Source organism: Nonomuraea sp. NPDC050680, from assembly GCF_040654555.1.
Classification (GTDB): domain Bacteria; phylum Actinomycetota; class Actinomycetes; order Streptosporangiales; family Streptosporangiaceae; genus Nonomuraea.
The window spans coordinates 195698-253368 of record NZ_JBFAIF010000001.1 but is presented as its reverse complement, the minus strand read 5'-3'; the positions used below and the strand labels follow the sequence as shown (position 1 = coordinate 253368).

Genomic DNA, 57671 nt, shown 5'->3' with positions numbered 1-57671 from the left:
CCGACCGTGTGCCGCGGGTTCAGCGACGAGTACGGGTCCTGGAAGACCATCTGGATCTCGGGCCTGATCGGCTTGAGCTCGCGGCGACCCGCGTGGGTGATGTCGCGGCCGTCATAGGTGATGCTGCCGCCGGTCGGCTCCAGCAGCCGGGCCGCCAGCCGTCCGGTCGTCGACTTGCCGCAGCCCGACTCACCGACCAGGCCGAGCGTCTCGCCCGCGTGCACCGTCAGGTCGATGCCGTCGACCGCGTGCACCACGCCGACCTGGTGCTTGACCAGGAAGCCGCCTCTGACGGGGAAGTGCTTCACCACCCCGGACAGCTCCAGCAGCTTCTCCGTCACTTCGTCTCCTCAACTGGTCGCCGGCGCTGCTCCGCCTTCTGTTTGAGCGTCAGGAAGCACGCGTCGCCGTGGCCGTGTTCGGGCGACAGCTCGGGCCGATCACCGGCACACACCTCCTTGCCCAGCAGCTTCATGTAGTCGCAGCGCGGGTGGAACGGGCAGCCGGACGGCAGGTTGATCAGGCTGGGCGGGGTGCCGCGCACCGGCTCCAGCGGCAGGTCCACCGGGCGGCGCAGGCTGGGCATCGAGCCCAGCAGCCCCCAGGTGTACGGATGGCGCGGCTCGCGCAGCACCTCGTGCATCGTGCCCCGCTCCACGGCCCGCCCCGCGTACATGACCAGCACGTCGTGCGCGGTGTTGGCCACCACGCCCAGGTCGTGGGTGATCAGGACGATCGCCGTGCCCGACTGCTCCTGCAGCTCGCTCAGCAGGTCGAGGATCTGCGCCTGTACGGTGACGTCGAGCGCGGTCGTCGGCTCGTCGGCGATCAGCAGCCCGGGATCGCAGACCAGCGCCATGGCGATCATCGCGCGCTGGCGCATGCCCCCGGAGAACTGGTGCGGGTAGTCGTCGACGCGGACCTTCGGCTGCGGGATGCCGACCCGGTCCAGCATCTCGATCGCCCGGTCCCGCGCGGACGAGCGCGAGACGCCCTTGTGCTTGCGGTACACCTCGGCGATCTGCGCGCCGATCGTGTGGAACGGAGACAGCGACGTCAGCGGGTCCTGGAAGATCATCGCGATCCGGTCGCCGCGCAGCTTCTCCATCGTGGACCTGGAGGCGCCGATCAGCTCCTGGCCGTCGAAGGTGATGCTGCCGGAGATCTTCGCCGTCTCCGGGTTGTGCAGGCCGAGCACGGCCAGGTTCGTCACCGACTTGCCCGAGCCCGACTCTCCCACGATGCCGAGCGTGCTCCCCTGCTCCACCTGGAACGAGAGCCGGTCCACCGCGTGGACCACGCCGTCCTCGGTGTGGAAGTCGACGGTGAGCTCGTTGACCTCAAGGAACATCAGCTCAGCCTCACGCGGGGATCGATGACGGCGTACAGGGCGTCGACGACGATGTTCATCACCACGATCGCGCCCGCCGCCACCAGGACGGTGGCCATCAGGGTGGGCAGGTCGGAGTTGTCGACCGCGCGGACCGACAGGCGGCCGATCCCCTGCAGCCCGAACGTGGTCTCGGTGATGATCGCGCCGCCGATGAGCTGGCCCAGGTCCACGCCGAAGATGGTGACGATCGGGGTCAGCGTGCCGCGCAGGGCGAAGCGCAGCACCACGCTCCTGCCGGACATGCCCTTGGCCCTGGCGGTTCGTACGTAGTCCTCAGCCAGGTTCTCCACCATCGTGGAGCGGGTCATCCTGGTGTAGTTGGCGGTGAAGATGATCGCCAGCACGATCCAGGGCAGGAGCAGCCCCCCGAACCAGCCGAGCGGATCCTCGGTGATCGGGATGTACTTGGGCTGCGGGAAGATGTGCGCCTGGTAGACGAAGAAGTACATGGTCAGCGTGCCGACGAAGTAGATCTGCATCGAGGCGCCGACCAGCGACGAGATGCTGGCGATCTTGTCGAGCGGCTTGCCCTGGCGCAGCGCGGCGAGGATGCCGGTGGCCACGCCGAACGTCAGGAAGATCACCGAGGCGCCGATCGTCAGCGCGATGGTGACGGGCAGCCGGTCGATGATCGTCTCGAAGACCGGGGCGCGGTTGACGAAGGAGTAGCCGAGACAGGGCGCCGGGCAGTTGCCGAGGCCCTCGTAGTTCCGGCCGAAGAAGATCCCCCCGAGCCACGACACGAACTGCACCACGACCGGCTGGTCGAGGCCCAGGTTGTGCCTGGCCTGCGCCAGCGTCTCCGGCGGGCAGACCTTGCCGCACGCCAGCCGCGCCGGGTCGGCGGGGATCACGAAGAACAGGAAGAAGGTCACCCCCGAGATGATCACGAGGATGACCGCGGCGCCGATGACGCGGCGGGTCAGGAATCGAAGCACGAGATCTCCAAAAGGGCGCTCCGGGCACCGCTACGGTGCCCGGAGCGGCGGTGCTACTGCTTCACGAAGATGGTGTTCGGCGAGACGATCCACTGCTGCGGGTCGATCTCGGCGCCGCCCACCTTGGAGCCGTGCAGCATGGTGGCGATCCGGTTCTCGGCCACGACCACCGGGGTGATCGTCTCCTGGATCTGCTTGTCGAGGTTCATCCAGGCCTCGTTGGCCGCGTTGATGTCCGGGTTCTCGGAGATCTTCTTCATCTCGGCCGTGATCGTCGGGTCGTTCAGGTGGCTCATGTTCTGGCCGCCGTCGGAGATCGGGCCGAAGATGACCGGCATCACGGTGGAGCCGGACGGCCAGTCGGCGCCCCAGCCGCCCCAGTACAGGTCGAACTCGTTCTTCGTCTGGCTGATCGAGTCGTAGTACGTCTTACGGTCCAGCGACTTGGCCACGACCTTGATCCCGGCCTTCTCCAGGGCGTTCTTGATCACCAAGGTGACCGGTTCCTGGGTGGGCAGGTTGTTGTAGGCGTAGACGATGGTCGGGTGGGGGTTGCTCGACTCGGCCAGCAGCTGCTTGGCCTTCTCGATGTCGCCCTCGGGCTTGGTCGTCTTCCCGAACAGGTCGTACGGCTTGTAGCCGACCGTGGTGTTCTCGTTGAGGATCGTCGTCGGCAGCGCCACGGCCTGCGGGCCGCCCAGCGCCTGCTGGATCTGCTTGGCCGGCCAGGCGTAGTTGATCGCCTGGCGGATCTTCTGGTCCTTCACCCGGTCGAGGTTGAAGTAGTAGTAGTTGCCGTACGGCGAGGGGCTGATCAGGCGGCGGTCGGCCAGGCTCGCGTCGCCCAGCACCTGCTGCAGCCGCTCGGCCGGGGTGTTGGCGTAGAAGGTGAACGCCGTCTGGTCGGGGCCCGCGTCGGCCACGAACCGGTCGGTGATCTGAGTGGCCTCCTGGCCGAACTCCATCTTCCACACGTCCGGGTACGCGCCGCGGATCGGGTCGGTGGCCGCGTCCCAGTTGGGGTTGCGGGCCAGCTCGAGGGACTTGTCGACGATGTGCGACTTGATGATGTACGGACCGGAGGAGACGGGCTCCTTGTCGTACTTCTCCTTGGTGTCCTTGGCCTTGGGCACGATGTTGTAGCCCGCCATGGCGAAGGCGTAGCCGGCGTCGGCGTGCGGGGCCTTGAACTTGAAGACGATCGTCTTGTCGTCAGGGGTCTCGATGTTGTCGAGTTCCTTGCCGCCGTACGGGCCCGGGTAGGCCTTCTTGTAGTCGGTGTCGGTGAGCCACTGCTGAACGTACTGCGGCCCGAAGGTGATGAAGGGGGCGAACATCCGCTCGACGGACCACTTCACGTCGCCGGAGGTGATCGGGCTGCCGTCCTGCCACTTCACCCCGTCCTTCAGGGTGAACGTCCAGGTCTTGCCGCCGTCGGACGGTGTGCCCGCGTCGGTGGCCAGGTCGCCGACCAGCTTGTAGTCGCCCTTGGCGATCCGCTTGTAACCGGTCAGGCCGCGGCTGATGAGCAGGCCGAAGTTCGCCTCGGTGTTGACGTAGATCTGGGCCGGGTCGAAGTGGGAGAAGTCGTCCCGGTCGATCATGGTGACGGTGCCGCCCTTGACGACGCCCTCCGGCGGGATGGCGGGACCCTTGGAGTCCTCAGCGGTGCCCAGGGTGATCGTCGGGGGCTTGTAGGCCGCCGCCGGCGCCGACGAGGCGCCCGCGCTCGCGGGGGCGCTCGACGGAGCGCCCGCGTTGCCCGGCGCGCAGGCGCCGACCAACGCCAGCGAGGCCGCCGCGACAACCGCGAGAGCCGACCGTTTGCGGTGATTCATTTCTCTCCTCTAGCGCTTGATCTTGGGGTCGAAGGCGTCGCGGACCGAGTCACCGAGCAGGTTGAAGGCGATGACGAAGATCAGCAGTGCGACGCCGGGGAAGATGAGATAGGTGATGTCGTTCTGGTACACCTGCGTGGCCCGCAGGAACATCCGGCCCCAGTCGGGGACCTGCTCGCCCATCCCGACCCCCAGGAAGGACAGCGCCGCCTCGGCCGTGACCAGGGCGGGCAGCAGCAGCGTCGACTGGATGAGGATCGGGGTCCAGAGGTTGGGCAGCAGCTCCTTGAACACGATCCTGGCGGGGGAGGCGCCGGTGACCTTGGCGGCCTCCACGAACTCACGCTCGCGCATCGACAGCACCTGGCCGCGCAGCAGCCTGGCCAGCCCGGCCCAGCCGAAGACGGTGAGCAGGATGGTCAGCGTGATCGCCCGCAGCCACACCGGGGTCTCCTCGTTGGAGGGCACCAGCAGCTGGTCCACCACCGGCGTGAACGCGATGATGAACAGGACCTGCGGGAACGACAGCATCAGGTCGATGATCCGGCCGATGAAGAAGTCGGTCTTGCCGCCGGCGTACCCGGCGATGATGCCGACCACGATGCCGATCAGGGTGGTGAGGATCGTCGCCACCACCGCGATCAGGAGCGAGGTCCTGATCCCGTAGACCAGCTGCATGAACACGTCACGGCCCAGGTTGGGCTCGATGCCGAACCAGAACTCCGAGCTGATCCCGCCGTTGGGCGCCATCGCGTAGCCGAAGTCGTTGAGCAGTCCGGGCCGGTCCTGGCCGTACAGGGTGTACGGGTCCTTGCCGTACACCAAGGAGATGACGGGCGCGAGGATGGCGACCAGGAAGAAGAAGATCACGATCGCGGCGGAGATGACCCCGGTGCGGTCCCGGCGGAAGCGCAGCCACATGAGCTGGCCGGGCGAGCGGCCTACCGCCTCCGGTACTTCGGTCACGGACGTCGCGTCGATCTCTGGTGCGGTGGACGTCGGTGTGGTCATCTAACAGGACTCCCAAGGAACATGCCAGAACGGGAAGTTTCAGGCCATATGGCAGATTTGCAGGCTCGATCGGGTGGAGGCAATGCTTCGCCAAGGTTTGATTGTTTTGTTGTGAAATATCGATGCGGTCGTGCCTTCTATGCCGTTGACCTGGTCATGTATGGGATGTCATGATCTATCGTGGTGACGCTTTCTTAATCACGGAATCAAGGCATAAACAAGATGATGCCGTGACATGAAGCAGGCGTTACCTGGGTAACTGTCCGCTTATGGAGGACCATGGGCTCTTCGGGCCCGACTCGGTGACCTGGCGGGTGATGGGCGAGCCGATCCTGCTGGTCGGCGGATTGCGGGCGCTGCTGATGCAGGGGCTGCACCCCAAGGCGATGCGCGGCGTGCTGCAGAACTCCTCTCTGATGGATCCGAACGAGGCGTGGTCGCGTTTCACGCGGACGACGGAATTCGTCCGCGTCCGCACGTACGGGACGCACGAGGAGGTCGAGCGGGCCGGCCGCCGGGTCCGCAGGATCCACGCCAAGCTGACCGCGTGTGATCCGGACACGGGTGAGCGCTTCCACCTCGACGATCCGGACGCGCTGCGCTGGGTGCACGTGGGGGAGGTCGACTCCTACCTGTCGGTGGCGCGCCGGGGCGGCGTCAAGCTGACGGACGCCGAGGCGGACACCTTCGTGGCGGAATGGCGACGGGCCGCCGAGGTCGTCGGCCTCGACCCGGCCTCCGTCCCCGGCACCGTGGGCGAGTTGCGGGACTACATCGAGGGGGAACGTCCCGGTCTGCGGTTCGTCCCCGAGGCGGCGCACCCGCTCCGCCTGTCGCTCACCGCGCCGCTTCCGCTGCTGCTCACTCCGCTCAAGCCGGTCGTGCCGGGGGTGACGCTGCTGGCGTTCGCGACGCTCCCGCGCTGGGCGCGGCGGCTGTACGGCCTGCCCGCCACCCCGGTCGGCGACCTGTGGGCGACGGCCACGCTGAAGACGCTGCACACCGGGCTGGGGCTGATTCCGGCGCAGGTCCGCTACAGCCCGGCCGCCCGTCTCGCCCGTCGCCTCATGGCCGCCTGACCTCCCGTCGTTTCCGCCCTCTGACCTCCCGCCGTCCCGCCGCCTGACCTTGGGCTGTCCCATCTGCCTGACCTTCCGCCACACCACCGCCCACCGTCGGTCATCCCCTCGCTCGCCTTGACCAAGCGAGCGCTTGTTTGGCATAGTGGGGGGCGGTCGCATGCGCTTTTGTCGGCATGGCAGACTGATGTGAGAAGAGAGCTAGCGTGCTCCGGGGTCGGTGAAATTCCGAACCGGCGGTTACAGTCCGCGACCCGGCCGATGCCATCGGCCGGTTGACTCGGTGAAATTCCGGGACCGACGGTTAAAGTCCGGATGGGAGGAAGCGCGCGGGTGTCCGGCCTTGAGCCGGGCGCCACTGTGGTGTGTACGCGCACCGCCATACCCCCCGGGGCCCGCCGTGGCTTGGAGCTACTGGCGAGTTGGAGGCCCGGGGTGGAGACACCCGCTCAGGACCCCGCGTATTCGGCGCGGGCCGCCCGCGAGGCGCATGGCGTCACGGACGCCGCGTGCACACATGCGGCTACGGATGCCGCGCTCACACGTGCGGCTACGGACGCCGCGCTCACACATGCGGCTACGGACGCCGCGTACACACATGCCGACACGGACGCCGCGCACATGGCGCGGGCCGTTGAGCTGGCCGCGTGCGGGCGGGGCGCCACCAGCCCGAACCCCGTCGTCGGCTGCGTCGTGCTCGACGCCTCGGGGAACGTCGCCGGTGAGGGCTTCCACGCCTACGCCGGTGGCCCGCACGCCGAGGTCGTCGCGCTGCGCGAGGCGGGGGAGCGAGCCCGCGGCGGCACCGCGTACGTGACGCTCGAACCCTGTGACCACACCGGCCGGACCGGCCCCTGCAGCCTGGCGCTGCTCGACGCGGGCATCGCCCGGGTGGTGGTGGCGGTCGCCGATCCCACGCCCAAGGCCGCCGGAGGCGCCGCGCGGTTGCGCGCGCACGGGGTGACCGTGGAGTCCGGGCTGCTCGCCGAGCAGGGCGAGCGGGTCAACGCCGAGTGGCTCACCTACGCCCGGCTCGGCAGGCCGTACGTGACCTGGAAGTTCGCCGCCACCCTCGACGGCAGGTCGGCCGCCTCCGACGGCACCAGCCAGTGGATCACCTCCCCCGAGTCCCGGGCCGACGTCCACCGGCTGCGCGCCGAGTCCGATGCGATCGTCGCCGGCATCGGCACGATCCTCGCCGACGACCCACGCCTCACCGCCCGCCCGAGCCGCCCGGCTGACGCGGGCCGTCCGGCTGACGCGAGCGATCCGACCAGCCCGGCCTACGCGAGCCACGCGACGAGCCCGGACGGCCAAGCCCGGCCCGCCGTACGCGTGCCGCTGCGGGTGGTGGTCGACTCCGAGGCGCGTACCCCGCCCGGCGCCAGGGTGCTGGACGGCGCGGAGCCCACGCTCGTCGCGGTCGCCGACGACGTCGAGACCCGCCTCGAGGCCGACCTGATCCGGCTGCCCCGCCACGACGGCGGCCTCGACCTGAGCGCCCTCCTCCGCGAGCTGGCCGCGCGCGAGGTCGTCAGCGTGTTCCTGGAAGGCGGCCCGACGCTCGCGGGCGCGTTCCTGCGCCAGGGCCTGATCGACCGCGTCATCGCCTACCTCGCCCCGGCCCTGCTGGGCGCCGGGCCGGCCGCGCTCGGCGACGCGGGCGTGGCGACCATCGCCGCCACCCACCGGCTGGCCTTCGACGACGTTTCCCCCATTGGACCGGACCTGCGGCTGACCGCGCGGCCGGTGCTCGCACCACCACGCAAGGAGAGTTGATGTTCACCGGAATCATCGAGGAAAAGGGCGATGTCGTGGCCGTCGAGGCGGTGGGCGACTCGGCGCGGCTGTCCGTCCGCGGCCCCATCGTCACCTCCGACGCGCGCCACGGTGACTCGATCGCCGTCAACGGCGTCTGCCTGACCGTCGTGGACGTCCAGGACGACGTGTTCACCGTGGACGTGATCAAGGAGTCGCTCGACCGCAGTTCCCTCGGCGCCCTGGAGGCGGGCTCCGCGGTGAACCTGGAGCGGGCCGTACGGGCCGACCAGCGTCTCGGGGGCCACATCGTGCAGGGCCACGTCGACGGCACCGCCGTACTGCGCTCCCGGGAACCCGGGGCGAACTGGGACAACCTCCGCTTCTCCCTCCCCGAATCCCTCGCCCGTTACGTGGCGGAGAAGGGTTCGATCGCCATCGACGGAATCAGCCTGACGGTCACCACGGTTGACGACGACAGCTTCGGCGTGAGTCTCATCCCCACCACGTTGAAGCTGACCACGATGGGCGAGCGCGAAGTGGGCGACATGGTGAACATCGAGGTCGACGTGATCGCGAAGTACGTGGAAAGGCTGGTGGGCAAGCAGTGAACTGGGCCAACGCCGGATTCGAGGTATTCGGCACGCACGTCCTCTGGACGGACCTGGTCGGCAACATCGCCGCCTTGTCCACCGTCCTGCTGGCGATACGCAAGTCGGTGTGGACGTGGCCGGTGCAGCTCACCGGCTCGGTGTTGCTGTTCATCGCCTCGGTCAACGCGGGAATCACTGGCAACGCCCTCAAGCAGGTGATGTTCGGAGCGCTGGCCGTCTACGGCTGGTGGGCGTGGCGGCGCGGCACGGAGGGCGGCAAGCAGCTGACCGTACGCCCGGCCACGACGCGCGAGCGCACCGCCTACATCGGCGTGATGGCGCTGGGCACCGTCCTCGTCGGCGTGCTGTTCTTCTTCACCCACCTGTCGTGGGGGGCCAGCGTGCCGCTGCCGAAGGGCGCGTTCCTGGTGGCCGCCGACGCCTACATCTTCGTCGGCAGCGCGGTCGCCACCTGGGCGCAGGGCCGGGCGCTGGTCGACTTCTGGATCATTTGGGTGGCCGTCGACCTGGTCGGCGTGCCGCTGGCGTTCAGCTCGGGGCTGGTCGTCTCCGGCGCCGTCTATGGGGTGTTCTTCGTGCTCGTGCTGGTCGGCTTCGTGAAATGGCTCAGGGAGTACCAGAGCGCTCCCGCGGACCTGGCGGTGGCATCATGACCGAGACCATCCTCGACCCGGTCGAACGGGCGATCGACGACATCCGTAACGGCAAGCCCGTCCTGGTGGTCGACGACGAGAACCGGGAGAACGAGGGCGACATCATCTTCGCCGCCTCCAAGGCCACTCCCGAGCTGCTCACGTTCACCATCCGGCACACCAGCGGCGTCATCTGCGTGCCGATGGAGGGCAAGGAGCTGGACCGGCTGGGCCTGCCCCTCATGGTGTTCCAGAACCGGGAGCGGCTGCGCACCGCGTACACGATCAGCGTCGACGCCCGCGACGGCGTGAGCACCGGCATCTCCGCCGCCGACCGCGCCCATACGATCCGTACGCTCGCCGACTCCGCCACCGAGCCCTACGAGCTGGTCCGGCCGGGCCACATCTTCCCGCTGCGCTACCACGAGGGCGGCGTGCTGAGCCGGCGCGGCCACACCGAGGCGGCCGTCGACCTGGCCAGGCTCGCCGGGCTCAGCCCCGCGGGCGTCCTGGCCGAGATCGTCAACGACGACGGCACCATGGCTCGGCTGCCCGAGTTGCGGACCTTCGCCGACGAGCACGATCTGGCGCTCATCTCCATCGAGCAGCTGGTCGACCATCGGCGCAGGACCGAGAGCATGGTCACCAGGGTCGCCGAGACGAACGTGCCCAACGCGTACGGGATGTGGCGGGCCTACGGCTACGCCAGCGCGCTCGACGGCGGCGAGCACATCGCGCTCGTCTACGGCGACCTGTCCGGCGACTCGCCGGGCGAGAACATCCTGGTCCGCGCCCACTCCGAATGCCTGACCGGCGACGTGTTCGGCTCGCTGCGCTGCGACTGCGGCGTGCAGCTCGACCACGCCATGTCCGCGATCGCGCAGGAGGGCCGCGGCGTCGTCGTCTACCTGCGCGGCCACGAGGGCCGGGGCATCGGCCTGCTGGCCAAGCTCCGGGCGTACAGCCTGCAGGACGCCGGCAGCGACACCGTCGACGCCAACATCGAGCTGGGCCTGCCGGTCGACGCCCGCGAGTTCTCCAACGCCGCGCAGATCCTGGCCGACCTCGGCGTCAAGTCCGTACGGCTGCTCACCAACAACCCGGCCAAGCTCAAGGGCATGGACGGCTACGGCATCAAGGTGCTCGGCCGCGAGCCCATGCCGGTGGCGATGAACCCCTACAACGAGCGCTACCTCAAGGCCAAGCGCGACCGCCTCGGCCATGACATCTCGGAGGCTTCATGAGCGGGGAAGGACGTCCCTCGGCAGCCGCGGCACCGGACGCCGCGGGACTGACGGTGGGTGTGGTCGCCGCCGGCTGGCACGCCAAGATCACCGATCAGCTCCTCGCCCGCGCGCTGCAGGCGTGCGAGGACAGCGGCGCCACGGCCACCGTCGTACGGGTGCCCGGCTCGCTGGAGATCCCGGTGATCGCCCAGGCGCTGGCCCGCCGCTGTGACGCGGTGGTGGCGCTGGGCGCGGTCATCAAGGGCGAGACCGCGCATTTCGAGTACGTCTGCGACTCGGTGACCGCCGGCCTGACCCGGATCTCGCTCGATGAGGAGACCCCGGTTGGCAACGGCGTGCTCACCTGCGAGACGCTCGACCAGGCGCTCGACCGCTCGGGCCTGCCGGGCAGCAAGGAGGACAAGGGCTATGAGTCGGCCATCGCCGCGCTGGAGACCGCCCTCCTCCTGAAGACCCTCCACTGACCTGCGATAGGTTTCCGTTCGTGCCCGAGCCGATGTCTCCCCCGCCGCTGCCCGTCACCTGGCGTCCCCGCCGGGGGAGAATCGTCGCCTACGGCTCCGCGACGCTGATCGTCCTCGGCTCGGTGCTGATGGCCGTCCTCATCGCCGAGCCGTTCCAGCTGGTGGACCGGATCGGGCTCGTCATGTTCGGCTGCCTGGTGGCCTTCGTCCTGCACCTGCTGGGCCGGGTGCGGGTCGAGGCCGACGAGACGGGCCTGACGATCGTCAACGCCATCCGTACCCACCGCTACAGCTGGCCGGAGGTCCTGGACGTGACCCTGCTGGTCGGCGAGCCCTGGCCCAAGCTGGACTTCTCCGACGGCCGCACCATCGGCGCGATGGGCATCCAGGGCTCGGAGAAGGCCCGCGCCCGCCGCGCCACGGCCGAGCTGGCCGCCCTGATCCACGAGCGTGGAGAGGCGAAGGGCGGAGAGAACGCGCAGGAGGACTAGGCGCGGGATTGAGGACAAGAAGCGGGATTGAGGACTAGGAGCGGGATTCTCGTGTGGACCGGGCGGCGCGTAGCCTGAAGGCGTGCTGCGGCGGACAATCACGGCAATGGACATCCAGTCTCCGGACAAGCTCATCGAGCTGCTCGACCGGCACGCCTACCTGGCCGACGAGGGACTGGCCACGGCCGCGTTCCTGGCGCTCAGGATGGGCCGGCCGCTCTTCCTCGAAGGAGAGGCGGGGGTGGGCAAGACCGAGCTGGCCAAGACCCTGGCCGCGCTGCTGGAGGCGCCCCTGATCCGGCTGCAGTGCTACGAGGGGCTCGATGCCGCTCAGGCGCTGTACGACTGGGACTTCGCCCGCCAGCTGCTCCATCTCAAGGCCGCCGAGGCCGCCGGGATCACTGACGTGGGCCGCCTCGAAGGCGAGATCTACGACCGCCGGTTCCTGATCGCCAGGCCGCTGCTCAAGGCCGTCGAGACGCAGCCCAGCGTGCTGCTCGTGGACGAGATCGACCGGGCCGACGACGAGTTCGAGGCGTTCCTGCTGGAAGTGCTGTCGGACTTCACGATCTCCATCCCCGAGCTGGGCACGGTCAGTGCCAAGACGCCGCCGGTCGTGGTCGTCACCTCCAACCGGACTCGTGAGGTGCACGACGCGCTCAAGCGCCGCTGTCTCTACCACTGGCTGGAGCACCCGGACTTCGACAGGGAGGTGGCGATCCTGCTGCGCCGCCTGCCCGACTGCACCGAGACGCTGGCCGTACAGGTGGCGCGGGCGGCGGCGCGGCTGCGGCAGGCCGGGCTGGTCAAGCCGCCGGGCGTCGCCGAGACCCTCGACTGGACCGAGGCGCTGCTCACGCTGGGCGCCAAGGAGCTCGACCCCGGCCGCGCGGCGGCCACGCTGGGCGCCGCGCTGAAGTACCGCGAGGACATCGAGAACGTCCTGGGCAACGGGCTCCTCCATGCGTGAGCTGACGGCCACCATGACGGGTTTCGCCAGGACGCTGCGCGCCGCCGGCGTCGCCGCCGACCACGAGCGCACCCGCAACCTGCTGCTGGCCCTCGACCACCTCGACGTGACCGCGCCGGACGAGGTCTACTGGGCCGGCCGTTTCACGCTCTGCGCCACACCCGACGACCTGCCCAGGTACGACCGCTGCTTCGCCGCCTACTTCGGTGGCCGGAGCGCCAAGACCAGCCGTACCAGCACCACGACCGTCACCCGGCACACCGCCGCCCCCGAACAGGACGAGCAGGAGGGCGAGGCCGAGGCCGTACCCGGCACCGCCAGCCGTACCGAGATCCTGCGCAACCGGGACGTGGCCCGGCTGACCGAGGCGGAGCGGGCCGAGGTGCACCGGCTGCTGTCGATGCTGCGCGGCCGGCGCGCGCAGCGGCGCTCGCGGCGGTTCGAGGCCGCGCACCGGGGCGTTCTGGACCAGCGGCGGACGATCCGCGACGCGCTCAGGAAGGGCGAGGTCGCGCGGTTGCGGCGCCGGCGGCACACCACCAGGCCGCGCCGCGTCGTGCTGCTCGTGGACGTCAGCGGCTCCATGGCCCCGTACGCCGAGACGCTGCTGCGCTTCGCGCACGCCCTGGTCAGGAGCGAGCCGCGGGCCACCAGGGTCTACTCGATCGGCACCAGGCTCACCCCGATCACCGCCGAACTGCGCCACCGCGACCCCGGCACGGCGCTGAACGAGGTGTCCAAGGCCGTGCCCGACTGGAGCGGCGGGACCAGGCTGGGCGAGGAGCTCAGGGAGTACCTCAGCCGCGCCAGCGCGAGAGGGGCGATCGCGGTGATCGCCTCGGACGGCTGGGAACGGGGCGACCCTGAACTCCTCGGCACACAGATGGCCCGGCTGGCCAGGCAGGCGTACCGGGTCATCTGGGTCAACCCACACAAGGGCTACGCCGACTACCAGCCGCTGACCGGCGGTATGCGGGCCGCTCTGCCGTACCTGGACGATCTGGTGGCCGGCCACAGCCTGGCCGCCTTCGAAGAACTCAGTGAGAGGCTCGCCCATGCGTGACGTGCTCCCGGAGATCACCCGCTGGTGGAGGTCGGGGCTCAGGTTCGGACTCGCCACGGTGGTGAGCACGTTCAGCAGCGCGCCCCGCGCGCCGGGCGCGGCCATGGCGGTGCGCGGCGACGAGGTGGTCGGCAGCGTGTCCGGCGGGTGCGTCGAGGGCGCGGTGTTCGAGCTGGCCACCGAGATCGACACACCCATCCTGCAGAGGTACGGCGTGAGCGACGACGACGCGTTCGCCGTCGGGCTGACCTGCGGCGGCATCATCGACATCCTCGTCGAACCCATCTCGATCGAGACGTTTCCCGAGCTGGGCGACATCGCGGCGTCCGTGAACGCGCACGAGCCCGTGGCGGTCGCCACGATCGTCTCCGGCCCCGGGCGGATGGGCGCCCGGCGCGTCATCTGGCCGGACCGCTCCTCGGGCACGCTCGGCCTGGACCGCCTCGACGAGGCCGTCGACGACGACGCCCGCGGCATGCTGGCCCAGGGCGCGACGGGCATCCGGCACTACGGCGGGCAGGGCGAGCGGCGGCTGGACGACCTGGCGGTGTTCGTGCAGTCGTTCGCGCCGCCGCCGCGGATGCTGGTGTTCGGCGCGATCGACTTCGCCGCGGCGGTGGCGCGGGTGGGCAAGTTCCTCGGCTATCACGTGACCGTCTGCGACGCGCGGCCCGTCTTCGCCACCCCCAAGCGCTTCCCGGACGCGGACGAGGTGGTGGTCAAGTGGCCGCACGACTACCTGGCCTCGGTGCAGGTGGACGAGCGTACGGTCATCTGCGTGCTCACCCACGACCCCAAGTTCGACGTGCCGCTGCTGGAGGTGGCGCTGCGCACCGGCGCGGGCTATGTCGGCGCCATGGGCTCGCGCCGCACCCACGACGACCGGCTGGCCCGGCTGCGCGAGGCGGGCCTGACCGAGGACGAGCTGGCCCGGCTGAGGTCGCCCATCGGCCTTGACCTGGGCGCCCGGACCCCTGAGGAGACGGCGGTGTCGATCGCCGCCGAGCTGATCCAGCTGCGCTGGGGCGGTTCGGGACGGCCGCTGACCCACACCGAGGGGCGCATCCACCAGGAGACGCCGTGAAAGGCTCCCGGGTGGCCGGGCTGCTGCTCGCCGCCGGACAGGGCGCCCGGCTGGGCACGCCGAAGGCGCTGGTCGAGTACGAGGGCGAACGGCTCGTGGACCGGGGGGTGCGGCTGCTGGAGGACGGCGGCTGCCATCCGGTGGTGGTCGTGCTCGGGGCGGCGACCGTACAGGTGCGCGGGGCGGTGACCGTGCGCAACCCGGACTGGGCGACGGGCATGGGCTCGTCCCTGAGGGTGGGGCTGGCCGCGCTGCCCGAGGAGGCCGAGTCGGTGGTCATCGCGCTGGTGGACCAGCCGTTCATCGGGCCCGCGGCGGTACGCGCCCTCGTCGACGCCGGTGCCGAGGTGGCCGTGGCGACCTACGGCGGCCGGCGCCGCAACCCCGTGCTGATCGCCCGCCGCCACTTCGCCGGCGTCGCCGCGCTGGCCGTGGGCGACGTGGGGGCGAGACCGTTCCTGAAGGCGCATCCCGAACTGGTCACCGAGGTGCCGTGCGACGGCCTGGGCGACCCGGCCGACATCGACACCCCCGAGGACCTGTCGCTGCTGGAGACGTAGCGGGCTGGAGACCTGGCGCGCTCAAGGCGCGGGAGACGTAGCGCGCTAGAGGCGCAGTGACGCGACCGCGGCCCGGTGGTCGCTGCCCGTCGCCGGGGCCACCCCCGCCTTGGTCGCCGTCATCCCCTTGAACAGGATGTGGTCCGGCCTGGTGATCGGGAACTCCGACGGCCAGGTGAACCCGAAGCCGTCGCCCGCCGCGAGCTGCGCGTCGGTCAGCGGCGGGGTGAGCCCCTGCATGCCCCGATCGGTGGTGGCGGTGTTGAGGTCGCCGAGCAGCAGGATCCGCTTGCTCGGGTCGGCGTCGATGAGCTTGCGGGCAGAGGCCAGGGACTCATCGCGCGAGGCGGTGTGGCCGGGGCGGGCGGAGGCCAGGTGCATGACGTACACGGTGACCTTGCCCTTGGGCGTGGCCACCACGGCCCGCAGGGCGCGTGGCCAGCCCATGCCGACGTCGAGCGGTTTGGTCTCGGTGATCGGGTAGCGGCTCCACAGGCCGACCGTGCTCACCGGATAGTGGTACTTGAACATCTTGTTGAGCTGCTTGGCGGCCGGGCCGCCGCTGGTCAGCTCCTGGGCCGCCAGCAGGTCGAGGTCTTCGGCGATGCGGCGCACCGCCTCGCCCGAGGCGCTGTTGGTGACGCCCACGTTGACCGTGCCGACCGCCAGGTCGCTCTGGCCGCCGGGCGGGGTGCGCATCAGCGTGGAGCCGAACATGGACGCCCACACCACGCCGGGCACCAGCGCCGCGGCCGTGGCCAGCTTGGAGCGTGCCACGACGGCCGCCACGACCAGCATCGGCACGATCAGGCCGAACCAGGGCAGCAGGCTCTCCATCACCGGGGTGAACCCGCCAAGCACCGGGATCAGCTGATGCCCCGCCAGTCCCACGGCGAGCACGGCGGACACGGCGATGACGACGCGCTTCAGCATTCGACCCAGGCTAGCCGCTCGCTGACGGACACGCGGCGCGCTAACCTGTTGCCGTCGCAACGGAACATCATTCGGTTCATCGGGAGCCCGGCATGCGCATCGGTATGGCACTGAACTACTCGGGCGGCTTCAAGGAGTCGGTCGCCGAGTTGGCCGACTACGAGAAGGCGGGTCTCGACATCGTCTTCGTCGCCGAGGCCTACAGCTTCGACGCCGTCAGCCAGATGGGCTACATCGCGGCCAAGACCGAGCGGCTGGAGATCGCCTCCGGGATCCTGCCGATCTACTCACGCACCCCGGCGCTGCTGGCGATGACCGCCGTGGGCCTGGACTACGTCTCCGACGGGCGCTTCACCCTGGGTCTCGGCGCCTCGGGGCCGCAGGTGATCGAGGGCTTCCACGGCGTGCCGTACACCGCGCCGCTGGGCCGTACGCGGGAGATCATCGAGATCTGCCGCCAGGTGTGGCGGCGCGAGCGGCTGGAGTACGAGGGCAAGCACTACACGCTGCCGCTGCCGCCCGGCCAGGGGACCGGGCTCGGCAAGCCGCTGAAGCTCATCAACCACCCGGTACGCCCCCGCATCCCGATCGTGGTCGCGGCCATCGGCCCCAAGAACGTCGAGCTGGCCGCGGAGCTCGCCGAGGGCTGGGAGCCGATCTTCTACGTACCCGAGAAGGCCGCCGACGTGTGGGGCCCGTCGCTGGCCGCCGGGCGGGCCAAGCGGCAGGAGGAGCTCGGCGAGCTGGACGTGATCGCGCAGGCGTCGCTGGCGATCGGCGACGACGTGGCGGGGCTGCTGGAGTTCGGGCGGCCGATGGCGGCGCTGTACATCGGCGGGATGGGCGCCAAGGGCCGCAACTTCTACAACGACCTCGCGCGGCGCTACGGCTATGAGAAGGAGGCCGAGGCGATCCAGGAGCTGTACCTCGACGGGAAGAAGGAGGAGGCGGCGGCGCTGGTGCCGCACGAGCTGCTGGAGAGCATGTCGCTCATCGGGAGCGACGGGTTCGTCCGGGACCGGGTGGCGGCGATGAAGGAGTCCGGGGTGACGACGCTCAACATCGCGCCGTTCGGGGCGACGCACGAGGACCGGGTGAAGCTGATCGAGCGAATCAAGGAAATCGCCGCCTGATTCCTCATGGGTGGCCGAAGCACTCCCAGGACGCGATAGTCTTTCTCTTGCGACGCGGGGTGGAGCAGTTCGGTAGCTCGCTGGGCTCATAACCCAGAGGTCGTAGGTTCAAATCCTGCCCCCGCTACCAAGGCAAAAGGCCCTCCAGGATCATCCCGGAGGGCCTTTTCGCGCGTCCAGCCACAAATGGGCCTCGCTTCGCTCGGACTGCCTTCCTCGCCTTCGGCGCGCACCCGCTTACGGTCGGCGTTCCAGGTTCGAATTCTGCCCCGGACACAATGCGCCCCGCTCTTCTCCGGGAGGCCGGGCGTCGCCGGCTTCGGAGGCGTCGTTCGTCGGCGCGTCACCGAATCCGGGCCTACGGCAGTTGGCGTGGCGGTGTGGGGTGAGAAAGACTGCCCGTGACGGTAAGCGGTCTCCTGGGCGAATCGATGCGCATCGCACCGGCTGAGACGGCATGCTGGTTCGGGTGCCCCCAGGGCGCCAATCCCTCCATGCCGGAAGGTGCATGAGTCATGACAGGCAGCCCTCAGCGGGGCGCTTTCCTCAAAGAGCACATGAACGCCGTGCTGGCGATGGTCACCGTCGCTCTGGAAGCACGGGAGAGCGGCGACACGAGCGACCCCGTCGGCCTGCAAGTGATCAGCAGAGTCATCAACGAGGTGCCACGGGAGGTCGCCGCGATGGCGTCCCTGCATCTCATCCTCCTGCTCGTACGGCACCTCGCACGGGTGCAGGGACGGCCGGTTGAAGAGGTGTGGCAGGAGCTCGCGCTGATCTACGCCGAGGACTGGCCCGAGGACGATGCGCCCCGGGCGTGAAGCGCGGGCGCGTCAAATGCCGTAAGGCGAACGTCCTGGAATCTGCGCACCACCGTCCTTCGATCGCCATGGGCGCACCGGCCCCGTGTTGTGAGACGCCTTCGCGAACCGGTGGGTTGACAGGGGACGGCGACTGAGTCCCGGCGCCCACTGTGCCGGAACCTGATCCCTTCGGGCCGTGTTGTGGGGCGGCTGAGGCCCGTGGGGGCCTAGTGTGGGGCGGAAATTGCCGTTTCTGTAGTTATTGGCGGAAATAATGTCCGACGCGACGCCGTCCCTGGTCGCCGGCCGGTATCGGCTTGATGAGCTCATCGGCAGCGGGCCGACGGGCGAGGTGTGGCGCGCTTACGACCAGCGCGCCGACTGGACCGTGGCCGTGAAGGTGCTGGACACCGGCGCGGCCACGCCCGAGGTGCTCCGGCAGCATGCCCAGGCCGTGGCCCGGGTGATCCATCCGAACGTGGCCATGGTGCTCGACGTGGGCGACCACGAGGGGGCGCCGTTCCTGGTGATGGAGTTCCTCACGGGGGAGAGCCTCGGTGAGGAGGTGGCAGGAGGGGGGCCGCTGCCGATCGTGGAGGCATGTGACCTCATCGGGCAGGCGGCCGCGGGACTGGAGGCGGCGCACCGGGCCGGGGTGGTGCACGGCCAGATCGGGCCCGACAGCTTCCGGCGGGCCGGGAGCGGGGTGCTGAAGGTCGTGGGGTTCGGGCTGGCCGACCAGGCGTTCTCGGACGACGGCGTCCTGTATCGGGCGCCCGAGGTGATCGACGGACGCGGCGGGCAGGCCGCCGCCGACCTCTACGCGCTGGGGTGCGTCTGTTACGAGGTGCTGTGCGGGCGCCCGCCGTTCGAAGGCTCGCCGGACGAGGTCGGCGACCGGCACCTGCACGCCGAGCCCGAGCCGCCGAGCCGCCACCGGGCGGAGGTACCGGGCGAGCTGGACCGGCTGGTGCTGGCCATGCTCGCCAAGGACCCCGCCGCGCGCCCGGCCGGCGGTGAGACGGTACGTCGTGCGCTGGCCGCCATCGCCCGCCCACCCCGTACCCCGCCCGGCCCGGCCACGGGGCCGCAGCCCAGCCAAGCCACGTCCCCCATGGCACCTCAGGGCGGTCAGGCCGGTCCCTATCAGGGCGGCGCATCCCAGGGTGGTCAGGCGGGGCCATACCAGGGCGGTGCGCCGCAGCCCGGTCAGGCCACATCCCACCCGGGCGGCGTTCCCCAGACCGGCCAGATCTTCGCCCAGCCGGGCGCGGGTGGGCCTGCGGCCGGGCGTGGGGTGGATGCGGCCCGGGCGGGTGCCGGTGACACTCACGCCATGCCCGCCGGGGCGTTTCACGACAGCGGTGGCCCGCGCAAGGGGGACACGGCGATCTATGACGCGCCGCCACCCCCGCCACCGTCGAACCGCCGCCTGTTCGTGCAGCTGGGCGCGGCCTTGGCCGTGATCGCGGTCGTCACCGTGGGCCTGATCCTGTGGGCGGGCTCACGCGGGAAACCCGAGGCCGGGCCGACGCCCTCGGTGACGCCCATCACCACCACGTCGGCTCCGGAGCCGACGCCGACGGAGACCCCCGAGCCGTCCACGTCCATCGCGCCCCTCCCGACCGATCCGGGCTCTACCCCGAACCCCAAGGGAACGCTGTCCAACAGCGTCCCGATCGGGGGGTGGGAGAAGTGGCTGAGTGAGTTCGACAAGTCGGTGACGGCTCAGGAGACCATCGGCGACATCGAGCCCCGCGCCGCAAAAAAGGCCCACGAGAAGATCAGGAAGGCTGGCCGGAAGTTCCTGGACAAGCACGACGACTCGGTGCTTCACCAGGTCACGGGCATCATGCGCGACCTGCGCAAGGCCCAGGAGAAGGGCGACGTACCCACCTCCGGACCCCTCAACGACTTCCTCGACAACTGGAAGCCCTGACCCCGGCACCCGGTCTGGCGGGCGGACTTCGGTAACCGCCTAGTGCGACATCAGCGAAAGCGCGTAGACGCCGATGGCCGCGAAGTCGTCCGCCGGTTCCGACGCCTGCCAGGAGCGCACATCGTCCACGAACCGGCTGCCCCGCCCGGTGAACGGCGCGTAGCGGTCCACGCCGTCCGACGGGCAGGGCACCATCCCTTCCAGGTGGCCGCCCAGCCCGTCGTGGAACAGTGACGCGTCGTTCGGCCCGTTCACCACGGCTCCCGTGGCGGGCTTCCGGGTGATGTCGGAGATCTGGTAGTGCGGGCACCGGATCGCGTTCTCGCCCGCCCCGGCGACGAACGACACGCCCCAGGCGTTGGCGCCGAACACCCAGCCGCGCTGCCGCGTCCCGAAGGCGTCGTAGGTCCGGTCCCCGCTCACCGACGCGTACAGCCGCGACGTCGCCGCCAGGCCGAACGCGTGCGGCACCGCGTCGAACTCGGCGTAGGCGGCCCCCGCGCGGAACGGATCCTTCGCCGCCCGCGCGGAACCGATCTCCAGCTGGGCCCGCAGATCGTCCACCAGCTGCTGTTCGGAGATCGCCAGCCCGTCGGAGATCTTCTGCTGATCCGCCGAGCCGATCAGCGCCGGCTGCCCGTCCGGGCCCATCACCTGGTCGGCCCGCACCGGGCTGGACGCGTCCGCCTGCCGGATCGCCTTGACCAGGTCGGTGTGGGCGAGCGCGCTCACGTCGTACAGGTTGAAGGTGTCGTCACCGGCCTCGTGCTCCAGGTACTGGCCGGCCCAGCGCGCCGCCTGCTCCAGCCAGCCCACGGCCCGGTCGTCGCCGAGCCGCAGCGCCGCCAGCGCCAGCTCGGCGCCGCCCAGCTCCATGTCGTCGCGCCAGGCGCTCTCTGGGTAGAAGGCGTGCGGCAGCGACGTGACGAGCTGCCCCACCTTCTCCGTCCTGGCCATCGCGTACACCGCCGCCGCCTTGCCCAGCAGCGCCGTCGCCCGCTCCCGGGAGGGCTCCAGCTGCGCGGCCAGCGCGAAGGCCGCCGCGGTACGGCCGGCCAGGTTGGGGCTGATCGGCTTGCCGGGGGCGGCCGCGCGGAAGACCGGCCGGTGGCGCAGGAAGCGCTGCTTGGCGGAGTCGTCGGACTCGGGCAGCCGCCAGACGTCGTGGTCGCCGACGTAGGTGGCCGCCTTGTCGCCCGCGCCGATGCCGACCTGGATGTAGAGGGTCTTGGAAGCGCCGTCCCACATTTTGTCCAGATATTTCATGCCGTGGGTGGCTTCGCGATTGAGACGCTGGTCGGGTCCGCCGTCCCGAGCCGAGGCCCAGAGCAGCGTGTCGACATAAGCCAGGATGTGGGTGAACTTGAGATAGTCGCCCGCGTCGAACCAGCCACCCTCGACGTTCACCGGCCCGCCGATTTTCCGCAACCCGCCCTTGATCTCGTCGGTGTCCGGCCCGGTGAACACGGGCCAGTCGTAGACCGAGGCGGCTTTGTCGTTGGCGTGCCTGCGGCCGCCGTCCCGCTGCCCCTCCAAGAAGGTGAGGATCTTCGAGGCGGGCGAGGCGGGGGCGATCTGGAAGGCGGGGGAGGTGATGGTGCCCGACTTGATCCGGTAGCGGCCCGGGTCCTTCAGCGAGGTGAGGTCCAGGCCGTACACGTGCCCGTACGTGCCGTTCCACGAGCCCAGGTCGCGGCCCGCCCTACCCTTGAGCACCTCGCGCCCGTCATCGCGGACGACGCTGAAGCGCGCGCCCGCAGAACGCCCGCGGGTCATCAGGAAGGCGTGCTTGGACTCCGTGGGCGCGAAGCCCACTTGATCGACCCGGATATGGCCGGGTGGTGGCGGCGTGGCCGCGGCCGGGACACTCCCCATGGTCAGAACGGTCAAGGCGACAGCTAAGGCGTACCTCATCATGGGGCGCTCCATGGAATTATGTGAACAGCGTTCGGCACGGTATTCGCGTGTGACAGGGGAGGTCAATAGTGGCGCGAGGGTTAATACACGTACATTGACGAAATGACCGTCAATTATCCGGAACGCCGGGCGCGGGTCGCGGAAATGCTCCCCGCGCGCGAGGTGGACGCGATCCTCGTCACCTCGGGCGTCAACGTGCGCTACCTCACCGGGCTGGAGAGCTCGAACGCCGCGGTGCTCGTCAAGACCGACGGCTCCGCGCTGCTGGTGACCGACAACCGCTACATCGAGAAGACGCGCGGGCTGGACGTGGCGGCCGTCGAGGCGTCCGACGTGGCGGCCCGGCTGGCCGCGCCCGGAATCGGGATCGAGGCGGCGAGCATGAGCGTGGCGACGTTCAACCGGCTGAGCAGCCTGCTGGAGAGCGGGCCCGTGCCGCTGGAGCCGCTCGTGGAGGTGCTGCGGGCGGTCAAGGACGACGACGAGCTCGAACTCCTCCGTACGGCCTGCGCGATCAGCGACCAGGCGCTCGCCGACGTGATGGGCAACGTCGGCCCGGGCGTCACCGAACGCGACGTCGCCCGGCTGCTCGAGGCCCGCATGATCGAGCTGGGTGCCGACGGACCGGCCTTCGCCACCATCGTCGCGGCGGGCGAGAACGGCGCCATCCCGCACCACGCGCCCACCGGCAGGGAACTGCGCACGGGCGACCTGGTCACCGTCGACTTCGGCGCCTGTTACCAGGGCTACCACGCCGACATGACGCGTACGGTCGCCCTGGGCGGCCCGGCCGCCTGGCAGCGGGAGATCTACGACCTGGTCGCCGAGGCGCAGCGCGCGGGCAGACAGGCGCTGGCGCCGGGCGCGACGGCCAAGGAAGTGGACGCGGCCGCCCGCTCGGTCATCGAGGCGGCGGGTCATGGCGGCCACTTCAGGCACGGGCTCGGTCACGGCGTCGGGCTGGAGATCCACGAGGACCCGTTCCTGGGTCCGTCGCGGACCGGTAGACTCGAGGATCGAGTTCCTGTCACCGTCGAGCCGGGGATCTATCTCCCGGGCCGGGGCGGTGTTCGCATCGAGGACACCCTTGTGACACGCACGGGCGGGCCGGAACTCCTCACGAAGACGACCAAGGAGCTGCTCGTCCTTTGAGCGGCCACACGCGGGAGAATACGAGTGGCGACGACCAACGACCTCAAGAACGGCATGGTGTTGAAGCTCGACGGCGGTGAGCTGTGGGCCGTTGTGGAGTTCCAGCACGTCAAGCCGGGCAAGGGCGGCGCGTTCGTCCGCACCAAACTCAAGAACGTGCTCTCGGGCAAGGTCGTCGACAAGACCTTCAACGCCGGTGTGAAGGTCGACGTGGCCAACGTCGACAAGCGCGAGATGCAATATTCCTACAAGGACGGCGACGACTTCGTCTTCATGGACACCGAGACCTACGACATGGTCAACGTGCCCTCCGGCACGGTCGGCACCGCCGCCAACTACATGCTCGAGAACACCCTGGCCACGATCGCCTTCAACGAGGGCTCCGCGCTCTACATCGACCTGCCCGCGGCGGTCGAGCTGATCATCTCCAACACCGAGCCCGGCCTGCAGGGCGACCGCTCCACCGGCGGCACCAAGCCGGCCACGCTGGAGACCGGCGCCGAGGTCAAGGTCCCGCTCTTCATCACCACCGGCGAGAAGATCAAGGTCGACACCCGCAGCGGCGAATACCTCGGCCGGGCCTGAGGTGTCGGCGCGAGGCAAAGCACGCAGGCGTGCGCTCGACATCCTCTTCGAGTCCGAACTGCGCGGCGAGGATCCGCTACGGATCCTCGCCGAGCGGGTCGAACGGCAGGATCCCCCGGTCAACGAATACACCTCGACCATCGTCGAGGGCGTGGCCCGTCACCAGGTCCGCATCGACGAGCTGATCACCACCTACTCCGAGGGCTGGACCCTCGACCGCATGCCCGCCGTCGATCGCAACCTGCTGCGGGGCGGCACCTACGAGCTCCTGTGGATGCCCGGCGTCCCCGAGGGCGTGGTCATCAGCGAGTGGGTGCACCTGGCGGGCGAGCTGTCGACGGATGAGTCGCCCCAGTTCGTGAACGGGCTGCTGGCCCGCTTCAAGCAGCTCAAGCCAAGTATCACTCTTTAGACAGCCTCTTCGGGTGTATCGGGTTCTACCCGCGGCGGATACCGGCCCCTCCGGGTAGGAGAAACCCCTACCTCTGATCCGCAGTCCGTCCATATTCGCGAGGTACGTTCCACACGCGCGGCCTGCACGGCTTGCGCTAGGCGAGGGACGTGTATGCCGCACGGTCAACCGTTCGACGCCCGCCGGGCGCATGGTTGACCGTGCGGCTCGATCAGGAGCCCACCCGCCCCGGTCCCGTCCCGCGTCAGGAAGACAGCGCTGGCCATGGGCGCCGACGCCCCACAAAAAGCCCCGCCGGCCCATCCCAGCCGGCGGGGCACCAAGGTCCTACCAGGTCCAGTCGGAGTGCGCCTCGGCCCGCCACGCCTTGGGGAAATACTGCTGGATGGCGAAGGCCATGCCGATGCCCCGGGCGATGAACTGGTCGCGCTCCAGCTTCCTGGTGATCGGCTTGCCGGGCGCGCCCTGGTTGTCCCACCAGGACTCCCACTGCTTGACGCAGGTCTTCCGGCCGTACTTCGCGTTGGTACAGGGCGCGGGCGGCGACCAGATCTGCGTGTGGCCGAAGTCGACGACCTTGCCCGAGGACTCCTCGGTGATGGTGCCCCAGGCCTTGAGGCAGTACGCCTGGCCGGGGATCTCCCACTTCACGTAGTGCTGCCGGCCGCTGGTGGCCAGCGTACGCAGGTTCTCGCACGTGGCGTCACCGATCTGCTCCTTGGTGATCCGCACGCGATAGTAGGTGCCGTTGTCGCGCCAGCCGTCGAGCATGACCCAGTCGCCGTCGTGGACGAACTTCTCCGCGTAGCTCGGCGGCCACTTGGCGGGATCGCCCCAGCTGATCTCCGACGTCGTGTCCGACAGCGGCTTCCAGGCCCACTGCCCGGCGGCCCTGCCGTCGGCCCAGAACTGGCCGGCGCTGCGCGACATCATGCGCGAGTACGCGCCGTAGACCTCGCCCGCCGTCTCGGCCTGAGCCGGTACGGACGGCAGGAGCCCCAGCGCCACAACTGCCAGCGAAATATGCCGAAAAATACTCATATGTCCCTCGGTGTGTAGATCGTCGCCGCAAGTCCATCGCATCGAGCGGCACCCGCGGGCGCGCTTCGACGATCCTGGAAGCGAGGAGGCGGAGCGGGCGATCTCTTATACCGCGTAGGCTGGGGCGGAGCTTTATGGGACGGAGCTTTGTGGGACCGGAGCTTTATGGGACCAGAGCTTTATGGGACCAGAGCTTTAGGGGCAGGGTCGGGCGGCATGGGTTCGTGGAGCAGAGGGAGGCGAGCCGAGGTTGCGTTCTGAAGGGCGTACCGCGGGCGTGACGAGGACTCCGGCGGTGCGGACCGCCGTCGTCTGGGCGGCGCTGCGGGCGGTGCTGGCCGAGCGGGCGGCCGCCACGGGGCGCGACGGTCTCGACATCGTCGACGCCGGCGGTGGCACCGGCGGGTTCGCGGTGCCGCTGGCCGAGCTGGGCCACACGGTCACCGTGGTCGACCCGAGTCCCGACTCGCTGGCCGCGCTGGAGCGCAGGGCCAAGGAGAAGGGCGTGGGCGTGCGCGCCCTGCAGGGTGACGCCGCCGACCTGGGCGACCTGCTCGAGCACGACAGCGCCGACCTGGTCCTCTGCCACAGCGTGCTCGAATACGTCGAAGACCCGATCAGCGCCCTCACGGCCGTCGCCGGAGTGCTGCGCGCGGGCGGCGCGGTCAGCGTGCTGGCCGCCAACCCGGTGTCCAGCGCCATCCACCGGGCGCTCGCCGGCCAGTTCGACGAGGCCAGGGCCGTGCTGAGCGACCCGAGGGGCAGCTGGGGCGACCGCGACCCCACCCCGCGCCGCTACACCGCGGAGACGCTCGCCCAGTTGCTGGCCGCGACCGGGTTCACGGTCGGGGAGGTGCACGGCGTGCGCGTGTTCGCCGACCTGGTGCCCAGCAGGCTGGTCGACGGCGAGCCGGGCGCCGCCGAGGCCCTCGTGGCGCTCGAACAGGCCGCTGCCGTCCATCCCGTGCTGCGTGACATCGCCACGCAGCTCCACGTCCTGGGCCATCGCGGCTGACCTGTCCCAACCATGGAACACGTGTTCGGATAGAATGGTGGCGTGTCTCGCAAGCAGATCACGGGCATCGGCCCCGCTCCACAGACCGGGGCCGATGACGGCGGCTGCCCGATCCTGCACGTCGACATGGACGCCTTCTTCGCCAGCGTCGAGCTGCTCGAGCGCCCGGAGCTGCGAGGGCGCCCGGTGATCGTCGGCTCGCCGGCCGGGCGCGGCGTGGTGCTCAGCGCCACCTACGAGGCCAGGGCTTACGGCGTGCACTCGGCGATGCCGATGAGCAGGGCCCGCCGGATGTGCCCCCAGGCCACGATCATCCCGCCCAGCCACGGCAAATACTCCGAGGTCTCCAAAGGCGTCATGGAGGTCTTCCACGCGATCACCCCGATGGTCGAGCCGATCGCCTCCGACGAGGCGTTCCTCGACGTCGGCGGCGCCCGGCGCAGGCTGGGCTCGCCCGCCGTGATCGCCGCGATGATCAGGGCCCAGGTGCTGGAGCGCTATGGCATCACCTGCTCGGTGGGGGTGGCGAGCAGCAAGTTCGTGGCGAAACTCGCCTCGAAGCAGTGCAAGCCAGACGGCCTTCTGGTGGTGCCCGAGGGCGAGGTGGTGGATTTCCTCCACCCGCTGCCCGTCTCGGCCCTGTGGGGCGTTGGTGAGCGCACGGAGCAGTCCCTGACGCGTCTCGGCATCCGCACGGTCGGCGATCTGGCCAAGGTTCCCGTCAACACCCTGCGGCGTGAGCTGGGCCAGGCCGTGGGGGGCCATCTGGCCGCGCTGGCGTGGGGGCGCGACGAGCGCCCGGTGACCGCGCACGTGCCCGACAAGAGCATCGGCAACGAGGAGACCTTCGCGGCCGACATCGACGATCCCGAAGTGATCAAACGCGAGCTGCTGCGTCTGTCCGAGCGAGTGGCCTCCCGGATGCGTAAGGCCGGTCACGTGGGCAGGACTGTGAGCGTGAAGCTGCGCCGAGCCGACTTCTCCACGATCAACCGGTCCAAGACCCTCAGAGAGCCGACCGACGTGGCCCAGGAGATTTACGCGACCGCCTGCGAGCTCTTCGCGGCGGCCGGGCTCGAGCGGGTGCGGCTGCGCCTGGTCGGTGTCAGGATGGAAAACCTGCGCCCCGCCGATTCATCCTCCCGCCAGCTCGGTCTGGGGGAGCGGGAGACCGGCTGGCGGGAGGCCGAACAGGCGATGGATCGAGCAATTCGGAGATTTGGTCCCGATGCGGTGCTCCCGGCGTCGCTTGTACGCGACAGACTTGATGAAATGGAGGCATGACGTCGATGTCACGATTTCTGGGGAGGGGCGCTGGATGACCCACAATGGAGTCATGACGTCACCTCCGGTTTGGTCTGCGTTGGGCGTTCGCTTTCGCCTACGTCTCCAGCCTCGTATCCTGGGGATAACCGACCGCGAGGTTCGGACACCCCGTGTCGTCCGTTGCCGTCTTCCCCAACCTGGGGCCGTCCTTGGGAGGCGCCGTGCCGCTCTCTGAGCACGAGCAGCGCTTGCTCGACCAGATCGAGCAGGCCCTCTACGCCGAGGACCCGAAGTGGGCCAACACCGTAAGGATCAGTGACCCGCGCAGCCATTACAAACGTCGCCTCATCAAGGCCTCCATCGGCTTTGCGCTTGGCGTCGTCCTGCTGATGGTCGGCGTAGTGATCAATATGATTCCCCTCGGCGTCGGCGGTTTCGTGGTCATGCTCGCCGCGTGTCTGTGGGGTCTGTCCAGCTGGAAACGCATGAACGGGTTCGGCGACGCCGCACCCGCCTCCGGCGCGCCCGTTTCGGGCAAGCAGGCCCGCCGGGGCAATCGAGGCAGCTTCATGGAGCGTATGGAAGAGCGCTGGCGCCGTCGTAACGACGAGCGCTGAGCGCCGGACGACCTCCAGACGACCGTGCGGCCGCCCCCGGAAGGGGACGACCGCACGGTCGATTCGGACGGTCACGAGCCCTTCTGGGCCGCCGTCCGCCGCCACCTGATGTTCTCCAGCCGGTCGAAGCCGTCGAGCACTCCCTCGCCCATCTGACGCAGCCGCCGCAGCGTCGACGGGGGCAGCAGCAGGGCCCGCACCCGCCTCCGGCGCGACACCGTGGCCGCCAGCGCCCGCCGTACCTCGCGAAGGTCCTTCTTCATCGGCGCGATCTCGCCGGCGTCCCGCGCGAACAGCGCCCGCTCGACCGCCGAGGCGATCGTCGCGACGGACGCGGCCGGCTCGGCCCCGAACTCATAGCGCTCGGTCAGCCGCCGCGCCAGCGCCCTTGGCGTCTCGCTGGGCTCGCGGGCCATTCCGTAGTCGAACAGCACGTCGTCCAGCTCCGCCCAGGCGGCCGCCACCGCCGGGTGGCTGCCCGCCACGACCCTGGCCGTCACCTCGTCCGACGGCTCGGACACCTTCCAGCCCAGCGCGCGGACCCGCCTGCTCCTGGTGATCAGCCGTATCCCGGCCGGGATCAGCAGGATGAGCAGGAGTACGCCCGCGCCGATGCCGATCTTGCCGATCAGCGGCATCGAGTCGTCCACCGGCAGTCCGCTGTCGGCGATGGTGGCCTCGCGGTCGAGCGCGCGGGGGTTGTCCCGGTTCTGCGGGCCGAGCGGCGAGTCGTCGGCCGTGCTGGTCGCCCCGGGCGTCGGCGTCGAGCCGTCACTCGTGGAACGGGGGAGCGGCTGCGTGTAGGCGGGCACCCGGGCGCTGCCCTGGCCGAGCGAGCCCGTCGGAGTGGGCTCGAACGGCAGCCAGCCCACGCCGTCGAAGTACAGCTCCGGCCACGAGTGGGAGTCGTTCGTGCCGACCGTCCACCTGTCGCCGACCTTCGTGCCGCCCGTGTAGCCGATCGCCACCCTGGCGGGGATGCCCACCAGCCTGGCCAGCACCGCCATCGACGTGGCGAACTGCTCGCAGTAACCCGCCCTGCTGTTCAGCAGGAAGTCCTTCAGCGCGGAGTTGCCGCTGCCCTGCGTCTTGAGGCTGTAGGTGAAGTCACCGGTCTTGGTGAAGAACTCCTGGATCTTCACCGCGGCCTCGTAGCTCGTCCGGGCGTCGGCCGTAACCCTGGCCGCCAGGTTTCTGATCTCCGTGGGCAGGTTGTCCGGCAGCTTGAGGTAACGCGGATCGCTCGCCGAGGCCCTGGCCTGCGGCAGCGCGTCGAGCAGGTCGCCGGTCACCGCGGGCTCGGTGCTGAAGACCTCGTAGCCGAGTCCGGCGGCCTCGTCCCTGGTGGAGAAGACCATCAGGGTGCTGACGTCCGCGCGCCAGTCGCCGTCGACGTTGATCTGCCGCGCCGGGTACGGCAGGGGCAGGAACGACAGCCGCTCGATCTCGTCACTGAGCTGGATCTTGGTCGTCACGTTCGAGACCTTGGTCGCCGGTGACAGGCCGGGCGGAGTGGGCAGCGGGCCGTTCTCCGTCCTGTTGTCCGGCGAGCCCTTCGGCTCCGTCATGCCGAACTGCTCGCCGTCGAAGGTGTCGAGCGAGTAGATCCGCAGGTAGCGGGGCTTGTCATCGGTGTTGGTGTAGGACAGGACGACGCGTCGCTCCGGCAGCTCCAGCTGGCCCTTCAGGTTGGCTATGGGGTTCGGGATGCTGATCGAATTGCCCCTGCCCGACCCGTTTCCGCCCACCCCGAAGGTGAAGAACGACACCGGCTCCATCGCCGGCAGCGCCGCGGGCACCAGTACCGCCAGCGCGATCGCGGCGAATCCGATGCGCTTGCCCGACAGGCGCAGCCCCCGCGTGTCGGCCGTCTCGCGCTCGGCGCCCGGCACCGGTGAGGTGGCGACGCGGGTCCTTCTGACCAGCACCGCGCGTCCCCAGTGGCCGACGCGTTCGCGGCCGTCGGCGATCAGCAGGCCGGTGAAGCCGAGGGCGGCGATGATGAACGCCGGCCAGCTGATCGGATCCGGCAGGATCGTGGCCGGCACCGTGGCCAGCGCCAGCATCGGCAGCCCCGCCAGCGCCGCCCGCCGCAACCGGGCGGCGAACAGGTCCACCACGAGCGCGATGAGCCCCACACCGCCGGTCGTCAGCAGCACGATGCCCTCGGTGGCGGGCACCGGCGCGGCGAACCGCTGGATGTCGGCCCAGCCGGTGCCCAGCAGCTTGGCCAGCTCCACCACCGACCCCTTGGTCGGCACCACCCAGGCCCACGCCTTGTCGGAGGCGAAGGCCATGGTCAGATAGATCCACAGCGCGGCCACGCTCACCAGTGCCGCCGCCCACGCCGGCAGTGACAGCCGCCCGCTCACCAGGCCACCGCACATCACCGCGAGCACCGCGCCCAGCGACCCCCAGAACCAGGAGCCGCCCTGGAACAGCGGATAGAGCAGAATGGCCGCGCAGAACGTGGCCACCGCGGAGGCGATCGACAGCCTCATGCCGCACCTCCCGCCGGGCTGAGCGCGTACCTGCCGCGGCTGGCGGCGTCCTGCCAGACCGAGGCGATCGGGACGCCGGCGGGCAGCCGTACGATGCGCCACCCGTAACCGGTGAGGACCGCCTGCACCGCCTGGTAGTTCTCCGTGGAGCCCGGCTCGCCGCCGTCCCACGTGCCCACGTCGAGGAGTACGGCCACGCCGGTGATGCCGCTGTGCCTGAGCCTGGCCAGTTCCCTGGCCTCCTCCGGGTCCAGCGAGCCGAGCACGGCCACGATCAGCCCGTCGCCGCCACCCTGACGCAGCGCGGACACGCCCAGCTCCAGCGAGCGGGCGGGGCTGTGCCGTACCACCGCGAGGGTGTCGAGCAGCGACCAGCTGAACCCGGTGTCGGTCAGGTGCTCGGCGCCCTGGTCGGTCACCAGCCGCAGCCCGAGGCCCTCATGGGCGAGATGCACGCCGATCGAGGCCGCGGCCGAGACGGCCACCTCGAAGGAGGAGCGCGGGCCCTCGCCGCGGTGGGCGTAGCGGCGTGTGTCGAGCAGCAACGCGCCGCGGCTCTGCCACTGCTGCTCCTCGCGCCGCACCATCAGCTCGCCGTGGCGGGCGGTGGAGCGCCAGTGCACCCGCCGCAGGTCGTCGCCCTGCCGGTACTCGCGCGGCGCCACGTCGTCGTCGCCGGCCGCCGCCACACTCCTGGTGCGGCTGTCGCCGCCCCCGGTCCACTCACCCGACAGCCGTACGTGGGGCAGCGCCACCACCTGCGGCGTCACCACCAGCGTGTCGCTGATCGTGAACCCCCGGGTGAGTTCCACCAGCCCGAACGGGTCGGTGATGCGCACCGACAGCGGGCCGATCGTGTAGCGGCCCCGCAGGTCGGAGCGGACCCGATAGTCGATCTCCCGGATCCCGCGCGACTCCACCCGGTCCAGCACGAACCGGGGCCGCACGCCCAGCGCGTACGGCACGGTGTCCTCGATGAGCAGCAGCCCGGTGGGCAGCCGGGTGACGTTCTCCAGGCGCAGCGTCACGGTCGCCTCACCGCCCACCTCCGCCCTGGCCGGGTCGAGGCGCCGCGCGCAGCTCAGCCGGTAGCGGGTACGCGCCACCACCATCGCGGCCAGCAGCGGCAGCGCCGTCACCAGGACCCCGATCCTGAACAGATCGTTCTCGCCCAGGAGGAAGGCCATCAACATCGCGGCCACCCCGGAGGCCAGGAACGAGCGTCCCCGTGAAGTCAGCGCCCGCAGTCCGTCCCTCACGACGCTCGCGTCTCCGGTACGGGCACGCGCCTGACCAGCTCCGTCACCACCTGCTCGGGCAGGCGGCGCTGGCCCTGGGCCTCGACGCTGGGCAGCAGCCGGTGCGCGAGCACCGGCACGGCCAGCTCCTGCAGGTCGTCGGGGATGACGTAGTCGCGCCCGGACAGCGCCGCGTTCGCCCTGGCCGCCCTGACCAGCTGCAGCGTCGAGCGCGGCGAGGCGCCCAGCCGCAGGTCGGGGGAGTGGCGGGTGGCGACCGCGAGGTCGATGGCGTACTTCTTGACCGGTTGCGAGACGTACACGCCACGTACCGCCTCGATCAGCGCGCGCACCTCGGCGGTCGTCGCGACCGGCTGCAGCTTGTCCAGCGGCGGGGTGCCGCCGTGCACGTCGAGCATCTCCAGCTCGGCCGACGGCTCCGGGTAGCCCATCGCGACCCGCGCGGTGAAACGGTCGCGCTGCGCCTCCGGGAGGGGATAGGTGCCCTCCATCTCGATCGGGTTCTGCGTGGCGATCACCATGAAGGGCGCGTCGAGCGGGTAGGTCACTCCGTCGACCGTGACCTGGCGCTCCTCCATGCACTCCAGCAGCGCCGACTGCGTCTTGGGCGAGGCCCGGTTGATCTCGTCGCCCACCACGATGTTGGCGAACACCGGCCCCGGCTTGAACTCGAACTCCCGGGTCTGCTGGTTGTAGGCGCTCACACCGGTGATGTCGCTGGGCAGCAGGTCCGGCGTGAACTGGATGCGCCTGACCGGACAGTCGATGGACCTGGCCAGCGCCTTGGCCAGCATGGTCTTGCCGACCCCCGGCACGTCCTCGATCAGCAGATGACCCTCGGCCAGCAGGACAGTCAGGGTGAGGCGGACGGCGTCCCCTTTGCCCTCGATCACCGACTCGATCGCCTGCCGAATCCGGTGCGCGGTGGAGACCAGCTCGTCGAGCCGGCTAGGGACGTCATGGGTTACTGCCACCAGGCCTCCATGAGAAGTGCTACGGCAGTCCCGCGTGCCAGGGTGTCATTGCGGGAGCCATGCCATTCCTTTTCCATTGTGTGTGTACGACCCTACGACGCTGGGGGTTCTTGGGCGACTTTTACCGATATTCCAGAGAACCTGCCCCCAGGTGCGGTTCTTGTGCCATACGGGTGCGAATCCCGTGACAGTGGCCCCCGCGACGCGCTCCACTTTCCACCACGCGGCGCTTCGTGAAGCGCTTGATCCGCTAATTCCATGGTCATTCAAACCCTCGACACGCCCATGAGGGTTGGGCCGCGCCCCACCGCCCCCCACCCGACCGCATGGCTCTGACCTGCACTAACGCGCGACGATCTAGTGATGAAGCGGCTGGGAATCAGTTGACGGTGGGGAGAAGTGGAGTATGGTGGTGCGCAGTGGAGGGCCCGGTGCGCCAGCGCTGAGCGCTTCGCTAGGCACGGGAGGTGGGGCCGATGTTCCTCGGCACCCATCAGCCGCGTCTGGACGACAAGGGACGGCTGTTCCTGCCGGCTAAGTACCGTGAGGAGCTGGCGGAGGGTCTTGTGATCACCAAAGGCCAGGAGCGATGCCTCTACGTCTTTCCCGTAGAGGAGTTCCAGCGCATTACCGAGGCTCTCAGCACCGCCCCGGTCACCGCCAAGGCGGTGCGCGACTACAGCCGCGTCTTCTTCGCCAGCGCGTCCGACGAGACGCCTGACAAGCAGGGGCGCATCACGATCCCGCAGAGCTTGCGCCAATACGCGGGCCTTGTGCGTGACTGCGCGGTCATCGGGGCCAACACCCGGTTGGAGATCTGGGACGCCCAAGCCTGGGACACCTATCTCGACGCGCAAGAGCAGGCGTTCGCCGATCTGTCGGAGGAGGTGCTGCCAGGGATTCTCTAGAGCCACGGTCGATCCGTCGGAGATGTCGTTCGGCGAGGTCTCCACCCGCAACCACTGCTCGCCAGCTGATGCACCTTCCCCGGTGTCAGATGGCAGGCTCCACGAAGAGGGTGCGGATGGGGACCTGGCCGGACGGCGCCGGGTGGGGGCCAGGTGGGCCGATGATCGTCCGGACGCGTCATCCGCGAGCAAGGACGCGAGAGGGGGGTTGGAGATGTACGACAACGCAGGCACGGGCGGTCACGTTCCGGTCATGCTCGACCGCGTATTGGAGCTCTTGGCTCCGGCGCTGACCGGCCGGGAGCCCGTCGTCGTCGACGCCAACCTCGGCCTCGGTGGCCACTCGGAGGCCCTGCTCGCCGCTCATCCGTCTCTGCACCTGATCGGCATCGACCGCGACCCGTTCGCGATCGAGTTCTCCACGCGCAGGCTCGCCCCCTACGCCGACCGGACCACGCTGGTCCACGCCTCGTCCGACGAACTGGCCGACGTGCTCGCCCGCGCGGGCCGCGCCACCGTCGACGGGGTGCTGTTCGACCTGGGGGTGTCCTCGCCGCAACTGGACGAGGCCGAACGCGGGTTTGCCTATTCCTATGACGCTCCGCTCGACATGCGGATGGATACGGATCAAGAGCTCACGGCGGAGAAGGTGGTCAATACCTACTCGGCCGCGGAGCTAACCCGCATCCTCCGCGATTACGGTGAGGAACGGTTCGCACCGCGTGTCGCGCGCCTAATTATCCAGGAAAGGGCCAAGGACCCCATAACGTCGACTAAGCGGTTGGCCGAGATCGTTCGTCAGGCGATTCCAGCCGCCACTCGGCGTACTGGGGGCAACCCCGCCAAGAGAACTTTCCAGGCGCTGCGCATCGAGGTCAACGCGGAGCTCGCCGCCCTGGAGGCGGCGCTGCCCGCGGCGCTCGACGCGCTGGTGCTCGGTGGGCGAGTCGTCGTGCTCTCCTACCACTCCCTGGAGGACCGGCTCACCAAGCAGGTCCTCGCGGCGCGAACCAAGGACACCGGCCCCCCCGGGTTGCCCGTCCCGCTGCCGGCTCATCAGCCGCGGTTCCGCCTGGTGACGAGGGGAGCCGAGCTCCCAAGTGAAGAAGAGTTGGCCCGCAACCCGCGGGCGACCTCGGCCCGGCTACGGGCGGCAGAGAGGATCCGTGTTGACCACCAGGACTGAGCAGGAGAGCAGGCGGGGCGCGGCCGTCCGCGGCGTCCCGCCGAAGACGGCGCCCAAGACCGCCCCGCGCAGGCCCGGCGTGCCTCACCAGTCCAAGCCCATCCCGCGATCGCGCCCCGACGGTCCCGAGACGACCGGTCCCGGCGGGACTGCGGCGGGCCAGGAGCGGGCGCGCCCGGCACTCAAGCGACGTCCGTCGCGGGGGCGCCAGCGGGCCCCGTTCGTGCTGCTCGTCGTCGGGCTGATGTGCGGCGGCCTGCTGAGCCTGCTCTTGCTCAACACCGTTCTCGCGCAGGACTCGATCACCGCGGCCAACCTGCGCAAGGAGATCGAGGTGGCCCGGCAGGCCAACGAGGGCGCCAAGCTGGCCAACGAGAAGAACATGGGTCCCGCCGAGGTCGCCGACCAGGCCGAGCTGCAGGGTCAGCACAAGGACTGGGACAAGCCCAACGTCCTGACCGAGGCCGGCGCCGTCACCAGCCAGGCGGACCAGGGACGGTGAGAGACACAGGCGGCAGGGGGCAGGGACCCGGCCGCGGCGGCGCCGGTTCCCAGGGAGGGCCCGGCGCCTCTCGCCGTACCCCCGGCGGACCGGGGCGGCAGGGGCGGCAAGCGGGGTCGGCTCGCTCGGAGGGGGCGGGCCGGCCCGACGATCCACCCAAGGAGCCGAGAAAGCGCCCGGACCCGCTCGACCTCCCCTTCGGGCCGTTCGTCAGGGACGACGGCCGCGACGACGGAGACGAGCGCGGGGCCCGGCGCCCGCAGGACCCGGCTGACGGGTCGCGCGGCCGCTCTCGCGAGGACGCCGCCAAGGAGCGTGCCCGTCAGCGTTCCGTACGCCCGCGCCCGGAGGCCGAACGCCCCAGGGATCGCATCCCCCCGGCCAGGGACGAGCGCTCCCGGGCCCGCCAGGACGACGGCCCGCTCCGCCGTACCCGCGAAGAGGTCCCCCGTGACGTGCGCCGGGCCCGCGAGGAGGGTCCCGGTGACGGCGGCAGGCTCCGCCGTACCCGCGACGACGAGCACACACGCGCGCAGCCTCCCGGGCGGCGCGGCGGCGAGGGACCGCCTCGCAGGCCCCCGGCGCCTCCGCGGCCGCCCAAGCCGTCGCCCGTGCTGCGCCTGGGCAACCCGCGCCGGCGCATCAACATCGGCCTGATCGGCATGACGTTCATCCTGTCGATCTTCGGCGGCCGGCTCATCCAGATGCAGGGCCTGGACTCCAAGGTCTACGAGGCGCGGGCCGTGGGCCAGCGCACGCAGATCGAGGACATCCCGGCCAAGCGCGGGTCCATCACCGACGTCAACGGCCACGCGCTGGCCGTCACCGTCGAGGCCCGCGAGATCGCCATCGACCCCAGCAAGATCAAGGACACGGTGCGGGCGAAGATCACCGCCGTGCTCGCCGCGCAGCTCGGCCGGCCCCAGCAGGAGATAGCCGCCAAGCTCGCCAGGACAGACACCCAATACCAGCTCCTGGCCAGGGACGCCGATCCGCTCGTGGCCAGCCGCCTGCTCAAGGCGGAAGTGCCCGCGATGACCACGAAGAAGACCTACCGCCGCGTCTACCCGGGCGGTGACCTGGCCGGCAGCCTGATCGGGTTCGTCGGCGACGAGCAGAGCGGGCTGGGCGGCATGGAGCAGGCGCGCGACACTCTGCTGAAGGGGCGCGACGGCCAGCAGCGCGTCGAGACCGGGCGCGACGGCCAGCGCATCCCCATGACCAGCAGCCAGCGCACGGTACCCGTCGACGGCCGCGACGTACGGCTGACCATCGATCGCGACATCCAGTGGGCCGCCCAGCAGGCGGTGGCCAAGCAGGTGCGCGACTCCGAGGCGAGCAGTGGCACGGTCATCGTCATGGACGTGCGCAACGCGCAGATCATCGCCATGGCCAACGCCCCCGAACTCGACCTGAACAACTGGCGCAAGGCCCCCCCGGCCCTCTACGTCAACCGGGCCGCCTCCGAGGTCTTCGAGCCGGGCAGCACCAACAAGGTGATCACCGCCGCCGCCACCATGGAGGCCGGCGTGGTCTCGCCCGACACGGTCTTCCAGGTCAAGGACAACATCAGGTGCGCGGACCGGGTGCTGCACGACGCGCACCCGCACAAGCCGGAGTCGATGACCTACCGCCAGGCCGTGGCCGAGTCCAGCAACGTCGCCACCATCATGGCCGCGCGCAAGGTCGGCAGCGAGCGCCTCTACGAGATGCTGAAAAGCTTCGGCTTCGGCGCGCGGCCGGGCGGCGGCGTGCCCAACGCGGAGGCCGGCCTGCTGCCCAACTACAAGAACTGGTCGGGCAGCCAGAGCTGCACGATCGCCTACGGACAGGGCGTGTCGGTGACCGCGCTGCAGATGGCCAGCGTCTACCAGACCATCGCCAACGGCGGCGTCAAGGTCGAGCCGCAGATCATCGCCGGCACGACGGATGAGTCGGGCAGGTTCGTACCGTCCGCTCCTGGTAAGCAGACCAGGGTGGTCAGTGACAAGACCGCCAAGGAGATCACCACCATGCTGGAGACCGCGGTGAGCGCCGAGGGCACCGGCGAGCTGGCCGCCATCCCGGGATACCGGGTGGCGGGCAAGACCGGCACCGCCAACCGCTACGACGCCCAGCTCGGCCGCTACGACGGCTACACGGCGTCCTTCGCGGGGTTCGCCCCCGCCGACGCGCCGCGGCTGGTCGTGCTGTCCGTGCTGCAGAATCCCAAGAAGGACCACTTCGGGGGCCAGGTGGCGGCCCCTGTTTTCAAGGACGTGATGACGTTCGCCATCAAGAGCGAGAAGATTCCGCCGACCGGCTCGACCGCACCCACGGTGCGGACGCGCGCGGGACAGTGACCAGGGAAGGTACGCTGCGGCCGTGCGTCCCCCGTCGTCTATGCGTCCAACGACCAGTCCGCCCCGCCCGCTGACCGGGCTGGCGACCATGCTCGACGCCGATTCCGGCACGTCGCGGTCGCCGTACGCCCCGCTCACCGGTGTCACGATCGACTCCCGCCACGTGCGGCGCGGAGATCTTTACGTGGCCTTGCCGGGCAACCGGTCCCACGGCGCCGATTTCGCCGCCGAGGCCATGGCGCGCGGCGCCGTGGCCGTCCTCACCGATCCCGGCGGCCGCGCGGCCGCCGCCGAAACGGGCCTGCCCGTGCTCGTCGTGCCCGACGTCCGAGCCGTGCTCGGACCGGTCGCCTCCTGGGTCTACGGCCGGCCGGCCGACGACATCCAGCTGCTCGGCGTCACCGGCACCAGTGGCAAGTCCACCACCTCGTTCCTGCTCGAAGTCGGCCTGCGGGCCGCCGGCCACACCACAGGGCTGGTGGGCGGCGTCGAGATCCGCGCCGGCGACCTGCGCTTCGAGCCCAGGCTGACCACCCCAGAGGCCACCGAGCTGCACGGCCTGTTCGCGCTCATGCGCGAGAGGGGGGTCACCGCGGCGGCCATGGAGGTCTCCAGCCACGCCCTGGCGCTCGGCCGGGTCGACGGCCTCCACTACGACGTGGCCCTGTTCACCAACCTGTCGCAGGACCACCTCGACTTCCACAAGGACTTCGACGACTACTTCGCCGCCAAGGCCCGGCTCTTCCAGCCCGAGCTGGCCCGCGTGGGCGTGACGAACCTCGACGACCCCTATGGCCGCGAGCTGCTGTCGGTGGCGAAGGTGCCGATGACCACGTTCTCCGCGCTGGGCGCGCCCGAAGCCGCCTGGCGGGCGCTCGACGTGCGGCTGGGCGCCGACGGCAGCACGTTCCGCGTGACCGGTCCTGGCGGCGTCGAGGCCGACGCCCAGATCTCGCTGCCCGGCCCGTTCAACGTCGCCAACGCGCTCGGCGCGATCGTCACGCTCGTCGAGGCCGGAGTGCCGCTGCAGACCGCCGTCCACGGCGTCGGCACGCTGGTCGGCGTCCCCGGCCGCATGCAGCGCATCACGGAGGCGAGCGAGGAGTTCCAGGCGATCGTCGACTACTCGCACAAACCCGCGGCGGTCGAGTCGGTGCTGCGCTCGCTGCGCGAGGTCACCGCGGGCCGGCTGGTCGTCGTGCTCGGCTGCGGCGGCGAGCGTGACGCGGGCAAGCGGCCGGTCATGGGCGAGTCCGCGGCGAGGCTGGCCGATGTGGCCATATTCACGAGCGACAATCCTCGTTCCGAGGATCCTCTGGACATTCTGGCCGCGATGATGGAAGGAGCGCTCCGCGTTCCGCAGCATGACCGCGCTCATGTGATCATTGAGCCCGACCGCGCGTCCGCGATCGACCTGGCGATCGGCCGGGCCGGGCGTGGCGACGTGATCGTCGTGGCAGGCAAGGGTCACGAGCAGGGCCAGTACGTTTCAGGTGAGGTGATCCCCTTCGACGATCGCGAAGTGGTCGCCGGAGCGATCAACGCACGCAAGGAAAGCAGGAAGCACGCATGATCCCGTTGCCTCTGGCCAGGATCGCCGAGATAACCTCGGGCGCCCTGTCGGGCATGGCCGACCCTCGCGCCGTGGTGCGCGGTCCCGTCGTGATCGACTCACGGGGCGTAGAACCGGGATCCCTGTTCGTCGCCCTGAAGGGCGCGCGGGTCGACGGCCACGACTACGCCGCCCAGGCCATCCGGGCCGGCGCCGTCGCCGTGCTGGCCACCAGGCCGGTCGAGGCCCCCACGGTGATCGTCCCCGACGCCGCCGCCGCGCTGGCCGACCTGGCCACGGCCCACGCCGCCGCGCTGCCCCAGGCCACCGTGATCGGCGTGACCGGCTCGGCCGGAAAGACCTCCACCAAGGACCTCCTGGCCAGGCTGACCGCGCGGATCGGGCCGACCATCGCGCCCGTCGGCTCGTTCAACAACGAGCTCGGCCACCCGCTGACCGTGCTCAGGGCCGACGCCGACACCCGCTACCTGGTCCTGGAGCTCAGCGCCCGCAACATCGGCCACATCCAGGCCCTGGCCCGCATCGCGCCGCCGCGGATCGGTGTGGTGCTGAACGTCGGCACCGCCCACATCGGCGTGTTCGGCGGCAAGGAGGCCATCGCCAAGGCCAAGGGCGAGCTCGTCGAGGCGCTGCCGCGCACCGGCGTGGCCGTGCTCAACGCCGACGACCCGCTGGTCCTCCAGATGGCTTCGCGCACCGACGCCAGGGTCACGCTGTTCGGCCGCTCCGAGGCCGCCGCGATCCGCGCCGAGGACGTCGTCGTCGACGAGCGCGGGCGCGCCTCGTTCACGCTGCGCACCCCCTCGGGCTCCGGGCAGGTCCGGCTCAAGCTGTACGGCGCGCACGCCGTGGAGAACGCCCTGGCCGCCGCCGCTGCCGGTTACGAGCTCGGCCTGCCCGTCGCCACCATCGCCGCGGAGCTGTCGGAGGCCACGCCGCGCAGCCGGTGGCGGATGGAGGTCTCCGACCGCCCCGACGGGGTCACGATCGTCAACGACGCCTACAACGCCAACCCCGACTCGATGCGGGCCGCGTTCGAGGCGTTCGGCGTGCTCGGCAACGGCCGCCGCCGCTTCGCCGTGATCGCCGCCCTGCGCGAGCTGGGCGAGGACAGCGCCGCCCTCAACGAGGAGCTGGGCCGCCTGGCGGGCGGTTCCGGACTGGCGGGCCTCATCGTCGCCGGGCCCGACGCCCAGCCGGTGCTTCAGGGCGCCTACGCCGCCGCTCAGGCGGCCGCCGCCGCGGGCCCGCCGCTCCCGCTCGCGGGCGGCCCGCCGTTCCCGCCGGGTGCGGGCGGCCCGCCGGTGCCGCCGGTCGTCGGGGGCGCGCCGGGCGCGGGAGGGCCCGCGCAGCCGCAGCAGACGCTCATCCTGCACGTGCCCGACGCCGCCGCCGCGGCCGCCGAGCTCGCCGGGTGGCTGCGGCCGGGTGACGCGGTGCTGGTCAAGGGGCCCCGCGCGATGGGGCTGGAGCGGACGGCCGAGCTGTTGCTCGGGAGGGCCACGCAGTGACCGACATCATCATCGCGGGTGCGGTGGGGCTGGTCCTCTCGATGCTCGGGACGCCCCTGGCCATCCGGCTGTTCTCCCGGCGCGGTTACGGCCAGGAGATCCGCGAGGAGGGCCCGTCCGGGCATCACGGCAAGCGGGGCACGCCCACCATGGGCGGCACCGTGATCGTGCTGGCCTCGCTGCTCGCCTACGGCGCCTCCCGCCTGGCCACGCTGTCGGCGCCGACCGTCTCGGGGATGCTGGTGCTGTTCCTGATGACCGGGCTCGGCGCGGTCGGCTTCCTCGACGACTTCATCAAGATCTACAAGCAGCGCAGCCTCGGCCTGCGCAGCGGCGCCAAGGCGCTCGGCCAGCTCATCATCGGCGCGATCTTCGCGGTGCTGGTGACCCAGCAGGCCAACGTCTACGGCATCACCCCCGCCGAGCCCAGGCTGTCGTTCCTGCGCGACTTCGGGCCCTCGCTCGGCATCGTGGGCTTCACCATCTGGGTCCTCATCATGATCGTCGGGTTCTCCAACGCGGTGAACCTCACCGACGGCCTCGACGGCCTGGCCAGTGGCGCGACCGGGGTGGTGCTCGGCGCGTACGTGCTGATCGGCAACTGGCAACTGCGCAACAACTGCATCGACCAGCTCGGCCCCAACTGCTACTGGGTGCGAGATCCGCTCGACCTGGCCGTGGTGGCCGCGGCCGTGCTCGGGGCGCTGATCGGGTTCCTGTGGTGGAACGCCCCGCCCGCGAAGATCTTCATGGGCGACACCGGCTCGCTGGCCCTGGGCGGCGTGCTGGCCGGTCTGGCCATCGCCACCCGCACCCAGCTGCTGCTCATCATCCTGGCCGGGCTGTGCGTGATCATCACGATGTCGGTGATCATCCAGGTCGGCTTCTTCAAGATGACCGGTAAACGGGTGTTCAGGATGGCGCCGCTGCAGCACCACTTCGAGCTCAAGGGCTGGGCCGAGACCACGATCGTGGTCCGCTTCTGGCTGATCGCCATGCTGTGCGCGGCCCTCGGGCTCGGGCTGTTCTACGTCGAATGGATGCCCAAGTAATGGCCCTCACCTGCGTGGCCGGGCTCGGCGTCTCCGGCACCGCCGTGGCGCGGGTGCTCGCCGCGCGGGGTGAGCCCGTCGTCGTGGTCGAGGCCGCCGAGGACGAACGCCGGCGCGCCGTGGCCGCCGAGCTCGCCGGGCTCGGCGTCGAGGTGCGCTTCGGCCCGATGGAGCTGCCGGGGGGTGTCACCCGGCTCGTCACCACCGGCTGGGCGCCGCACCACCCGCTGATCGCCGCGGCCCTGGAGGCGGGCGTCGAGGTGGTCGGGGAGGTGGAGCTGGCCTGGCGGCTGCGCCCCGCCCAGGCGGCCCCGTGGCTCGCGCTGACCGGCACCAACGGCAAGACGACCGTGGTCCGCATGCTCACCTCCATCCTGCTGGCCGCCGGGCGCAAGGCGCTGGCCGTGGGCAACGTGGGCGTGCCCGTGGTCGAGGCCGTGGGGGAGCCGTACGACGTCCTGGCCGTCGAGCTGTCGAGCTTCCAGCTGCACTGGTCGAGCACGCTCGCCCCGCACGCCGCCGCGATACTCAACGTGGCGCCCGACCACCTCGACTGGCACGGCTCGATGGAGGCGTACGCCGAGGCCAAGGGCCGCATCTTCGAGCGCGCGGGCACCGTGGTCTACAACGCCGACGACCCCGAGGCGTCGCGGCTCGCCGCCCCCTACCCGGACAAGGTCGGCTTCACGCTGCGCGTGCCCCGGCCCGGCCAGCTGGGCGTGGTGGAGGACCTGCTGGTGGACCGGGCGTTCGTGGCCAACCCCGCCGAGGCCGCCGAGGAGCTCGCGACCCTCGCCGACGTGCGGCCCCTCGCGCCGCACAACGTGGCCAACGCGCTCGCCGCCGCCGCGCTGGCCCGCACGCTCGGCGTCGCACCCGACGCCGTACGCCAGGGCCTGCGCGACTTCGTGCCCGACCCGCACCGCATGGCGCACGTCGATCGGGTCGGCGAGGTCGACTACGTCGACGACTCCAAGGCCACCAACCCGCACGCCGCCGCCGCGGCGCTGTCGTCGTACCCGTCGATCGTGTGGATCGCGGGCGGCCAGCTCAAGGGCGCCGACGTGGACGACCTGGTATGCCGGGCGGCGCCCAGGCTGCGCGGCGCGGTGCTGCTCGGCGTGGACCGGGCCCGGATCGCCGAAGCTCTGGCGCGACACGCGCCGAATGTCCCCGTCGTGGACATCTCCGCCCAAGACACTGGTGCGATGGATCGTGTCGTCACCGAAGCCGCCAGGCTCGCCTCCCCCGGAGACACCGTGTTGCTGTCGCCGGCCGGCGCGTCGCTGGACATGTTCGCCAACTACCCGGCCCGAGGGGAGGCCTTCGCGCGAGCCGTACGCGGCCTGGAGGCGGCCACGTGAGCACGACCACTCCACAGGCTCCGGAGCGGTCACGGCAGAGCGCGGTCGAAGGGCCGACCGGCTGGATCCGCGACCAGCTCGCCGTGCTCAAGGAGCTGCTGGACAAGCCGCTGGCCAACTACTACCTCATCCTCGGCTGCAGCGGGTTGCTGCTCGCGCTCGGGCTGATGATGGTGCTGTCGGCCTCCAGCATCGAGGCGATGCAGAAGACCGGCGACCCGTTCACCTGGTTCATCAAGCAGTCGCTGTCGGCCGGTCTGGGCGTGACGCTCATGTGGGTCTGCGCCCGGCTGCCGCACAAGTTCTTCCGCTGGGCGGGCTATCCGCTGATGGCGCTGTCGTTCATCGGCCTGGTCATGGTGCTGTTCATCGGCTCCTCCCAGCTGGGCGCTCAGCGGTGGATCGACGTCGGCTCCTACAGCATCCAGCCCTCGGAGCCCGCCAAGCTGGCCCTCGCGCTGTGGGGAGCCGACCTGCTGGCCCGCAGGGCGCGGCAGGGCCGCATCGAGTGGCGGCAACTGCTCATCCCGCTCATGCCGGGCACCGCGCTCCTGGCCGTCATGGTCATGTTCGGCCGCGACCTGGGCACCACGCTGGTGCTGTTCATGGTCTTCCTGTCGCTGCTGTGGGTGGTGGGCGCGCCGGTGAAGCTGTTCGGCGGCATCCTGTCGCTCGCCGTGCTGGCCACGCTGATCATGATCAAGGTGGAGCCGTACCGCATGGCGCGCATCGGCGCCTTCCTCAACCCGTGGGCCGACGCCCAGGGCGACGGATACCAGGCCGTGCAGGGGCAGATGGCCATGGCCTCCGGCAGCTGGTTCGGGCTCGGCCTGGGCAGTAGCCGGGCGAAGTGGAGCTGGCTGCCCCACGGCGAGAGCGACTTCATCTTCGCCATCCTGGGCGAGGAGCTCGGGCTGATGGGCACCCTGACCGTGGTGGTGCTCTTCGGGCTGCTCGGGTACGCGGGACTGCGGGTCGCCGCCCGGGTCAAGGACCCCTTCGTACGGCTGGCCGCCGCCGCCGTCGTGGCCTGGATCGTCGGCCAGGCCGTCGTCAACATGGGCGCGGTGCTCGGCGTGGTGCCCATCACCGGTATCCCGCTGCCGCTGCTCTCCTACGGGGGGTCGGCGCTGCTGCCGACCCTCGCCGCCCTGGGGATGCTGTTGTCCTTCGCGAAACGTGAGCCGGGCGCGCGCGAGGCTCTGGCCGCTCGTGGCCCCGGACCGGCCGTACGGGCCCTAAGCTGGCTTGGCCTGGGGGGAACGACCAAAGGCCGAGTGAGACGTTAGGGAGTGACCTAGATGAGGGTGGTCCTCGCCGGTGGCGGGACGGCCGGGCACATCGAGCCGGCTCTCGCCCTTGCGGACGCGCTGCGCCATTATGACCAGCGCATCGGCATAACCTGTGTGGGCACCGAACGCGGCCTCGAAACCCGCCTGGTCCCGGCCAGGGGATACGAGCTCGAGCTGGTGCCGGCGGTGCCGCTGCCGAGGGCGATCACGCCCCGGCTGCTGACCGTGCCCGGACGGCTGGCCGGGGCGGTCAACGCGGTGGCGGCGATACTCGACCGGGTCCAAGCAGACGTCCTGGTGGGCTTCGGCGGCTACGTCGCGACCCCGGCCTACCTGGCGGCCAAGCGGCGCGGCGTGCCGATCGTGGTGCATGAGGCCAACCCCCGGCCCGGCCTGGCCAACCGGCTGGGCGCCCGGCTCACCGACCACGTCTTCACCGGCTTCCCCGACCACGTGCTGGGCAAGGCCGAATACATCGGCACCCCGCTGCGCCGGGAGATCGTCTCGCTGGACCGGCTGTCAATGGGCGACAAGGCCCGCTCCTGGTTCGGGCTGCAGACCGACCGGCCCACGCTGCTGGTGTTCGGCGGCTCCCAGGGGGCCAGGTCGCTCAACGAGGCCGCGCTGGCCGCCGCGCCTGTCCTGCGCTCGGCGGGCGTGCAGGTGCTGCACGTGCTCGGACCCAAGAACACCGTCGAGCACGAGCCACCGCCCGGCGACCCCCAATACGTCCTGCTGCCCTACCTCGACCGCATGGATCTCGCGTACGCCGCCGCCGACTTCGCGCTGTGCCGCAGCGGCGCGCTGACCTGCGCCGAGCTCACCGCGGTCGGGCTGCCCGCCGCCTACGTGCCGCTGCCGCACGGCAACGGCGAGCAGCGGATCAACGCCGAGCGCATCGCGGCGGGCGGTGGCGGGTTCGTGGTCGGCGACGCCGACCTGTCATCTGATTGGATCATCCGTAACGTCCTTCCCGTGCTCCACAGTCCCGAGCGGGTCGTGGCCCTGTCGGAGGCCGCCTCCAGACTGGGACGGAAGGACGCCGATATCATTCTGGCCAGGAAAGTGTTGGAGATAGCCCGATGAGTCTCGTCAAGCTGGTCGATCCCGTCGCCGCAGAAGAGCTGGGGCGCGTGCACTTCATCGGCATCGGCGGCGCGGGGATGTCCGGGATCGCGCGCATCCTGCTCAAGCGCGGGGTGCGGGTGTCCGGCAGCGACGCCCGCAGCACCGATCAGGTCAACGAGCTGCGCGAGCTCGGCGCGATCGTGCACATCGGGCACGCCGCCTCCCACGTCAGGGACGTCGACACCGTGGTGGTGTCCACCGCGATCCGCGACTCCAACCCCGAGCTGGGCGAGGCGCTCAAGCAGGGGCTGCGGGTCATCCCGCGGGCCGCCGCGCTGGCCTCCGTGATGGCCGGGCGCAACGGCGTCGCCGTCGCGGGCACCCACGGCAAGACCACCACCGCCTCGATGATGACCGTCGCGCTGCAGAAGTGCGGGGCCGACCCGTCCTACTGCGTGGGCGGCCAGCTCGTCACCACCGGGCTGGGGGCCGACGAGGGGTCGGGGGAGGTGTTCGTCGCCGAGGCCGACGAGAGCGACGGGTCCTTCCTCATGCTGGCCCCCGACATCGCCGTGGTGACGAACGTCGAGGCCGACCATCTCGACAACTACGGCGATCCGCGGGCCGTGCACGACAGCTTCGCCCGCTTCGCCGAGCGCATCGGGTCGCTGCTGATCGCCTGCGCCGACGACCCCGGGGCGGCGGAGCTGGCCGAGGTGGCGCGGGCGCGCGGCCTCAAGGTCGTCACGTACGGCGAGACGGGCGACTACCGGGTGTGCGACGTCCGGCCCGACGGCTTCGGCACCACGTTCACCATTGGGGGCACCGCCGAGGGCATGGGCGAGGTCCGGCTGGCCGTCCCCGGGGCGCACAACGCGCTCAACGCCACCGCCGTGGTCGCCGTGGCCGTGGCGCTGGGGCTGCCGTTCGAGGAGATCAGAGACGGGCTGGCGACCTTCACCGGGGCCAAGCGGCGCTTCGAGGCCAAGGGCGAGGCGGGTGGGGTCGCGGTGTTCGACAGCTACGCCCACCATCCGACCGAGCTGGCCGCCGACCTGAGGGCCGCGCGTGACGTGGTGGCCTCCTACTCGGGCGACGGGCGGGTCATCGCGGTCTTCCAGCCGCACCTCTACTCGCGCACCAGGTTCTTCGCCGAGGAGTTCGGGACGGCGCTCGGGCTGGCCGACGAGGCGATCGTGCTCGACGTCTACGGCGCCCGGGAGGATCCCGAGCCCGGCGTCTCGGGGGCCATGGTGGCGGGCCGCGTGCGCTTGCCCGCCGAGCAGGTGGTCTACGCGCCGGACCGGGCCTCGGTGCCGGCCCTGGTGGCGGCTCGGGCCCGTGGCGGCGACATCGTGCTGACGATGGGCGCGGGCGACGTGACGGAGCTCGGACCGCAGATCCTTGAGCAGCTCTCCGCCGGGTGACCCGGGGGGCCGCAACGTCTGGCGGGGGGCTCTGGCGTGGCGCCGTGGGCGGTGGCTGGGCGCGGCGTAGGTTCGGTGGCGCACGGCGTGCCGTGGTGTAGGCGGTGACTCTTACGCGGCGTAGGTTCGGTGGCGCACGGCGTGCCGTGGTGTAGGCGGTGACTCTTACGCGGCGTAGGTTCGGTGGCGCACGGCGTGCCGGTTGCGCAAGGCGGGCGACCCTGGGAGGGCGATGAAGGCGCGCAACGCTTTTCTGGTGCTGCTGACCGCCGGAGTGGTGGGCTGCGCCGTCTGGCTGATCTTCTTCTCGCCCGTGCTCGGCGTACGTTCGATCGACATCGTGGGAAATGTCACAGTGCCTGCTGAGCGCATCGAGCAACAGGCCGGGGTGCCCGAACTGCATCCGCTGGCCACCGTCGATCTGGCCGGCGTAGAGGCCCGGGTGATGCAGATCAGGCAACTCGCCTCGGCCAAGGTCGACCGGGTCTGGCCCGGCACGCTGAAGATCGAGGTGGTCGAGCGCGAGCCGGTCGCCGCGATCACGGCCGGGGGCAAGGCGGCGCTGATCGACAAGGGGGGTGTCGTCATCGAGATCCAGGACATGGTCCCGCCCGGCCTGCCGACGCTCAAGGTGGACCGCCCGGCCGCCGGCGACCCCACGACCATGGCCGCGCTGCGGGTGATCCAGTCGCTGCCCGGCGATCTCGCGGCGAAGGTGCGGGGGGTCCGGGCCTCCTCGCCCGAGGGCGTGTCGCTGGAGCTCTCCGACGGCCGCAGCGTGGTGTGGGGCGGGGCCGACCGGGGCGCGGACAAGGCTCGCATCCTGCGGATTCTCCTGCGCCGCAAGGCCGAGGTCTACGACGTGAGCTCACCCGACGTGGTGACGCTCAAGTGACCACACTGACGTGGTGACGCTCAAGTGAGCCTGACCACACTGACGTGGTGACGTTCAGGTCCTGGACCCTGCCGATGTGGTGATGCTCAGGTGCCGGATCCCGGCGGTGTGGTGGCGCTCAGGCACCGGGCCCCGTCCACCTGGTGACGGTCAAGCGCCTGGGCTCCACCGGGCCGCCATCTGAGCCGTCGTCACGCGTGATCCGGGGGCGGGGTCGGCGCGTCCTATAGGACATGCGTCGCATAAAGGGCGGCGCACCTGTCAGAGCGCGCCGATCATGCCGCCACGCGATGGCCGAGTCTGTCCGGGATGGGGGTTCCGGCGTGAGAGCCTGTAACACGGCGCGTGGCAGAGGAGGGTTCCGACCTGGCGGGACGACGGAGCGAAACGGACAGCCCGCGACACGCCGGACGTGCTTGCGGCGCGGTTAGTTGACCCGCCCGGAGCGTAACTCCTACTGTCCGTATCAATCCTCAGGTTGACATAAATCTGAATCTCAACTTGAGGTTGAGAGTTAACGAAGCAGAGAACGCGGAGACGATCCGCACCGAAATGGCAAGTCAACGAGCGGAAAGGCCCCTCGTCGTGGCAGCACCGCAGAACTACCTCGCGGTCATCAAGGTCGTCGGCATTGGCGGCGGCGGAGTGAACGCCGTCAACCGGATGATCGAGGAGGGACTCAAAGGCGTCGAGTTCATCGCGATAAACACCGACGCCCAGGCGCTGCTGATGAGTGACGCCGATGTCAAACTCGACGTGGGCCGCGAGCTCACCCGCGGGCTGGGCGCCGGCGCCAACCCCGATGTGGGGCGCAAGGCGGCCGAAGACCATCGCGAGGAGATCGAGGAGGTCCTCAAGGGGGCCGACATGGTCTTCGTGACCGCGGGCGAGGGAGGCGGCACCGGCACCGGCGGCGCGCCCGTCGTGGCGAACATCGCCCGATCGCTCGGCGCGCTCACGATCGGTGTCGTGACCCGGCCGTTCAGCTTCGAGGGCCGCCGCAGGGCCTCGCAGGCCGAGGCCGGCATCGAGACCCTGCGCGACGAGGTCGACACGCTGATCGTGATCCCCAATGACCGGCTGCTGTCGATCTCCGACCGGCAGGTGAGCGTGCTCGACGCGTTCAAGGCGGCCGACCAGGTGCTGCTGTCCGGTGTGCAGGGCATCACCGATCTGATCACCACGCCTGGCCTGATCAACCTCGACTTCGCCGACGTCAAGTCGGTCATGTCCGGCGCCGGTTCGGCGCTGATGGGCATCGGCCACGCACGCGGTGATGACCGCTCGGTCGCCGCGGCCGAGATGGCGGTCTCCAGTCCGCTGCTGGAGGCCAGCATCGACGGCGCCCACGGCGTGCTGCTGTCGATCGCCGGCGGCTCCGACCTCGGCCTGTTCGAGATCAACGAGGCCGCCCAGCTCGTGTCGATGGCGGCCGCGCTCGACGCCAACATCATCTTCGGTACGGTCATCGACGACGCGCTCGGTGACGAGGTCCGCGTCACCGTGATCGCCGCCGGGTTCGACGACGTGCCGCCGCCGGTGGAGAAGCCGCTCCCGCGCCCGCAGAGCCGCCCCGCCGCCGCGTCCACGGCTCCGCCCGTGTCGTCGCCGGTACGCCCGAGCGTCTCGGCACCCAGCGTGAAGGCCGAGCCCGCGCCGCAGCGTTTCGACCAGCGTCCCGAGCCCCGGCCCGAGCTGCGTCCCGAGCCGCGCTCCGACTTCAGGCCGGAGCCTCGCCCTGAGCCGCGCTCCGACTTCAGGCCCGAGCCTCGCTCCGAGCCCCTGCCCGAGCCGCGCGCCGACCTCCGTCCCGAACCGCCGCGCCCGGACCAGCGCTCCGACTTCCGCTCCGACCATCGGCCCGAGCCGGTGCGTCCGGTGGAGAGCGCGCCCGAGCCGGCGGCCCACGAGCCGATCGCCGACGAGCCCTCCGGCCCCGTCTCGATCCCGCGGCCCACGCCCGAGCCCGCCAATCCGCCCACGCCCATCACCTCCCGCATGTCGGAGCCCGCCAAACGCCGTCCGGTGGTTTTCGAGGAGCAGGAGGAGGAACTCGACGTCCCCGACTTCCTCAAGTAGCCCGACTCTCCGCCGCTCCTTCCTCACCGGGCCTCGACGGTCCTTCACCGGGGGAATGGAGCGGCGCAGCCGCGTTCGGGGCCGGTTCTTCCAGCCGGGTGATCTGACTCACCTGGCCGGGGCCGTTGGAGCCACGTATCGGGGGTGATCGGACTCACGTAGCGGGGATGGTCGGGGCCGCGTTGCCGGGTGGTCGGACTCGTGTTGAGCCAGGGTGGTCGGACTCAGGTGGCCGAAGTGGTCGGAGCCGCGTAGTGCCGGGGTGACCGGACTCACGTGCCTCGTCACGGCGGCCGGCCCCGTGCGGGGTCAGCGGCCGTCTTCCTGGAGGCCCCGGCCCCGTGCGGCGGGTGGGGCCCACCGGGCTTGCCGTACCAGAAAAACAGTGCCGCACCACATGGGAGGCGCGCCCTGCGGCATAGAGATACCCGAGCGGAGCGAAGAGGTGGACGTGAGCGTGAGTACGGACGAGTCCGACCGGACGTGGCGCGACGAGGGCGACGGGATACGGCGAGACGAGGGCGACCGGGCACGGCGAGATGAAACCGACCGGGCGCGGCGCGAGGAGAGTGACCCGGCGCGGCGGAACGTGGCCGACCGGACGCGGCGCGATGAGATCGCGGCGGGGCTGGCGGAGGTGGAGGGGCGGATCTCCGAGGCGTGCCGGGCGGCCGGGCGCGATCGGAGTGAGGTGACCCTGATCGCCGTGACCAAGACCTACCCCGCCTCCGACGTCCGCCTGCTGTGCGAGCTCGGCGTCCGCGAGGTCGGCGAGAACCGCGACCAGGAAGCCGCCGTCAAGGCGCGCGAATGCCGGGAGCTCCCCCTGACCTGGCACTTCGTCGGCCAGCTGCAGACCAACAAGGTCCGTTCAGTGGTCTCCTACGCCGACGTGATCCACTCCGTCGACCGGCCCAGGCTGGTCGAGGTGATCAGCCGGGAGGCCGAGAAGCAGGGGCGCCAGGTCGGCTGCCTCGTGCAGGTGGCGCTCGACGACGACCCGGCCAGGGGCGGCGCCAGGCCCGCCGACGTACCTGAGATCGCCGGCCTGATCGCCGCGGCCGCGCACCTGTGGCTGGGCGGGGTGATGGCCGTGGCGCCGCTGGGGGAGGATCCGGGCAAGGCGTTCGCCCGGCTGCGAGAGTTGGCCGCCGCCGTACGAGAGCGCCATCCGCGTGCCACGATGCTGTCGGCGGGCATGAGCGATGACCTCGGCGCGGCCGTCGCGCACGGCGCGACACACGTTCGGGTCGGTACGGCGTTGCTCGGTCGTCGCAAGCCCTTCGTCAGGTAATGTCCCGTCAAGTGGGTCTTACGGGCTCACCACCACAAGTAGAGGTCGATCAGCGGTGAGCTCCAAGGGGGTACGGCTGCCGCCTCGGACCCGGCGACAGGCCCGAGCGAGTGCGACCATGAGCAGGAGGACGACGTAGCGATGGCCGGCGCGATGCGCAAGATGGCGGTCTACCTCGGTCTCGTGGAGGACGACCGCTACGAGAGGTATGAGACCTACCCGGACGAGTACGCCTACGAGGACGAGCCCCCGCGGACCGGCGAGGAGCGGGCCGTAGCGGTCCAGGAACGCGACGACGAGGCAGACTCCGGGGTCCCCGCGCCGAGGCCATCCACGACCGTCCTGGAGCGCCGTACGACCGATCTGGCGCGCATCACCACCCTCCACCCCCGGACCTACAACGAGGCCCGGACGATCGGCGAGCACTTCCGCGACGGCACCCCGGTCATCATGAACCTGACCGAGATGGTTGACAGCGACGCAAAACGCCTGGTCGATTTCGCGGCAGGTCTGGTCTTTGGCCTACATGGCAGCATTGAACGTGTTACCAACAAGGTGTTCCTGTTGTCCCCAGCCAATGTCGAGGTGACCGCCGAGGACAAGGCTCGAATCGCGGAACGCGGGTTCTTCAACCAGAGTTAGAGTCTCTGTATGTCTATCGCACCCAACCAGGCCTCACCGAGGCTCGGCGGGCACATCGGAAGTGGAGGCGCGGCCAGACCGTGGGGATCGTAAGCCAGATCTTGGTCGTAGTCCTGTCTCTGTATTTGGTGCTGCTCATCGGCAGGATGATCTTTGAGACGGTCCAGGCGTTCGCCCGTCAGTGGCGTCCTTCGGGCGTCGTGCTCGTCCTTGCCGAGGCCACCTACACCGCAACCGACCCACCTCTCAAGTTCCTCCGCCGTTTCATTCCCCCGCTCCGGTTGGGTACGGTGGCCTTTGACCTAAGCTTCACAGTCCTCTTCATCATCGTCCTGCTCTTGATCCAGATCGCCGGATTGCTGGGCACGCGCTGACAGGGGCCGTGAGGCACCGGTCGTGATCCAACTCGTGTCCGCGCTGAAGTGATTCGGGTTAACCGTCCCTCCGGACAGACTCCAAGCGCGCCAAGGAGACCAAAAGATGCCGCTGACGCCCGCTGATGTGCGGAACAAGCAGTTCAGTACCACTCGGCTACGGCCGGGCTACGACGAGGAAGAGGTCGACGCCTTCCTCGACGAAGTCGAGGCTGAGCTCGACCGCCTGATCCAAGAGAACGAGGAGCTCCGCGCCAAGCTGGCCGAGTGCCTGCGCGGTAAGGTGCCCGGGGGCATGAGCATGCCCATGGCCTCCGCTCCGGTGCAGGAGCAGCCGAAGCCCGAGATGATGATGCCGCCGCAGCCGGAGCCGATGAAGGCTCCCGAGCCGCAGCAGCAGCCTCAGCCGGTCCCCGTCATGAACATGCCGCCGGCCGAGGACAACATGGACACCGCGGCCCGCGTGCTCGCGCTGGCCCAGCAGACCGCCGACCAGGCGATCTCCGACGCCCGCCGCGAGGCGGACGAGACGGTCACCCGCGCCCGCCGCGAGGCCGACGAGATCCTCACCAAGGCTCGCCGCCAGGCCGAGCAGGTCATCGGCGACGCCCGTGCCCGCGCCGAGACGCTCGAGCGCGACGCGCAGGAGCGTCACCGCCAGGCCATGGGTTCCCTCGTCCAGACCCGTGACGAGCTGGAGCGCAAGGTCGAGGAGCTGCGCAGCTTCGAACGCGAATACCGCAGCCGCCTCAAGCTCTACCTGGAGAACCAGCTCGCCGAGCTGAACGTCTCCGCGGAAGGCAGTGGTGGCTTCCCGGTCATGACCGGCGGTGGCCCCTCGGCGGCGGCTCCGGCCATGTCGCACGCGGTGCCTCAGGGTGGTCAGCAGCCTCTCCCCGGTGGTCCCAACCCGTTCGGCGGTGAATCCCCGCAGGGCGCTTTCCCCGGCGGTGACGGTCCGCACAACGACCGCCGGTAAAGTAACGGGTCATCAAGGACCCGTCACTCGAAAGAGCCCTTTGTGATCCTCATCAGTGCTGGTTTGGTGCTCGCGGCGGTTGTCTTGCTGATCGCGGGCTTCGTTCTGGCAAAGCCGTTCCTGATCATGTGGTCCATCGTGGTCAGCGTGCTGTCCGCGCTGTTCCTGGTGATCGGGGCGCTGCTACGGCGTCACGAGCTGTTTCCCGGTGGTGGGCGGGCCGCTGCGCCGGCCACCCCGCCGGTGGGGCACGCGCCAGCCGGCCTGCCGCATGGCCTGACCCAGCAGGGTCCCCTGGGGACCCCGATGGGAGCGCCGCCGTCGCCGCGTCCACCGACGCTCCAGCAGACGGCCACCGCGCCGGCGCAACGCCGTCCCGCGGTGCGCGGGATCTCCCCGGACGCGCTCGTCCTGGTGATCCCCGGACGCAAGCGCTATCACGTCCCGGGTTGCCGCCAGCTGATCGGACGGGATCAAGAGGAGCTCACGTACGAGGAGGCGCGCGAGGAGGGCTTCACGCCCTGTACGGCGTGCCTGCCGGACGCAGCGCTCGGCGGACGGCAGCTGCCGCCTGCCGCCGGCCCCGAGCCCGCTGCCACCTCCAAGCCCGGCGGCACCGAGCCCGTCGTCACCCCCTTGTCCGGCGCCGCTTCCGGCCCCGGCTCTCCTACCGGCGCCGCGTCCGCTTCCGGCCCCGTTACCGGCTCCGTGTCCGCTATGGGCCCCGCGCCGGTCGGCGGCTCCAAGCCTGGCTCCGCGCCTTCAGCGGCTCCCAAGCCTGGTTCCGGCCCTTCATCGGCTCCCAAGCGTGGCCCCGAGCCTGCGCAGACTCCCAAGGTCCCCGCGGACCTGCGGGCCGAGGCGCCCGGCGCCACACGTGACCTGCGCCCCCCGGTGTCCACCGGCCCGGCGAAGCCGAAACCCGACTCGAAGGCCTCCACCCCCGCCCCGGACCCGGCCGACGCTCCGGCCGAGCCGACCGGCTGGTTCGCCCGCCCCTCGGCGGAGCCCGCAGCGTCGTCCAGCGCTTCGACCAAGCCGTCCGCTTCAGGGCCCGCCAAGGACCGCACGGAACCCCCGTCGTCCGACCCTTCCGCCGGCCCGAGGCTGGCCCCGTACATCACCACCATGCCGTCGTCCGGTCAGCCGTCGTCCGGCAGGCCTGGGAGCGGTCAGCCAGCGTCCGGCAGGCCTGGATCCGGTCAGTCGTCGTCCGGCAGGCCTGGATCCGGTCAGTCGTCGTCCGGCAAGCCTGGGTCCGGTCAGCCGGCGTCCGGCCCGTCCGGCGGCCGTACCGAAACCGGCAAGCCTGGAAGCCGCCAGCCGGAGACGCCCGGAAGGTCGGAGACGCCCGGAAGGCCGCAGACGCCCGGAAAGCGTGATGCTCAGGACCATGGTGCCGTGCCGGACCTCGACGACTCTGGGCCCGCGACGGCGCCTCAGCGTGCCGTACAGGCGGGAGATCCCGCGCCGCAGCGTCCCGCACCCGGCAAGACCGACTGGAGCCCGTCGTCGGACCGGTCTGAGCGTCCGGCCGTGGCGCCCGAGCGTCCCGCCTCGTCGGCCGAGTCCGCGGCCAAGCCCAAGGGCCCCCTGCCTACGGGGCCGGCCGCGGCTGGTACGCCGGGGCGGCCCGAGTCTGGCCGCGGGTCTGGCGGGGCTAGCAGGTCCGCTGGATCTGGTGGCGCCAGCGGGTCCGCTGGCCCTGGTGGGGTCAGTGGGTCCGGCGGTGGCGCGCAGGAATCCGACACCAAGCCTGGCAGGCCCGGGTCGGCATCGCAGGTGGCCAAGCCCGAGCGCCCCGGACCCGAAGGGGAGGCGTCCGGAGCCAAGGGAGAGGCGTCCGGTGTCAAGGGAGAGCGGTCCGAGTCGGTGGGCGGGACCGTGATCATGCCGGTGCAGTCCGGAGCAGCTTCCGGGTCGACGTCCAAGGCAGAGGGCGCCGGGTCCACGAGCGGGTCGCGCCCGGCCGCTGGGAGGCTGGCTACCGGTACGACGCCTGCGGCGAGCAGGCCCGCGGAGAGCGCCAAGGCGGCCGAGAGTGCCAAGGCAGCGGCCAAGGCGTCCGAGCCCGCATCCAGGCCCACGCCGCCCAAGTCGGATAGCGGCGCGTCCGCTAAGCCGGACAGTGCCGCGTCCGCTAAGCCGGACAGTGCCGCGTCCGCTAAGCCGGACAGTGCCGCGTCCGCTAAGCCGGACAGTGCCGCGTCCGCCAAGTCGGGCAGTGCCGTGTCCGCTAAGGAGTCCCCTGGCGGGGGAGACGCCGACCCCGCCAAAGAGGCGAGCGCCAAAGGCGGCAAGCCCGACAGCGAAGGCGCGAGAAAGAGCGGGCGGTCGGCCACGGTGAAGGTCATCGTCGGCACCCGCCGCTACCACAGCACCGCCTGCCCCCTCGTCCGGGGCGCGGGTGACACGGGTGTGGAGACCATGACGATCTCGCAGGCCGAGTCGGCAGGCCTGACGAGCTGCTCGGTCTGCCAGGACGACCGCGAGTCCGCCAGCTAGGCGTGCCTGGGCGTAAGCCTCGACGTTGGTTCCAACGGCCCAGGTTGAGCGGTCCAGGTTGAGCGGCAGAGCGAGCGGGCTGGGTTGAGCGGTCCAGGTCGAGCGGTCCAGGTCGAGCGGTCCGGGTAGGACGCGGCCGGGTGAGGGTCGGCCGGGTAGGGGCCGGTCAGGCGTCCATGGGTGGTTCGGGCCAGCCGGATTCGAGGAGGTCGAAGATGGCGTTCATCGCGGCCAAAGAATCTGCTTCCGTGCCTGCCAGTTCGGGGATCTCCAGGACGTAGCGGGCGAGAGCGCGGACGGTCATGTCGACGGGATCGCGGCCGCTCTCCGCGGCGATGGCTTCGGCCAGGGCGCCCTCGCCCGCTATCCAGAGCTTGCGTGAGTACTCCCGCAGGGCGGGCGTGCCCACGATCAGGTCGCGTTTGCGCCGAAGGTCGGGCGGGAGATCTTCGGTGAAGGGTCCCCGGCCGGCCAAGCAACGGCGCAGGGCTTCCAGCACTGACTGGCCCGAGGGGCGGTCGCGGATCGCGGTGACCAACCACACCTGTCGGTCGGCACCGTCGTCGAAGATCAGCGCCTCCTTGCCGTCCGGCACGTGCGCGAACAGGGTGGCGATGGAGACGTCCGCCTCGTCGGCGATCTGAGCGACGGTGACGCCGTCGTAGCCGTGCTCGGAGAACAGCCGCAACGCCGCGTCCGACAACGCCCGGCGGGTCTGTGCCTTCTTGCGCTCGCGGCGCCCCATCGTCGTCGCCATGCCTCCCATCGTATCCCAAGTCTAGAATGCATCTGAAACTATAGTGATTATAGTTTCATAGTCAGTATGTGTCTGGCGTGTGCTCTTGGTGCCGACACGACGCCCTCTCAACGTCACCACGCCCTCTCACCATCAAGGAGCCGGACATGACCTCCCTCCACAGCCCAGCCCCCTGGGACGTGCGACGCCTGCCGCCCGCCGAGGGTAAGAACTTCCTGGTCACCGGCGGCAACGCGGGCATCGGATACTTCGTCGCGGAGCAACTCGCCGGCACCGGTGCCACCGTCATCCTCGGCAGCCGGGACGCCGCCAAGGCCGAAGCGGCTCAGGTCTCGATCCGCGCCCGAGTCCCCGGTGCGCGTGTCCGTCACATCCGCCTGGACCTCGCCGATCTCTCCTCGCTCAAAGCCTCCGTGGACGCGCTGAGACTGGAGAGCCTGGACGCGGTGGTCTGCAACGCCGGAGTGCTGCTCGACCAGCCGCCACGGCGCGAGACCAAGGACGGCAACGAGCTGATGTTCGCCACCAATCACCTGGGGCACTTCGCGCTGACCTGGTGGCTGGCACCCCTGCTGACGGCCGCGTCCGCGAGCCGGGTGGTCACCACCGGCAGCTTCACGGCCAAGTCCGAAAGTCTGGATCTCGACGATCTCCAGAGCACGCGCGATTACCGGCCGAAGCGAACGTACGCGCGATCGAAACTCGCGCAGATGCTCTTCGGTCTCGAACTCGACCGCCGCCTGCGTGCCGCCGGCAGCACCATGCTGAGCGTGCTCACCCACCCCGGCGGCGCACTCGACTCCCTCACCCCATCACGCCCGCCGGTCCACTCAAGGACCACCGGCGAACGGCTGCGCGGTCTGCCCGCCGGCCTCCTCCTCCAGGGCAAGGAGGCGGCCGCCTGGTCCGCTGTCCGGGCCGTGCTCGACCCGTCCGTCCGCGGCGGCCAGCTGTGGGGGCCCCGGGTGTTCGGGATCCGCGGCGTGCCCACCCTCGAACCCCTGCGAGGTCACCTGGCCGACACCGATCTCGCGGCGCGCGTGTGGACCGCCAGCGTCGGCCTGACCGGCCTCGATCCGAGCTCTGGCCTCGGGTGAGCCGACGGTCGAGTGGCTCGAAAGAGGCCAGGCGCGAAGGAGGCCAGGCGCGAAGGAGGCCAGGCGCGAAGGAGGCCAGGCGCGAAGGAGGCCAGGCGCGAAGGAGGCCAGGCGCGAAGGAGGCCAGGCGCGAAG

Annotated in this window: 51 protein-coding genes, 1 tRNA gene and 1 riboswitch (1 of these 53 cut by a window edge); of the genes, 40 read left to right on the top strand and 12 right to left on the bottom strand. The window is 70.5% G+C overall.

The genetic code is table 11. From position 1 onward, the window contains the following. The 5 genes in view from AB0H88_RS01220 to AB0H88_RS01200 are tightly spaced (at most 53 nt apart) and all read right to left on the bottom strand, a layout consistent with a single transcriptional unit that may run on beyond the window. On the bottom strand, positions 1-341 hold the 5' end (the start) of the coding sequence (locus tag AB0H88_RS01220; protein WP_357639680.1) for a dipeptide ABC transporter ATP-binding protein. 691 nt of this gene lie to the left of the window's left edge; only the first 341 of its 1032 coding nucleotides appear in the window; it begins with the start codon at positions 339-341; its stop codon lies off the left edge, out of view. Next, on the bottom strand, positions 338-1351 hold the full coding sequence (locus tag AB0H88_RS01215; protein WP_357639677.1) for an ABC transporter ATP-binding protein: 1014 nt from the start codon (positions 1349-1351) through the stop codon (positions 338-340). Before AB0H88_RS01215 ends, AB0H88_RS01220 begins: the two co-directional genes overlap by 4 nt. Beyond that, positions 1351-2331 carry an ABC transporter permease gene (locus tag AB0H88_RS01210; protein WP_357639676.1) on the bottom strand — a complete coding sequence of 327 codons (981 nt, stop codon included), beginning with the start codon at positions 2329-2331 and terminating at the stop codon, positions 1351-1353. Before AB0H88_RS01210 ends, AB0H88_RS01215 begins: the two co-directional genes overlap by 1 nt. A gap of 53 nt (positions 2332-2384) precedes the next feature. Further along, on the bottom strand, positions 2385-4169 hold the full coding sequence (locus tag AB0H88_RS01205; RefSeq protein WP_357639673.1) for an ABC transporter substrate-binding protein: 1785 nt from the start codon (positions 4167-4169) through the stop codon (positions 2385-2387). A 9-nt stretch (positions 4170-4178) separates the two neighbouring features. After that, on the bottom strand, positions 4179-5180 hold the full coding sequence (locus AB0H88_RS01200; RefSeq protein WP_357639671.1) for an ABC transporter permease: 1002 nt from the start codon (positions 5178-5180) through the stop codon (positions 4179-4181). Positions 5181-5449: 269 nt separating this feature from the next. On the opposite strand from AB0H88_RS01200, the gene AB0H88_RS01195 reads away from it, so the two are divergent. From AB0H88_RS01195 to AB0H88_RS01145, 11 genes are all read left to right on the top strand, one after another. Further along, positions 5450-6259 carry an oxygenase MpaB family protein gene (locus tag AB0H88_RS01195; RefSeq protein WP_357639669.1) on the top strand — a complete coding sequence of 270 codons (810 nt, stop codon included), beginning with the start codon at positions 5450-5452 and terminating at the stop codon, positions 6257-6259. A 202-nt stretch (positions 6260-6461) separates the two neighbouring features. Next, a riboswitch (FMN riboswitch) is annotated at positions 6462-6592 on the top strand. After that, on the top strand, positions 6575-8038 hold the full coding sequence (gene ribD / locus AB0H88_RS01190) for a bifunctional diaminohydroxyphosphoribosylaminopyrimidine deaminase/5-amino-6-(5-phosphoribosylamino)uracil reductase RibD (protein WP_357639667.1): 1464 nt from the start codon (positions 6575-6577) through the stop codon (positions 8036-8038). Its footprint overlaps the riboswitch before it by 18 nt. After that, positions 8038-8628: a riboflavin synthase gene (locus AB0H88_RS01185; RefSeq protein WP_357639664.1), complete on the top strand. Its 591-nt coding sequence runs from the start codon at positions 8038-8040 to the stop codon at positions 8626-8628. Before ribD ends, AB0H88_RS01185 begins: the two co-directional genes overlap by 1 nt. Further along, a complete protein-coding gene (locus AB0H88_RS01180) occupies positions 8625-9284 on the top strand; it encodes a nicotinamide mononucleotide transporter family protein (protein ID WP_357639662.1) in 660 nt (219 codons plus the stop codon). Before AB0H88_RS01185 ends, AB0H88_RS01180 begins: the two co-directional genes overlap by 4 nt. Further along, entirely contained in the window at positions 9281-10507 is a 1227-nt protein-coding gene (locus AB0H88_RS01175; protein WP_357639659.1) for a bifunctional 3,4-dihydroxy-2-butanone-4-phosphate synthase/GTP cyclohydrolase II, read from the top strand. Before AB0H88_RS01180 ends, AB0H88_RS01175 begins: the two co-directional genes overlap by 4 nt. Beyond that, entirely contained in the window at positions 10504-10974 is a 471-nt protein-coding gene (gene ribH, locus AB0H88_RS01170) for a 6,7-dimethyl-8-ribityllumazine synthase (RefSeq protein ID WP_357639657.1), read from the top strand. Before AB0H88_RS01175 ends, ribH begins: the two co-directional genes overlap by 4 nt. Before the next feature lie 20 nt (positions 10975-10994). Continuing rightward, the gene (locus AB0H88_RS01165; RefSeq protein ID WP_357639654.1) at positions 10995-11465 is read left to right on the top strand and encodes a PH domain-containing protein; all 471 of its coding nucleotides are present in this window, start codon (positions 10995-10997) and stop codon (positions 11463-11465) included. A gap of 106 nt (positions 11466-11571) precedes the next feature. Further along, entirely contained in the window at positions 11572-12435 is an 864-nt protein-coding gene (locus AB0H88_RS01160) for a MoxR family ATPase (protein ID WP_357639651.1), read from the top strand. Further along, entirely contained in the window at positions 12428-13498 is a 1071-nt protein-coding gene (locus AB0H88_RS01155) for a VWA domain-containing protein (protein ID WP_357639649.1), read from the top strand. Before AB0H88_RS01160 ends, AB0H88_RS01155 begins: the two co-directional genes overlap by 8 nt. Further along, complete coding sequence (locus tag AB0H88_RS01150) at positions 13491-14582, top strand: XdhC/CoxI family protein (RefSeq protein WP_357639646.1); 1092 nt, start codon at positions 13491-13493, stop codon at positions 14580-14582. Before AB0H88_RS01155 ends, AB0H88_RS01150 begins: the two co-directional genes overlap by 8 nt. Beyond that, positions 14579-15142, top strand: coding sequence for a nucleotidyltransferase family protein (locus AB0H88_RS01145; protein WP_357639645.1), 564 nt, complete (start codon positions 14579-14581; stop codon positions 15140-15142). The genes AB0H88_RS01150 and AB0H88_RS01145 overlap by 4 nt, the downstream gene beginning before the upstream one ends. Positions 15143-15187: 45 nt before the next feature. Here AB0H88_RS01145 and AB0H88_RS01140 read toward each other — a convergent pair whose 3' ends face one another. Beyond that, positions 15188-16075: an endonuclease/exonuclease/phosphatase family protein gene (locus AB0H88_RS01140; protein WP_357639643.1), complete on the bottom strand. Its 888-nt coding sequence runs from the start codon at positions 16073-16075 to the stop codon at positions 15188-15190. A 92-nt stretch (positions 16076-16167) separates the two neighbouring features. On the opposite strand from AB0H88_RS01140, the gene AB0H88_RS01135 reads away from it, so the two are divergent. The 4 genes from AB0H88_RS01135 (at position 16168) to AB0H88_RS01120 (ending at position 19950) form a co-directional block, all read left to right on the top strand. Beyond that, positions 16168-17208 (top strand): LLM class F420-dependent oxidoreductase, encoded by a 1041-nt coding sequence (locus AB0H88_RS01135; RefSeq protein ID WP_357639640.1) that lies wholly within the window; start codon positions 16168-16170, stop codon positions 17206-17208. Between the two features lie 53 nt (positions 17209-17261). Further along, positions 17262-17338, top strand: a tRNA-Met gene (locus AB0H88_RS01130). A 385-nt stretch (positions 17339-17723) separates the two neighbouring features. Further along, entirely contained in the window at positions 17724-18029 is a 306-nt protein-coding gene (locus AB0H88_RS01125; RefSeq protein WP_357639637.1) for a hypothetical protein, read from the top strand. 256 nt (positions 18030-18285) lie between these two features. Further along, positions 18286-19950 carry a protein kinase gene (locus tag AB0H88_RS01120; protein ID WP_357639636.1) on the top strand — a complete coding sequence of 555 codons (1665 nt, stop codon included), beginning with the start codon at positions 18286-18288 and terminating at the stop codon, positions 19948-19950. Between the two features lie 39 nt (positions 19951-19989). Here the strand turns inward: AB0H88_RS01120 and AB0H88_RS01115 are convergent, their stop codons facing one another. After that, on the bottom strand, positions 19990-21825 hold the full coding sequence (locus tag AB0H88_RS01115; RefSeq protein ID WP_357639633.1) for a glycoside hydrolase family 9 protein: 1836 nt from the start codon (positions 21823-21825) through the stop codon (positions 19990-19992). Between the two features lie 144 nt (positions 21826-21969). On the opposite strand from AB0H88_RS01115, the gene AB0H88_RS01110 reads away from it, so the two are divergent. From AB0H88_RS01110 to nusB, 3 genes are read left to right on the top strand one after another with little or no spacing between them, the layout of a single operon-like run. Next, on the top strand, positions 21970-23019 hold the full coding sequence (locus AB0H88_RS01110) for a Xaa-Pro peptidase family protein (RefSeq protein ID WP_357639630.1): 1050 nt from the start codon (positions 21970-21972) through the stop codon (positions 23017-23019). A 24-nt stretch (positions 23020-23043) separates the two neighbouring features. After that, a complete protein-coding gene (gene efp / locus AB0H88_RS01105) occupies positions 23044-23604 on the top strand; it encodes an elongation factor P (protein ID WP_357639628.1) in 561 nt (186 codons plus the stop codon). A 1-nt stretch (position 23605) separates the two neighbouring features. Further along, positions 23606-24016 carry a transcription antitermination factor NusB gene (nusB, locus tag AB0H88_RS01100; protein ID WP_357639625.1) on the top strand — a complete coding sequence of 137 codons (411 nt, stop codon included), beginning with the start codon at positions 23606-23608 and terminating at the stop codon, positions 24014-24016. Between the two features lie 327 nt (positions 24017-24343). Here the strand turns inward: nusB and AB0H88_RS01095 are convergent, their stop codons facing one another. Next, positions 24344-25057, bottom strand: coding sequence for a hypothetical protein (locus tag AB0H88_RS01095; RefSeq protein ID WP_357639622.1), 714 nt, complete (start codon positions 25055-25057; stop codon positions 24344-24346). A 295-nt stretch (positions 25058-25352) separates the two neighbouring features. Here AB0H88_RS01095 and AB0H88_RS01090 point away from each other — a divergent pair, with 295 nt between their 5' ends. The 3 genes from AB0H88_RS01090 (at position 25353) to AB0H88_RS01080 (ending at position 27955) form a co-directional block, all read left to right on the top strand. Continuing rightward, positions 25353-26072 (top strand): methyltransferase domain-containing protein, encoded by a 720-nt coding sequence (locus tag AB0H88_RS01090; protein WP_357639620.1) that lies wholly within the window; start codon positions 25353-25355, stop codon positions 26070-26072. A gap of 42 nt (positions 26073-26114) precedes the next feature. Continuing rightward, positions 26115-27356 (top strand): DNA polymerase IV, encoded by a 1242-nt coding sequence (gene dinB / locus AB0H88_RS01085; protein WP_357639617.1) that lies wholly within the window; start codon positions 26115-26117, stop codon positions 27354-27356. Positions 27357-27559: 203 nt separating this feature from the next. Beyond that, entirely contained in the window at positions 27560-27955 is a 396-nt protein-coding gene (locus AB0H88_RS01080) for a DUF3040 domain-containing protein (protein WP_357639614.1), read from the top strand. A 71-nt stretch (positions 27956-28026) separates the two neighbouring features. Here AB0H88_RS01080 and AB0H88_RS01075 read toward each other — a convergent pair whose 3' ends face one another. The 3 genes from AB0H88_RS01075 to AB0H88_RS01065 are packed head-to-tail and all read right to left on the bottom strand — an operon-like array spanning position 28027 to position 32689. Further along, positions 28027-30456, bottom strand: coding sequence for a DUF3488 and transglutaminase-like domain-containing protein (locus tag AB0H88_RS01075; protein WP_357639611.1), 2430 nt, complete (start codon positions 30454-30456; stop codon positions 28027-28029). Then, the gene (locus AB0H88_RS01070) at positions 30453-31715 is read right to left on the bottom strand and encodes a DUF58 domain-containing protein (RefSeq protein ID WP_357639608.1); all 1263 of its coding nucleotides are present in this window, start codon (positions 31713-31715) and stop codon (positions 30453-30455) included. The genes AB0H88_RS01075 and AB0H88_RS01070 overlap by 4 nt, the downstream gene beginning before the upstream one ends. Next, entirely contained in the window at positions 31712-32689 is a 978-nt protein-coding gene (locus AB0H88_RS01065) for a MoxR family ATPase (RefSeq protein WP_357639605.1), read from the bottom strand. The genes AB0H88_RS01070 and AB0H88_RS01065 overlap by 4 nt, the downstream gene beginning before the upstream one ends. A gap of 476 nt (positions 32690-33165) precedes the next feature. Between AB0H88_RS01065 and mraZ the strand changes: the two genes are divergently transcribed. The 18 genes from mraZ to AB0H88_RS00975 all read left to right on the top strand — a co-directional run bounded on the left by mraZ (position 33166) and on the right by AB0H88_RS00975 (position 55682). Then, positions 33166-33597 carry a division/cell wall cluster transcriptional repressor MraZ gene (mraZ, locus tag AB0H88_RS01060; RefSeq protein ID WP_214637671.1) on the top strand — a complete coding sequence of 144 codons (432 nt, stop codon included), beginning with the start codon at positions 33166-33168 and terminating at the stop codon, positions 33595-33597. Positions 33598-33811: 214 nt separating this feature from the next. After that, positions 33812-34783, top strand: a complete 972-nt coding sequence (rsmH, locus tag AB0H88_RS01055) for a 16S rRNA (cytosine(1402)-N(4))-methyltransferase RsmH (RefSeq protein ID WP_357641965.1) — start codon at positions 33812-33814, stop codon at positions 34781-34783. Next, the gene (locus AB0H88_RS01050) at positions 34767-35285 is read left to right on the top strand and encodes a hypothetical protein (RefSeq protein ID WP_357639603.1); all 519 of its coding nucleotides are present in this window, start codon (positions 34767-34769) and stop codon (positions 35283-35285) included. The genes rsmH and AB0H88_RS01050 overlap by 17 nt, the downstream gene beginning before the upstream one ends. Beyond that, a complete protein-coding gene (locus tag AB0H88_RS01045) occupies positions 35282-37627 on the top strand; it encodes a penicillin-binding transpeptidase domain-containing protein (RefSeq protein ID WP_357639601.1) in 2346 nt (781 codons plus the stop codon). The genes AB0H88_RS01050 and AB0H88_RS01045 overlap by 4 nt, the downstream gene beginning before the upstream one ends. A 40-nt stretch (positions 37628-37667) precedes the next feature. After that, the gene (locus AB0H88_RS01040; RefSeq protein WP_357639599.1) at positions 37668-39200 is read left to right on the top strand and encodes a UDP-N-acetylmuramoyl-L-alanyl-D-glutamate--2,6-diaminopimelate ligase; all 1533 of its coding nucleotides are present in this window, start codon (positions 37668-37670) and stop codon (positions 39198-39200) included. Continuing rightward, positions 39197-40711, top strand: coding sequence for a UDP-N-acetylmuramoyl-tripeptide--D-alanyl-D-alanine ligase (murF, locus tag AB0H88_RS01035; protein WP_357639596.1), 1515 nt, complete (start codon positions 39197-39199; stop codon positions 40709-40711). The genes AB0H88_RS01040 and murF overlap by 4 nt, the downstream gene beginning before the upstream one ends. After that, positions 40708-41763 (top strand): phospho-N-acetylmuramoyl-pentapeptide-transferase, encoded by a 1056-nt coding sequence (gene mraY, locus AB0H88_RS01030; protein ID WP_357639593.1) that lies wholly within the window; start codon positions 40708-40710, stop codon positions 41761-41763. Before murF ends, mraY begins: the two co-directional genes overlap by 4 nt. Then, the gene (gene murD / locus AB0H88_RS01025) at positions 41748-43127 is read left to right on the top strand and encodes a UDP-N-acetylmuramoyl-L-alanine--D-glutamate ligase (protein WP_357639591.1); all 1380 of its coding nucleotides are present in this window, start codon (positions 41748-41750) and stop codon (positions 43125-43127) included. Before mraY ends, murD begins: the two co-directional genes overlap by 16 nt. Continuing rightward, entirely contained in the window at positions 43124-44416 is a 1293-nt protein-coding gene (gene ftsW, locus AB0H88_RS01020) for a putative lipid II flippase FtsW (protein ID WP_357639588.1), read from the top strand. The genes murD and ftsW overlap by 4 nt, the downstream gene beginning before the upstream one ends. 12 nt (positions 44417-44428) lie before the next feature. Then, a complete protein-coding gene (murG, locus tag AB0H88_RS01015) occupies positions 44429-45505 on the top strand; it encodes an undecaprenyldiphospho-muramoylpentapeptide beta-N-acetylglucosaminyltransferase (protein ID WP_357639585.1) in 1077 nt (358 codons plus the stop codon). Next, a complete protein-coding gene (murC, locus tag AB0H88_RS01010; protein WP_357639582.1) occupies positions 45502-46914 on the top strand; it encodes a UDP-N-acetylmuramate--L-alanine ligase in 1413 nt (470 codons plus the stop codon). Before murG ends, murC begins: the two co-directional genes overlap by 4 nt. A 232-nt stretch (positions 46915-47146) precedes the next feature. Continuing rightward, positions 47147-47809, top strand: coding sequence for an FtsQ-type POTRA domain-containing protein (locus AB0H88_RS01005; protein ID WP_357639580.1), 663 nt, complete (start codon positions 47147-47149; stop codon positions 47807-47809). Between the two features lie 585 nt (positions 47810-48394). Beyond that, positions 48395-49888 (top strand): cell division protein FtsZ, encoded by a 1494-nt coding sequence (gene ftsZ / locus AB0H88_RS01000; RefSeq protein ID WP_357639577.1) that lies wholly within the window; start codon positions 48395-48397, stop codon positions 49886-49888. Positions 49889-50477: 589 nt separating this feature from the next. Next, complete coding sequence (locus AB0H88_RS00995; RefSeq protein ID WP_357641963.1) at positions 50478-51182, top strand: YggS family pyridoxal phosphate-dependent enzyme; 705 nt, start codon at positions 50478-50480, stop codon at positions 51180-51182. Positions 51183-51323: 141 nt separating this feature from the next. Next, on the top strand, positions 51324-51824 hold the full coding sequence (gene sepF, locus AB0H88_RS00990; protein ID WP_225291780.1) for a cell division protein SepF: 501 nt from the start codon (positions 51324-51326) through the stop codon (positions 51822-51824). Positions 51825-51904: 80 nt separating this feature from the next. After that, positions 51905-52198 (top strand): YggT family protein, encoded by a 294-nt coding sequence (locus AB0H88_RS00985; protein ID WP_357639574.1) that lies wholly within the window; start codon positions 51905-51907, stop codon positions 52196-52198. Positions 52199-52304: 106 nt separating this feature from the next. Further along, positions 52305-53177 (top strand): DivIVA domain-containing protein, encoded by an 873-nt coding sequence (locus tag AB0H88_RS00980; protein ID WP_357639571.1) that lies wholly within the window; start codon positions 52305-52307, stop codon positions 53175-53177. 42 nt (positions 53178-53219) lie between these two features. Continuing rightward, positions 53220-55682, top strand: a complete 2463-nt coding sequence (locus tag AB0H88_RS00975) for a hypothetical protein (RefSeq protein ID WP_357639568.1) — start codon at positions 53220-53222, stop codon at positions 55680-55682. Between the two features lie 166 nt (positions 55683-55848). On the opposite strand, the gene AB0H88_RS00970 is transcribed toward AB0H88_RS00975, so the two are convergent. Next, positions 55849-56439, bottom strand: a complete 591-nt coding sequence (locus AB0H88_RS00970; RefSeq protein WP_357639567.1) for a TetR family transcriptional regulator — start codon at positions 56437-56439, stop codon at positions 55849-55851. A 146-nt stretch (positions 56440-56585) separates the two neighbouring features. Between AB0H88_RS00970 and AB0H88_RS00965 the strand changes: the two genes are divergently transcribed. Further along, positions 56586-57536, top strand: coding sequence for an SDR family NAD(P)-dependent oxidoreductase (locus tag AB0H88_RS00965; RefSeq protein WP_357639564.1), 951 nt, complete (start codon positions 56586-56588; stop codon positions 57534-57536). The last annotated feature ends 135 nt before the right edge of the window (positions 57537-57671 follow it).

Coding starts and splice junctions, on each gene's coding strand:
- AB0H88_RS01205 (WP_357639673.1), bottom strand. CDS start 4,169: ATGAATCACCGCAAACGGTCGGCTCTCGCGGTTGTCGCGGCGGCCTCG.
- murG (WP_357639585.1), top strand. CDS start 44,429: ATGAGGGTGGTCCTCGCCGGTGGCGGGACGGCCGGGCACATCGAGCCG.
- AB0H88_RS01160 (WP_357639651.1), top strand. CDS start 11,572: ATGGACATCCAGTCTCCGGACAAGCTCATCGAGCTGCTCGACCGGCAC.
- murF (WP_357639596.1), top strand. CDS start 39,197: ATGATCCCGTTGCCTCTGGCCAGGATCGCCGAGATAACCTCGGGCGCC.
- mraZ (WP_214637671.1), top strand. CDS start 33,166: ATGTTCCTCGGCACCCATCAGCCGCGTCTGGACGACAAGGGACGGCTG.
- AB0H88_RS01200 (WP_357639671.1), bottom strand. CDS start 5,180: ATGACCACACCGACGTCCACCGCACCAGAGATCGACGCGACGTCCGTG.
- AB0H88_RS01135 (WP_357639640.1), top strand. CDS start 16,168: ATGCGCATCGGTATGGCACTGAACTACTCGGGCGGCTTCAAGGAGTCG.
- AB0H88_RS01110 (WP_357639630.1), top strand. CDS start 21,970: ATGACCGTCAATTATCCGGAACGCCGGGCGCGGGTCGCGGAAATGCTC.
- AB0H88_RS01095 (WP_357639622.1), bottom strand. CDS start 25,057: ATGAGTATTTTTCGGCATATTTCGCTGGCAGTTGTGGCGCTGGGGCTC.
- ribD (WP_357639667.1), top strand. CDS start 6,575: ATGGGAGGAAGCGCGCGGGTGTCCGGCCTTGAGCCGGGCGCCACTGTG.
- AB0H88_RS00980 (WP_357639571.1), top strand. CDS start 52,305: ATGCCGCTGACGCCCGCTGATGTGCGGAACAAGCAGTTCAGTACCACT.
- AB0H88_RS00970 (WP_357639567.1), bottom strand. CDS start 56,439: ATGGCGACGACGATGGGGCGCCGCGAGCGCAAGAAGGCACAGACCCGC.
- murC (WP_357639582.1), top strand. CDS start 45,502: ATGAGTCTCGTCAAGCTGGTCGATCCCGTCGCCGCAGAAGAGCTGGGG.
- AB0H88_RS01040 (WP_357639599.1), top strand. CDS start 37,668: ATGCGTCCAACGACCAGTCCGCCCCGCCCGCTGACCGGGCTGGCGACC.
- rsmH (WP_357641965.1), top strand. CDS start 33,812: ATGTACGACAACGCAGGCACGGGCGGTCACGTTCCGGTCATGCTCGAC.
- AB0H88_RS01150 (WP_357639646.1), top strand. CDS start 13,491: ATGCGTGACGTGCTCCCGGAGATCACCCGCTGGTGGAGGTCGGGGCTC.
- AB0H88_RS01215 (WP_357639677.1), bottom strand. CDS start 1,351: ATGTTCCTTGAGGTCAACGAGCTCACCGTCGACTTCCACACCGAGGAC.
- AB0H88_RS00965 (WP_357639564.1), top strand. CDS start 56,586: ATGACCTCCCTCCACAGCCCAGCCCCCTGGGACGTGCGACGCCTGCCG.
- ribH (WP_357639657.1), top strand. CDS start 10,504: ATGAGCGGGGAAGGACGTCCCTCGGCAGCCGCGGCACCGGACGCCGCG.
- AB0H88_RS01155 (WP_357639649.1), top strand. CDS start 12,428: ATGCGTGAGCTGACGGCCACCATGACGGGTTTCGCCAGGACGCTGCGC.
- AB0H88_RS01075 (WP_357639611.1), bottom strand. CDS start 30,456: ATGAGGCTGTCGATCGCCTCCGCGGTGGCCACGTTCTGCGCGGCCATT.
- AB0H88_RS01115 (WP_357639633.1), bottom strand. CDS start 21,825: ATGGGGAGTGTCCCGGCCGCGGCCACGCCGCCACCACCCGGCCATATC.
- sepF (WP_225291780.1), top strand. CDS start 51,324: ATGGCCGGCGCGATGCGCAAGATGGCGGTCTACCTCGGTCTCGTGGAG.
- AB0H88_RS01185 (WP_357639664.1), top strand. CDS start 8,038: ATGTTCACCGGAATCATCGAGGAAAAGGGCGATGTCGTGGCCGTCGAG.
- AB0H88_RS01140 (WP_357639643.1), bottom strand. CDS start 16,075: ATGCTGAAGCGCGTCGTCATCGCCGTGTCCGCCGTGCTCGCCGTGGGA.
- AB0H88_RS01195 (WP_357639669.1), top strand. CDS start 5,450: ATGGAGGACCATGGGCTCTTCGGGCCCGACTCGGTGACCTGGCGGGTG.
- murD (WP_357639591.1), top strand. CDS start 41,748: ATGGATGCCCAAGTAATGGCCCTCACCTGCGTGGCCGGGCTCGGCGTC.
- AB0H88_RS01120 (WP_357639636.1), top strand. CDS start 18,286: ATGTCCGACGCGACGCCGTCCCTGGTCGCCGGCCGGTATCGGCTTGAT.
- AB0H88_RS01125 (WP_357639637.1), top strand. CDS start 17,724: ATGACAGGCAGCCCTCAGCGGGGCGCTTTCCTCAAAGAGCACATGAAC.
- AB0H88_RS01005 (WP_357639580.1), top strand. CDS start 47,147: ATGAAGGCGCGCAACGCTTTTCTGGTGCTGCTGACCGCCGGAGTGGTG.
- AB0H88_RS01175 (WP_357639659.1), top strand. CDS start 9,281: ATGACCGAGACCATCCTCGACCCGGTCGAACGGGCGATCGACGACATC.